The sequence below is a fragment of the Rhizobium sp. KNZ14-9A genome (genome assembly GCF_056755015.1).
This window is the reverse complement of the sequence record NZ_JBPGXB010000004.1, coordinates 2,013,946-2,070,640: the sequence shown is the minus strand read 5'-3', so window position 1 is coordinate 2,070,640 and position 56,695 is coordinate 2,013,946. Positions and strand designations below refer to the sequence as shown.

Here is a 56,695-nt window from a genome sequence, read left to right as displayed (position 1 = left end):
TAGTCGCCGCGCAGCGCCAGCGAACCAGAGGTCAGCGTCACCTTTGCCGGCTCCTTGCCGTTGGCAATCCAGTCATACATGTCGAGTGCGGTTTCATAGCCGTGACGCTTCGGCGAGATGATGACCGTGCCGAAGAAGCCGGTCGCAGACGGCTTCTTGAATTCGTTGATCGCCGATTCCGCGCCACCGATACCCACACCGATCATGTTGTCGGTGGGAATGCCGACCGATTCAGAGGCACGCACTGCGCCGAGCACGGCCTCGTCGTTAAGGCCGAAGGCGACCCAATATTTCACGTCGGCATGCTTGTTGAGAACGGTCGTCGCGGCATTGAGTGCCGCTTCCGTATCGGTCTTTGCCTGCGGCGCATCATAGATGTTTTCAGCCGGGAAGCCGGCGGCCTTCAGCACCGAGATTGCGCCTTCGACACGGTCGACGGCGGTCGGAAGCTGGTCGTAGGAGACGCGAATTGCGCCGACAGTCTTCATGTCCCAGCCGCGCTTCTTTATTTCGTCAACGATTGCCTGGCCGACGCCTTCTCCGATCTTGGTAGCTGAAATGCCCATATGCGGCACGTCCTCCAGCGGCTTGCCATCGGCACCCACCAGACGGTCGTCGACCGTCATCAGCTTAAGCTGGTTGGCGGCGGCCTTGGCGACGATGCCGGGGCCGAGCTTGACGTCAGGCGTGCAGATGATGAAGCCCTGAGCGCCCTGCGCACCGAGATTGTCGATCGCCGACTGGACCTTCTCCCCATCTTCGGCACCGATCTTGACGACGGTGAAACCCTTTTCCTTGGCGGCCTGGTCGGCGAATTTCCATTCGTCCTGGAACCAGGGCTCTTCCGGCTGCTTCACGATGAAACCAATCTTGACATCCTCCGCCAAGACGGAGCCGGCGGCCAAAACGGCAAAGGCGCCAGCGAGGATGGCTGCTTTGAAGAAGCGCATAATCTCTCTCCCTAAAATCTCGATCTGCCGCTCACTCGGCAGCAGCCATTGAATAAAAAGAAACATCATACCAGTCAAGATTTGTGTATGATTATTTATGCGATTCAGCGGGTGAAAAGCCGACTAAATTCATATTGGTGCGGCGCATCTCGCTGAAATCAGCAGAAACTTAGGCCCGAACGCCGCCGGATAAGAAAAATAAATCCTATCTATATTGACAATCAATCGACCGATAATAGGGTGCCGCCACAGTCCGGATCAGCCTCGATCCGTGGGGAAGGCATTGTTTCATGGCGATCATCGATTTGCAGGACGGTGCACTTTCGGCCCGTGTTTCGACGACCGGCGGTGCGCTCCTTGATTTCTCCTGGATGCGGGATGGCCGCAAGATTCCGCTTCTGAGGCCGGCAGCCGATGATGCCGATGCGCTGTCCACCGCCTGCTATCCGCTTGTGCCCTTCGGCAATCGCGTGAGGGGCAACCGCTTCAGTTTCGAAGGACGCGACTACAGCCTTCAGCCGAACACGTCCTGGGACCCGCACTACCTCCATGGAGACGGCTGGCTGGCGGAATGGGCGCTTCTTTTCGAGAGTGCCACAGACGTTGAGATCGGTTTCCGCCATCGGGCGGACGGCACGCCCTATAGTTATGAGGCGAAGCAGAGCTTCACATTGTCGGGAGAGGGGCTGAAGCTGCATATGAGCGTGGAGAATACCGGTGAGGCGGCCCTGCCCTTCGGACTCGGCTGGCATCCGTTCTTTCCGCTGACGGAGGGCACGACACTTCTTGCCGAGGCACAGCGCTTCTGGACCGAAACGGAGGGCTGGCTGCCAGGCGAACCGGCCGAGATTCCTGCCGATCTCGATTTCTCGCGGCCGGCGCCTCTGCCGCACCACTGGATCAACAACGGCTTCGAGGGCTGGAGCGGCAATGCGCGCATTACTTGGCCGGAGAGCCGTGCCACGCTTGATCTGACCGCAGACCCGATCTTCCGCCATGCGGTCATCTTCCTGTCGGACAAGCGCTTCGATCCCGGATTCCGCCGCGATTATTTCTGCTTCGAGCCGATGTCCCATCTCGCCAACGGGCATAATCTTCCCGGGTTTGGCGATCTCAAGGCCTTGCAACCGGGCGAAAGCCTGGAAGGTTCGATCCGCATGCAGCCGCACGAAATCTCCTGATCACCAAGAACGAGCATAAAGAGGAAACAGACGATGCCAAACCGCCTTTCCGGAAAACGGGTCTTCATCACCGGCGCAGCGCAAGGGATCGGACAGGCGATCGCCGAGGCATATGCCGCCGAGGATGCCCGCCTCTTCCTCGTCGACCGCGATGAAACGCTGCTCGAAGAGACAGCCGCAGCACTCGCATCAAAGGGCACTGTACTTGGCTTTCAGGCGGCCGACATCACCGATGCTTCGGCTATAGAGGCGGCCGTTGGCAAGGCGAAAGAGCAGATCGGCAGCATCAATGCCCTCGTCAACAATGCCGGCGTCAACATTTTTGCCGAGCCTCTGCAGACGACAGACGAAGAGTGGCAGCGCTGCTTCGACATCAACCTCAAGGGCGCCTGGCACTGCTGCCGTTCGGTTCTGCCGCACATGATTTCGGAAGGCAGCGGGGTGATCCTCAACATCGCCTCGACGCACGCCTTCACCATCATTCCCCACACCTTCCCCTACCCGCTCGCCAAACATGCGCTGCTCGGCATGACCAAGTCTCTTGGTATCGAATATGCGCCCCAAAACGTGCGGGTGAATGCGATTGCTCCCGGCTACGTCTCGACCCAGAAGGTCATCGATTACTGGAACAGTTTCCCTGATCCGGAAAAGGCCAAGGCCGAAACGATGAAGCTGCATCCGGGTGGGCGTATCGCCACGCCGCAGGAAATCGCCATGGCCGCAGTCTTCATGATCTCGGACGAATGCACCTTCATGAATGCCACCTGCCTGACGATCGACGGCGGCTTGAGTGTCATGCAGCACCAATAATAGCGGGCCTTTTCTCCTCTCTCAGTGGCCTCAGGTGTGAGCGCTCATAGCCATTGTCTAGTTTTTGCGCAGCAGCATTACTTGACACAATTTTGGGCGCTCCATAGAGTTTTATCCATCTGGTAAAAAAGAGGGGAACTCATGAAAAATCAGATCGCTATCTCCCGCCGCACGGTGCTCGCCTCCGGCATGGCACTCGGCGCGACCGCCTTTGCACCCAGGCTCTGGGCGCAGGAAAAACTCAAAGTTGCCGGCATCCATGCCTCGCCAGTGGAAAATGCCTGGAACTCCTGTCTGCACAAGGCGCTGCAGGACGCCGCTTCCGAAGGCGTGATCGAGTATGTCTTCTCCGAAGGCGTTTCGGGCACCGACTATCCCCGCGCCATGCGCGAATATGCCGAACAGGGTGCAGCACTCATCGTCGGCGAAGCCTATGCCGTCGAGCGCGAAGCCCGTCAGGTTGCTGCCGATTATCCGAAAACCGCCTTCATGCTGGGTTCGAGCGGCGAAGCATCGGGCGACAATTTCGGCGTCTTCGGCACCTGGAACCATGACGGCGCCTATCTCGCCGGTATGCTCGCCGGTAAAATGACGAAGTCCGGCATCGTCGGCTCGGTCGGCGCGCTGCCGATCCCCGAGGTCAACATGCTGATGAACGCTTTTGCCGCCGGCGTGAAGGAAGTCCGCCCGGACGCAAAGCATCTGGTCGCCTTCATCGGCACCTTCTTCGATCCGCCAAAGGCGCGCGAAGCGGGCCTCGCCCAGATCGACGCCGGCGCCGACATCCTGTTCGGCGAACGTATCGGCACAGCGGACGCCGCCAAGGAGCGCGGCATCAAGTCCGTCGGTTCGCTGATCGACTATACGCCGCGTTATCCGGACACCGTCTTTGCCAACGCCATCTGGGGCTTCCGTCCGATCCTCAATGCAGCGATCGCCGATGTGAAGGCCGGCAAGCCGACCGGCAACAATTACACGCGCTTCGGCCTGATGAAGGAAGGCGGCAGCGATATCGTCTACGTCAAGGGCGTCGCACCGGCGGACGCCGAAGCGGCGATGGAAGCCAAGCGCGCCGCCATCAAGTCCGGCGCCTTCGAAGTGCCCATCATGCCCGAGGAGCCGAAATAAGCCGGCATCCGCATGAACGGGACTGATGCAAGCAAGGGCTCGATACCGGGCGGCGACGCGATTGCGCTCGCCGCCCGGATCGGGAGCGGTGCACTTGGTTGTGCCGAGGCGATGGAGCAGGCGATTTCAGCCGCCAGGACCAACGAGGCGCTTGGCGCGATCTGTCATCTCGACGAAGCGCTGGGCATGGCGAATGCCACGGCGCTCGACCACGAATTCAGGGCCAATCACGCGACTTTTTCCATCAGGCGCTTTGCCGGCGTGCCGGCGCTTGCCAAGGATCTCGGCGGCCCGTTCAAGGGCCTGGCCGTTCGCGCCGGCTCGCGGCTCTTCGACGGGATGCTGGACGCATCGGCTGATTCTGATCTGGCGGCGCGCTTCCGGCAGGCCGGCTTCACGCTGTTCGGCCTCACCACCAGCCCGGAAGTTGGCCTGTCGCTTGCGAGCGAGCCGACCCGCGGGCCTGTCTGCCGCAATCCGCTCGATCCCTCCCGCATGGCAGGCGGTTCTTCCGGCGGTGCGGCCGCAGCCGTCGCAGCGGGTATCGTCGCAATCGCCCATGCAACGGATGCCGGCGGCTCGATCCGCGTGCCCGCGGCATGCTGCGGGCTCGTCGGCCTGAAGCCCAGTCGCGGCGCCATTCCCGGCGGACCAGGGTTCGGCAATCATCTCGGCGGCATCGCCAGCGAGCTCGCCGTCTGCCGTTCCGTTCGCGACGCAGGTGCGATCTTCGAAGCCTTGCGCGGAAAACCCGCCGGTCCCTATGCGGAACCGGCCCTCGAGAAGAACGAAAAACTCCACCTGCGCATCGGCCTGCTGACGCAGACCAGCAGCGATTTCCCCACCGAGCCGGCACGCCAGGAAGCCGTCGAAGCCGCGGCCCGCAGCCTCGAACAGGACGGGCATGAGATCGTCACCGTTGAATGGGAGCGGCTTGCAGCAAGCGTCGCTGCAAGTGCTGCCATTTTCGCAGATATCATTTCGATCAATCTGGCATGGCTCGTCGAAAGCCTGCATCTCGACGTTTCGAAAGCTGAGCTGCTGACCGCCGCCTTTGCGGCGCGTGGGGCAGCGCTTGAGCCAACCGCGCTCTGGCAGGCCCTCAGCGCCATGCCGCATGTCAGCCATGATCTCTGGCGGCTGTTCGACGGCATCGATTGCCTGCTCACACCCATGCTTGCCACAGCGCCGCTGCCGATCGGCTCTTTTCCGACCGATCATCACGACACGGAGCTGCATCTGAACCGCATGGCGCGCTTTGCGCCGCTCGCCTGCCTTGCCAATATATCCGGCTTTCCGGCGCTGACCCTGCCTTATGGACACGATGCGGACGCAATGCCGCTTCCCCTTCAGCTAATGGCACCGATGGGCGGGGAACCCATGTTGCTTGCCCTTGCCTCGCGGCTGGAAGCGGAGCAACGTTGGATCCATCCCCATGCCATTGCGGGACTTGCCCCATGACATCAGCTCCCGTGCTTCAGCTTGCCGGCATCAGCAAGCGCTTTGGCGCCATCCAGGCCAATGAGGATATTTCGCTGAGCCTCGCCAAGGGCGAAGTGCTGGCACTGCTCGGCGAAAACGGCGCCGGCAAGACGACATTGATGAGCATCCTCTTCGGCCACTATGTACCGGATGCGGGAACCATCCATATCGAGGGCACCGAATTGCCGGCCGGCCGGCCGCGGGCGGCGATCCGGGCCGGCATCGGCATGGTGCACCAACATTTTTCCCTGGCGCCGAACCTGACGGTGCTCGAAAACGTCATGACGGGAACGGAAAAGCTCTGGTCCTGGAAGTCGGAGAAGGCGGCCGGCCGCGCTAAACTGATGTCGATCTCTTCGCGCTTCGGCCTCGACGTCAATCCAGATGCCCGGCTCGGCGATCTCTCGGTCGGCGAACAGCAGCGCGTCGAAATCCTCAAGGCGCTCTATAACGACGCCCGTATCCTGATCCTCGACGAGCCGACGGCGGTCCTGACCAATATCGAGGCGGAACGCCTCTTCCAGACGCTTAGGGGAATGGCCCGCCACGGACTGTCGCTGATCTTCATCTCGCACAAGCTGGACGAGGTGATCAGCGCAGCTGACCGCGTCGTCGTGCTGCGCAGCGGAAAGGTCGTTGCCGAACGGCTGACCGGTCGGACCAGCAAGTCCGAGCTCGCAGAACTCATGGTCGGCAGGCGGGTGACGCGCCCGGTGCGCGAGGCGTCAACGCCCGGTGCTGTCGTCTTCGAAGCCGTCGGCGTCACCGTTTACGACGGCGGCCAGGAGCGGCTGAAGGATATCAGTTTGCAGCTTCATGCCGGCGAAACGCTCGGCATTATCGGCGTCTCCGGCAATGGCCAGGCGACGCTCAGCCATCTCGTCAGCGGACTTGCCGGCTGGAGCAGCGGCGAGATCCTGCTGTTCGGACAGCCGGTCACCGAGATCGGCGTCGAAAGCCTGATTACCGCCGGCATTGGCCGCATACCTGAGGATCGCAACAAGGAAGGCGCGATCGGCGAACTCGCTGTCTGGGAAAATGCCGTGCTGGAGCGCATCGCCGCGCCGCGCTTTTCGCGTCACGGGCTGGTCGACCGTAAGGCCGGCATGGCCTTCGCCCAGGAGATCATCGCAGAATTCGATATACGCGGTGGCGGCCCGACGACACGCACGCGGCTTCTGTCAGGTGGCAACATGCAGAAACTGATCCTCGGTCGCAACCTGCATGACAGGCCGAAGATCCTGATTGCGGCGCAGCCGACACGCGGGCTCGACGAAGGCGCCGTCGCCGCTGTCCATGCAAGGATATTGCAGGCACGCAAGGAGGGCACGGCCGTGCTTCTGATATCAGAGGATCTGGACGAGGTGATCGGCCTTGCCGATCGCATCCAGGCGATCGTCAAGGGGCGCCTGTCGCCATCGATCGATGCGGAAAGTGCCGATCCCAGAAAACTCGGTCTGATGATGTCAGGCGAATGGACGTCCGAGGTCCAGCATGCGTCTTGAACGCCGCGATCACCGTCCGCTCTATCTGGTCGTGGCAGCGCCCATTGCCGCCGTCATCGCCGCACTCGCCATTGCCGGCATCCTGATTTCGCTTGCCGGCGCCCCCGTGTTCGAAGCCTATTGGCGTATCCTCACCGGCGCCTTCGGCACGCGGCTTTCGGCGACAGAGACGCTGACGCGGGCCACACCGCTGATGCTGACCGGCCTTGCCGCAGCCGTCGCCTTCCGCGCCCGGCTCTGGAATATCGGCGCCGAAGGCCAGTTCTATCTTGGCGCCATTACAGTTGCCGCACTCGGCTCCAAGCTCTTGGCCGGACTGCCCGCAGCGTTGCTTATCCCCGCCTTGCTGATTGCGGGCGCCGTCGCCGGCATGGTGCTGATCCTCGTGCCGCTGTGGCTCCGGCTGCGCTTTTCCGTCGATGAAGTGGTGACCAGCCTGCTTTTGAATTTCGTCGCCCTGCTCTTCGTTTCCATGCTGATCGATGGTGTCTTAAAGGATCCGCTCGCCTTCGGCTGGCCGCAATCCATGCCGGTTAGCGATCATGCGCTGCTACCGAAGCTGGTGGCGCGTTCGCGGCTGCATGTCGGCTTCATCATCGCCATCGTCATTGCGCTCGCCGTTCACCTCCTCCAGTCACGCACCGTCTTTGGCCTGCGCTCACGCGCAGCCGGCCTCAATCCCGCCGGCGCCGCCTTTGCCGGCGTGCCGCTCGCCATGACGTTGGTGAAGGTCGCCTGCCTTTCCGGAGGGCTGGCGGGTCTTGCCGGCGCAATCGAGGTGATGGGCGTGAAGGGCTATGTGACGACGGATCTGTCGCCCGGGTTCGGCTATTCCGGCATCATCGTCGCCATGCTCGCCAACCTGCACCCGATCGGCGTGATCTTCGCCGCCCTCTTCACCGCCACGATGTTCGTCGGCGCCGACGGCATGAGCCGGGCACTCGGCATACCGACCTATATCGCCGACGTGACGGTGGCAGTTTCTCTGCTCACCATGCTTATTGCCCTGTTCTTCACCCAATACAGGATCCGCAGATGATGGCTCTCATCGACATTGTCTCATCCGCGGGCCTTTGGGCCGCTGTGCTGCGCATCGCGACACCGTTGATCTTCGGCACGCTCGGCGCGCTGCTTAGCGAAAGGGCGGGTGTGCTCAATCTCGGCATCGAAGGCATCATGACCTTCGGGGCGATGATCGGCTGGCTTGCGGTCTTCCACGGCGCCGATCTCTGGACCGGCCTTCTCGTCGCGGCCTTCGCCGGCGCGGTCTTCGGGCTGCTGCATGCGCTTTTGACCGTGACGCTCGGCCTCTCGCAGCATGTCACGGGCCTTGGCATCACGCTCTTTGCCTCCAGCCTCAGTTATTTCGTCTTCCGCCTGGTCGTGCCGCTTGCCGGCACCCCACCGACGATTGTGCCCTTCCAACCGCTCGACATCCCGCTTCTCTCTGGCTTGCGCTTCCTCGGCCCTGCCCTCTTTGCACAGACGGCGCCGACTTATCTGGCGATCCTCCTGGCGCTTGCGATGGGCTATCTGATCTTCCGAACACCACTTGGCCTGACGATCCGTATGACCGGCGAAAATCCGCATGCGGCGGAAGCCCAGGGCATCAATCCGATCAGGATCCGCTATGGCGCAATCATTGCCGGAAGCGCGCTGATGGCCGTCGGCGGCGCCTTCCTGACGCTCGCAGCCTTCAACAGCTTCTTCCCAACCATGGTCCAGGGACGCGGCTGGATTTCCATCGCGCTCGTGGTCTTCGCCTCCTGGCGGCCAGGCCGGGCCCTCTTCGGCGCGCTGCTCTTTGCCTTCTTCGATGCCTTTCAGCTGAGACTGCAGACGGTGCTGGGAGGGTATGTGCCCTATCAGCTTTTCTTGATGACGCCCTATCTCCTGTCGATCGCAGCCCTTGCCGTGATGGCACGGCGCGCCCGCGTGCCGCAGGCGCTTATGCAGCCCTATCGCCGCGGCGAGCGCTGATTGCCATGTTCAAAATCCTCAACAGACCGGTGCCGCCATGTTTGACCTGATCATCAAAAACGCAAATCTTCCCGATGGCCGCAGCGGCATCGATATCGCCATTCAGAAGGGCAAGATCGCCGAGGTCGCTTCCAGGATCGATGCCGAGGCGGCCGAGGAGATCGATGCGAGCGGCCGCCTCGTCAGCCCGCCTTTCGTCGATCCGCATTTTCATATGGATGCAACGCTCTCGCTTGGCCTACCGCGCATGAACCGCTCCGGCACGCTGCTGGAGGGGATTGCGCTCTGGGGTGAACTGCGGCCAATCCTGACGCGCGAAGCCTTGGTGGAGCGGGCGTTGCGCTATTGCGATCTCGCCGTCTCGCAGGGGCTTCTCGCCATCCGTAGCCACGTCGATACCAGCGATCCCAGGCTGGTGACTGCTGAAGCGCTGATCGAGGTGCGCGAGAAAGTCGCCCCCTATATCGACCTGCAGCTCGTCGCCTTTCCGCAAGATGGCTATTATCGTTCGCCAGGCGGTGTTGACGCTCTGAACCGCTCCCTCGACATGGGCCTCGACATCGTCGGCGGCATTCCACATTTCGAACGCACCATGGCTGATGGTGCGGCCTCCGTCGCAGCTCTTTGCCGCATCGCTGCCGATCGTGGCCTGCCCGTCGACATGCATTGCGATGAAACCGACGATCCGCTGTCACGCCATATCGAGACGCTGGCAGCAGAGACGGTGCGGTTCGGTCTGCAGGGTCGCGTTGCCGGCTCGCACCTGACGTCCATGCATTCGATGGACAATTATTACGTCTCCAAGCTCATTCCGCTGATGGCGGAGGCGGAGATCAACGTCATTCCCAATCCGCTGATCAACATCATGCTGCAGGGCCGCCACGACACTTATCCGAAGCGGCGCGGCATGACGCGGGTGCGCGAACTGATGGAAGCCGGCCTCAACGTTTCCTTCGGCCATGACTGCGTGATGGACCCCTGGTATTCGATGGGTTCCGGCGACATGCTGGAAGTCGGCCATATGGCGATCCACGTGGCGCAGATGGCCGGCATCGAGGACAAGAAGAAGATCTTCGACGCGCTGACCGTCAACTCCGCCAAAACCATGGGCCTCGAAGGCTACGGCCTGGAAAAGGGTAAGAATGCCGATCTCGTCATCCTTCAGGCGCGCGATCCGCTGGAAGCGCTGCGGTTGAAAGCGAACCGGCTGATCGTCATCCGCCGCGGCAAGGTCATCGCGCGAAGCATGCCTCGCTTGAGCGAACTTGAGATCGAGGGCAGACCGGCACGGCTAGACGCATCGGATTTCCATCCTAGCCTACCGGGCTGACAACGGGTTTCTTTAGGAACGAAGCGCCGTTGCCGGTCCGACCATATCCTGATCCCCGAGCGCCTGCTCTCGCCCGGTCGAGGCGGCGCGCCTTTGCGGTTGTCGGGGCGTCGCATTCGACTCAGGGACAGATGCGGACTTCCTCACTTGGCGCAAAAATTGCTTTTCATGAGCGATGGAGAACACCATATGCTCGACATTGACCCGCGAATATTCTCGATAAACCGGCCGTCGCTTCAGCAATACAAAGCGTTCGTTCAGCGCGACTTCATCATAGAGACCTACCACAGCTCGGCCGGCGAAATGGTCTCACGAGGCTCACTTCACAGGATCTCGATCAACCGCACCGCTCACCGGAGGTATGCACACCGATATGGTTCGGCGAAGTTCAGATTTGTCGACAGACCGTCCTTCACGCTAGGCTTCCAGCCGGCTTCGATAAATTTCGAAGTTGAAGGTGACGCAGCAGATTACATATCGATCTTCCAGGCTCCGAAGCTCTACGAGAATCTGGGCTTGAGAGATTTCGATCCTGACCGCCTCAATGACGATGCACTCAGTGCCGCATCGGACCCGACCACCTTGCAGGTGGCCCTTTCGCTCGCTGCAGCCGTCGAGCAAACAGATTGCGCGGACCCTCTCTTGATGGAGCATCTTGGCATGGCGCTCGCGTGTTCAGTCGTCAGGCTCCTGGGGCCAAAAGCGCCTGTCGGGATGCGGTCGATCACGTCGGAAAAGCTGAAGCGGGTGACCGAGTATGTCGAGGATTACCTTTATCGTGCCGACCTCAACGTCGACGAGTTGGCCGGCATAGCTCACATGAGCCACTTTCATTTCAGCCGCGCGTTCAAGAAGGCCGTCGGGAAGCCGCCACACCAGTTCATACTCGATCGAAGGATTGAGAAGGCTCGAATTTACCTGGCTGATGGCAAGGAAACACTCTCTGAGATCGCCTATGCCATCGGCTTTTCCAGTCAGGCACATTTCTCAAGCGTATTTCGCCGGATGGTTGGCGTAACTCCCGCTAACTATCGCAGGTCATTCCAATGATCGGCGCTGATGCAGAGAAAAGCAGCTTTGCGAAAAAATAGCGCACGATTTTGAAATCGCACCCCGCGTTTGCAAGACACACTCTCGACAACAAGGGAGTATCGAATGTCTGCCTTCGCGCAAGTTAATCCAATCACCGATATTTGCTTTCTGGTCGAAGACATTGACCGGGCAGTGGCTTTCTACGTCAATAGCCTCGGCTTCAAGCCACGCCGGCGCGCTCCAGGCTTTGCCGATTTCAAGGGTGCGGGCGTTACCCTCGCCCTTTGGGAGATCGACCATATTGCTCAAAATACCGGCGTATCCGGCCTGAAGGCACCGCACGGTGTTCACAAAGCCTGCGCCGCGATCGAGCTTTCTTCTCCCGCGGCCGTGGACGCAGCCTACGCCGAATTGGCAGCTGCCGGCGTCACCTTCCACGGGCCTCCACAGGATTACAGCTGGAACGCGCGCTGCTGCTATTTCGCAGATCCTGACGACAATCTCTGGGAACTCTATGCCTGGGCCGAGGGCGGCCCTGTGGGCGATCTCGATTAAACAAGTCTCTGCCGCCGATTGCTGGCAAGGGCGTTAACAGAAGGGGAATGGCGATGACGATGAACCGACGCAGATTTTTGGCCAACGGTGCGCTTACGCTTGCTGCCCTATCCGGCGGCCTAAGTATCTTTACACCCATCAGAGCGAACGCCCAAAGCGCAAAGGTTGTCATCAAGTACGACTGGTTGATGAGCAACGGTCAGATCGGGGACATCGTCGCCGCGAAGAAGGGGTTTTTCCAAGCTGAGGGCCTGGAGGTGGAGTTTTCCCCCGGAGGTCCCAACTCCGCGACCGTGCCTCCGGTCGTTACCGGCCAGGCCGGGCTCGGCCAGTTCTCGGACTCGGCGCAGTTGCTGCTCGCACGCGCCTCAGGGGTACCGATCAAGATCATCGCCTGCGGATTTCGCATGGCGCCTTTCGCGTTCTACTCGCTGCCGAAGGCGCCAATCCGCGCTGTCAAGGATATGGTCGGCAAACGCATCGGGATTCAACCAACCGCCCGTTACGTCCTTGATGCAATCCTTCTCAAGAATGAGATCGACCCGTCGAGCCTCACGATCACAAACATCGGCTTCGACATGACGCCGTTGACGACGGGCCAAGTCGATGCGGTGACGGGCTGGATCACCAACACCCAGGCTCTATCCGTTATCGGGCCTGACCGGATCGATTTGATGATGAAGGATACGGGGCTTCCATCTTATGCCAACGTCTATTTCGCAACCGACGATGCGATCGACAAGCACGCCGACACGCTTGCAAAGGCAATGCGAGCCATAGCCAAGGGCTGGTCATGGACGCACGAGCATCCGGAAGACGCGGTGAAGCTCACGGTCGAAGTCTATCCGCAGCTTGATCTGGCGGTGGAGTTGAAAACGATACCGCGGATCATGTCGCTGAGCTTCGATGAGACGACGGCAAAGGATGGATGGGGTACCTTCGATCCCCAGGGTATTGCCGAACAGATCTCTGTCTATGGCAAGGTTGGCCAGTTCAAGTCCGGCCCACCAAAGCTCGATGACTGCTTTTCGACCGCCATACTGGAGATGACGGCGGCAGACCGTCCGAAGATCGGATGAACCCTGTGACAAACGAAATTGCAATCGAGGCGAGGAGCCTTGGGCTCGGCTATCCGGGATCGATGCAGCCAGTTCTGGAGGGAGTTGATCTCAGCGTCGCCAAAGGCGAGTTTCTGACCATTCTTGGCCCGTCCGGATGCGGTAAGTCGACGCTCCTTCGCGCAATTGCCGATCTGCTGCCGCCGATCAACGGCCGGCTTTCCGTGCTTGGGAAGTCGGCGGCGCAAGCGAGGAGGCAGCGGGAAGTCGGATTTGTGTTCCAGGAGGCTACCCTGCTTCCCTGGCGCACAGTGCGAGACAATGTTTGCCTGCCATTGCAGGTTGGAAAAGGCCGCATAGCCAAATCGGTCGAGCCAAGGGCCGACCATTGGCTGGAGCTGGTCGGCCTTACCCATCTATCGGATCGCTATCCAAACCAGCTTTCGGGCGGGCAGCGCCAGCGCGTTTCGATTGCACGCGCCTTGCAGTGCGAGCCGGACATCCTCTTGATGGATGAGCCCTTCGGCGCGCTCGACGAAATCACACGCGATCGGCTCAATGATGAGCTTCTCTCCATCTGGCGTCGGACACACGCGACGATCCTCTTCGTGACACACAGCATTGCCGAGGCGATTTATCTCGGAGGGCGCGTACTGGTGCTTGCAGCAAACCCTGGCCGGTGCCAGGCCCTCATCGATCTGGCATCACTGAAGGACGAAAACGGTGTCTGCCGCAGGGAAAGCCCGCAGGCACAGGAGATAGCAGCGCAACTGCGCCAACTGCTGCGCGATGGTGGAGCGTAATCCCTTGAAGAGAGAACAACTTTCCCTGATGGAAGCGACTACTCTCCCAGTTGCCGGCGCGCTCTCATTGCTGATCGTCTGGCAATGGGTGTTACCGGCGCTCGGCGTTCCGGCCTATATCGTCCCCACGCCACTCTCGGTCCTGCGCACATTCGCCAGTGAATGGCGGGGGCTCGTCCAAAACGCGCTACCCACCTGGTACGAGGCTCTTCTTGGCTTTTTTCTCGGCAATCTGACTGCAGTGATCCTTGCCATTGTCTTCGTCTACAGCCCGCGTGTCCGGGCGGCATATTTTCCCGTCGTGCTGCTCTTTAATACCATTCCGGTTTTGGCCCTGGCGCCGATCATCATTCTCGTCTTCGGTCTCGGCATTTTACCCAAGGTCGTGATCGCCGCCCTCCTTTGTTTCTTCCCGACGCTCATCAACATGGTCCGCGGCCTGACATCGGCGACAAGCAACGAGCTGGAGCTCATGCATGTTCTATCGGCAAGCCCCTGGGAAACCTTCTGGCGTCTGCGGGCTCCACGATCGGTGCCGCTTCTGTTCGCCTCACTGCGGATTTCGGCAACGACCTCTGTGATAGGCGCGATCGTGGGGGAATGGATCGGATCAGATCGCGGACTTGGCGCCGTAATCATCCAGTCGACGTTCAACTACCAAGCCGAAAGGCTCTTTGCGGCGGTGTTGCTTGCCTCGCTGTCCGGCATCATCTTCTTTGCGATCGTTGGCCAAATCGAGCGGATCTTCCATCGGCTGGCATCGTCCTGAACTCGGTACGTCCTTTGAGAGGCAGGGACGTCTGAATGGATTTTGATCTCATCGTGCAGAATGCCCAAGCTGCCAGATAGCCTCAGCGGCTTGGCGGGCGTCCGGCAACGGTCGATGGGGCTGCCTATGCGCCGATCACCCCAAGCCCATGATTGAGTGGAGCGATCAGCGCTCGCCTTTGACCTGAATGAGATAGGGTGGTGTCAGGCCTGAGGGCATGGCGGGCAAGTGCTGGAGGATCTTCAGATTGGGGTCGAGCGCCCGGCGCAGGTGATCTGAAAGTGCTGCGCAGGCCTTCTCGATATCGCCGGCGAGCAGCGCGTCATAAACGCGCGCGTGCTCTGATATCATCATGAAAATTTCCGTTTCGGTGCGCAGCTTGGCGAAGGTCGAGTGGGTGGCGATGAGAACGCGTTGGCTGCGGCGCACGGCCGCAAGAAGCACCGTATTGGGGCAGGGCGCGAGTGAATCGAGATGCAGGTCTGCTTCCGCACGCTCCAGCTTTTCCGGCGCCTGTGGATAGGGGCCGAGGGATTCCAATCTCTGCCGGCGCTCCTCAAGACCCTCCTTCTCAAGGAAAGGATAGGCCTGGCGCAGGGCTTCCGGCTCCAGCAGGCGGCGCATGTCATAGTGATGGCGGAAGACCTTGGCGCTGAGTGGGCCGGCATACCAGCGGTTATTGCTGTCCTGTTCGATGATGCCGCTGCGCTCAAGCTGGGTCAGCACTTCATGGGCGATGGTACGGCTGACGTCGTAGTGCTGGGCAAGTGCTGTCTCGTTCAACAGAAAACGGCCATAGGCAAGACAGACGGCAACGGCATGCTCGACTTCCGGATAGATCTGCTCCCGGCGGTTGACGACCGGTACGGTCAGCGAATGCGGCAGGTCGAGGCCCGCAGCAAAAAGGTCGCCGCGCTGCGGCTCGCCGCCCGGAACGACATAACCACGCCCTTCGAAGGTCCGGATCAGGCCTTCCGACAGGAGCCGCGCCAGCGCGATACCGGCTGGAATACGGCTGACATTGAAGGCGCGCGCAATGCTTGCCTGCCCGAGAATGAGGCCAGGCTCCAGCGCACCCCGCTCCAGATGGTCACGAAGAACCTGATAGATCGTCAAATAGATCGGCTCGGACCGCACAGCCGTGGCTGCGGTTTCAGCCTCCACCCCGCTTGCCATCGTCATGTCTGTTCCAAAGGCCGTCTGCCCATTCCCCGATGCGCCCGATCAGTTTGCGGGCGGTTTTTCCTGCACGATCCATGATGAAGAAACCATGGATGGTTCCCTGCCACTCCTCGTAACAGACGTCATTTCCGGCAGCAATCAAGCGCTGTGCATAAGCGCGGCCCTCGTCACGCAGCGGATCGTGGTCAGCGGTGATCAGCAGGGTTGGTGCCAGGTGCGAAAGATCACTGGCGAGCAGCGGCGAGACGCGAGGGTCGGAGGGTAGCGTGTCGCCCGAAAGATAATGTTCCGCAAACCAGATCATCGTCGACTGTTGCAGGGAAAAGCCGTTCGCGAATTCCTGGCGGCTTTGTGTCTTGCCGGAGAGATCGGTAGCCGGATAAATCAAAACCTGCCCGGCAATCGGGATGGCGAGATCGCGCGCCCGGATCGCAAGCGATGCGGAAAGACTGGCGCCGGCGCTGTCGCCCGCAAGGATCACCTTGCCTGCATCGAGTGCAAGCGCTTCGCCATTTTCCTGAAGCCAGAGAAGTGCCGTCTCGGCGTCCTCGAAGGCCGCCGGAAACGGCGCTTCCGGCGCCTTGCGGTATTCGACAGACAGCACATTGGCGTGGGCGGCATTGGCGAGCGTGCGAACCGGCCCGTCATGGGTCTCGATGCTGCCGACCATCCAGCCACCGCCATGGAAGAACAACATGGTCCGCGTGGTGCCGGCCACGCGGTAGAGCCGCGCCTTCAGCCTGACGTCGCCGCTTGGAATCTCGACATCCTCAATGCCGGAGACCGCGTCCTTCGCGCCCCAATGAAGGGCGAGCCGGATTTCGGAATCGGCGCGCGCCTGTTGCGGTGGGAGCGTCTCCATCGCAGCTCCGCCAAGCGCGTCCTGATCCTCCAGCATGGTCCGATATTCCGGCAGAAGCCTCGATCGGTCGACACGCGCCCCGTTCTCTTGCGGCTCCATCAACTCCTCCTCGCCGATTGCCTGGTGCGATGGAAAGGGAAGATGACAAAAAAGTCAATAATCGAATATTGCATGCGATATTCGATCGTGTTAGCGATTGGACATGGCAATGCTGGAAGAGGACCGGACTTGCCCAAAACGGGAGGATGTCATGACAATTCGCAGTCTCATTGCTGCAGGCCTTGCATGCTCCGTGGCAGTCGCGCCGCTCAGCGCTTTCGCCTCGGACAACAAGATCGCCCTGGTTCCGGGCGGTCCGCACCCCTATTTCGCGCCATGGGAACAGGCTGCCGCCGATGCCGCCAAGGATTTCGGCATCGCTGCAGTCGAGTACAAAGTGCCGAGCGAATGGAAGCTGGAGGCGCAGACTGAGCTTCTGGAAAGCCTTGCGGCACAGGGTACCAATGGCTTCGGCGTGTTTCCGGGTGACGCAGTCGGCGTCAACGCCATATTGTCGGAAATGAAGAGCAACGGCATTCCCTCGGTGGCACTTGGCGGCTGCGCGCAGGATCCGACCGATGTCGGGCTTTGCCTGGCGACCGATGTTTCGCAATCGGCCTATCTCGGCACCAAGGCGCTGATCGAGGCGATGGGTGGCAAGGGCACGATTGTTCATCTCGCAGGCCTGCTCGTCGACCCGAATACGACGCTGCGCGTCAAGGCGGTCGAAAAGGCCGTCGGCGAGACAAATGGCGCCGTCACCCTGCTGCAGACGGTCGGCGATACCGACAGCCAGGAACAGGGCGACCAGAAGATCAATGCCCTGCTTGCCGCGCAAAAGGACAAGATCAACGGCCTGATCGCCACCGGCTATATTTCCTCAGTCGTGGCTGCGACCGCGCTCAAGAACCTTGGCGACAAGAAGATCAAGCTTGTCGGCATCGACGATGACAAGATCATCCTTGACGGCATCCGCGACGGTTTCGTTGCCGGCACCATGGCGCAGAACCCCTATGGCCAGGCCTATATCGGCGCCTATGTGCTCGACCAGATGGCAGCAGGCTGCAGCGTGAAGGCGGACGCCCCTTGGATCGCCACACCTCAGACGGCGCATTTCGTCGATTCCGGCACGCTGCTGATCTCGGAAAAGAACGTCGACAGCTACAAGGACGATCTGAAGGCGCTGACGAAGAAACTGCAGGGGAGTTTCAAGGACACCTACCTCTCCTGCAAATAACGAGAGCGGCGCGGGGTCGAATCTGCCCTGCGCCCGATCATTCCTGTTCCACGAGACCGGTCATCCCAGCGCATGGCACCCATCGACAATGATAGCCCCGTCCCAGATGCAGGCAGACACAGCCTGCTGGGATTGCTGACCAGGGGGCCCGCGCAGCTCGGCCTGCTGATCATCCTTCTGATCCTGTGGGCCGTCTTCACCAGCTTGGCGCCGGGCTTCCTGTCGCGCTTCAACCTGAATTCCATGGGCCGCTCGGTCGCGATCGATGTCGTCGTCGGTTTCGCGCAGATGGTAGTGCTGGCGACCGGCGGCATGAACCTCTCAGTCGGCGCGATCGGTGTCTGCTCCGTCATGGCTGCGGGCTATCTGATGCAGACGGCAGGCCTGCCCATTCCGCTTGCGATCATCCTGACGCTCGCCTTCGGCGGCCTTCTCGGCGCGCTGAATGGGCTTGCGATCGTCAAGACCGGCGTCAACAGCTTCATCGTGACGCTCGCCAGCGCCAGCCTGTTTTCCGGCGGCATGCTGATCTTCACCAAGGGCGTGCCGCTGAACGGTTTGCCGGCGAGTTTCGGCGCCTTCGGCCGCAGTGGCATCGGTCCGGTGCCGTCGCTGGCGGTCGTAGCACTTTTCATCGGCGCCCTGCTCTACATGCTCTTCAAGCATACCGTGCTCGGCCGGCAGATCCTGGCTGTTGGTGCCAATGCGCGCACGGCGGAAATGTCGGGCGTCCCTGTCGGACGGATTACCGTCTTCGTGCATGTGCTCTCGGGAATGCTGGCCGCAGCAGCAGCCTTGATGCTGACGTCACGACTGTCAGCGGCCATGCCCGGCGTTGCCGGCGACGATTGGCTGCTGCCCTCTTTCCTTGCCCCCGTCATCGGCGGCACGGCGCTTGCCGGCGGAATGGTGTCGGTGGTTGGTACGATCCTCGGTGCAATGCTGGTCGCAACCATCCGCAGCGGCCTGCTGGTGCTGCAGGTCGGGAATTTCTGGCTGCAGCTCTTCCTCGGCATCTTCCTGCTCTCGGCGATCCTGTTCGAACGCTACCGGACGAAGCTCGCAATCCGCGAACAGACGAGGCGCGCATGAAGACGCTGATTTCCCTTGCCGCAAGGACACAATGGTCCGGCATCCTGGTCGGCGTCATCGCCGGCGGCATCGCGCTCGCCTTCGCCTCCCCCGCATTCATGACGGAATTCAATTGGTTCGTCATGCTGCGCAGCATCTGCGTATCGCTGCTCGTCGCCTTCAGCCAGATGGTCATGCTGGGCGTCGGCCAGATGAACCTTTCCGTCGGGGCGCTCGGCGGGCTCGTCGCTGTCGTGACCGGCGGACTTATGGATGTCTGGGGACTGCCGGCCATCGCCGCAATCATTGTCGGCCTCGCCTTCGGCGGTCTTGCCGGTTTTATCAATGGCTGGCTGACGGTGCGCACCGGCATCAACGGCTTCATCGTCACACTCGCGACCGGATCAGCCTTTGCCGGCATCAATCTCGGCATCACCAAGGCCATTCCCTTCTACAATCTGTCGCCGGCCTTCGTCGCCTTCGGCAATGGACGCCTCGGTCCCTTCCCGCTGCTGCTGATCGTACCACTGGTGGTGACCGTGCTGCTCGTCATCTTCTTTGCCCGCACGGTCGAGGGACGCTACATGCTGGCGGTCGGAGGAAATGCCCATGCGGCGGAGCTTTCGGGCATTTCGGTCGCCCGCGCGACGATCATGGCGCATGTGCTTTCCGGCCTGCTGGCCGCAACTGCCGGCGTGCTCGCCGTCGCCCAGCTCGGCTCAGCGCAGCCGACGATCGGCGCAGATTGGGTGGTCATTTCCTTTGCGGCGCCGATCATCGGCGGAGCGAGCCTTGCCGGCGGCTCGATCTCCATTCTCGGCACTCTCATCGCCGTGTTGCTGGTCGGGCTGATCCAGAATGCCATGGTGCTGCTGGCGGTCGATCCCTACTGGGTGACCTTCCTGCTCGGCGCGCTGATCCTCGCCGCCGTCTGGGTCAACCGCTACCGCGCAGTCCGGGTCGGGGAGGATTGAGATGGCACTCATTCTGGACCGGATCGGCAAGTCCTTCCCGGGCGTGCGGGCGCTCAACAATGCGTCTCTGACCCTCAATGGCGGCGAGATCCATGCGCTGATGGGCGAAAACGGCGCCGGCAAATCGACGCTGATCAAGATCATCACCGGTGTCCATCGGCCAGACAGCGGGACAGTGACGCTGGACGGCACGCCTCTATCCCTCTCATCGCCCCGCGATGCAATCGCGCTCGGCATTTCGGCGGTGCATCAGGAGCGTAACCTGATCCCTCGCTTCTCGGTGGCCGAAAACATTCTCCTGGAGGGGCTGCCGGTTCGAAACGGACTCGTCAATTTTCGCCGCGCCAACGAACAGGCGCGCGAACACCTTCGCAAAGTCGGCCTCGATGTCGATCCGGCAATGGAAGTGCGCCGCCTCAGCGTCGCCCAGATGCAGATGGTGGAGATTGCCAAGGCGCTCAGCCACCAGGCCAAGGTTCTGCTGCTCGACGAGCCGACGGCATCGATCACCGATGCTGAGACCGAAATTCTCTTCAGGCTCGTGCGACAACTGCGTGATCAGGGAACCGCGATCCTCTTCGTCAGCCACAAGCTCGAAGAAGTTTTGAGCCTTTGCGACCGGGTCACGGTTCTGCGCGACGGAGAGACGACACTGCGTGGCGCGCCGATGGCCGGCATGACACGGCAGACGCTGATCGAGGCGATGATTGGCCGCGCGGAGCGGCCGGTGATTGCCCGCTCCGGCAAGCCGCAGGAAGGTGCACCAAAGATCGAGCTTCGCGATGTCGCGACAGCGACCGGCCACGGCAATATCTCTTTTTGCCTCCGTCGCGGTGAAATCCTCGGCCTCTACGGCCTCGTCGGTGCCGGCCGCACTGAGCTCGTCCGCGCTATCATCGGCAAGGACAAGCTTAAGTCGGGCACGGTTCTGATCGACGACAAACCGGTGCGTATCGGCTCGGTGGAGGAGGCGATCAAGCGCTTTCGCATGGGCTATGTCAGCGAAGACAGGAAACATGAGGGGGTCATCCTCGCTCATCCGATCCGTTCGAATATCGCCATGACCGTCTGGGGCAAGATCGCCTCGACCTTCGGCCTGATCGGCGCCGGCCAGGAGCGCCGGATCGCCGCACCACTTGCCCGGCAGCTGGAAATCCGCACGCCCAATCTCGAACAGCTCGTCGGCAATCTCTCGGGCGGCAACCAGCAGAAGGTGTCGCTCGCCAAGTGGCTCGCCGCCGATGTCGATATCCTCTTCATCGACGAGCCGACCGTCGGCATCGACATCAAGGCCAAGGCCTATATTCACGAGCTGATCAACGGGCTTGCCGACAAGGGCATGGCGATCCTGCTGATCTCCAGCGACATGCCGGAAATGGTGGCGCTCGCCGACCGCATCCTCGTCATGCACGGTTTCAAGATCGTCCACGAACATGAAAACGACCGCAAATATGAGACGGCAAGCCGCGCCATCATGTCGGCAATCCACGCGGCCGAACCCGCCCAAACCCGCACGGCACGCTAGGAGGAACCATGGCCCGCATTGAAAAGATCGAATTGCGCATGGTGGACCTGCCGCCGAAGGTGAAGCGTACCGACGCCATCCAGAGCTTCGTCAGCCAGGAAACGCCAATCGTCACCATCACCGATTCCGACGGTGCTTCGGGTACCGGTTATTCCTACACGATCGGTACCGGCGGCTCCTCCGTCATGCGCCTTCTGTCGAACCATCTGGCGCCGCTCTTGATCGGCGAGGATGCCGATTGCATCGAGGCGATCTGGCACAAAATGGAATTTGCCACACATGCAACGACGATCGGCGCGATCACGGCGCTGGCGCTGGCGGCCGTCGATACCGCACTCTGGGATCTGAGAGCCAAGAAGCAGGGCCTGCCGCTCTGGAAACTTGCCGGCGGTGCCAAGGAAAGCTGCCCGCTCTATACGACCGAAGGCGGCTGGCTGCATATCGAAAAGGAGGCGCTTGTCGAAGACGCCTTGCAGGCGAAAGCGAAGGGTTTTAGCGGTTCGAAGGTGAAGATCGGCAAGCCGCGCGGCGCTGAGGATTATGCCCGTCTGTCTGCCGTGCGCGCCGCCCTCGGCGATGGCTTCGAAATCATGACCGACTGCAACCAAGGCTTTACCATCGATGAAGTGATCCGCCGGGCAGAACGGCTGAGGGAACTCGATCTCGCCTGGATCGAAGAACCACTGCCGGCCGACGATCTCGACGGCCATATCCGGCTGTCGCGCTCGACCGCGACGCCGATTGCCGTCGGCGAATCCATCTATTCGATCCGGCATTTCCGCGAATATATGCAGAAGGGCGCCTGCTCGATCGTACAAGTCGATGTCGCCCGCATTGGCGGCATCACACCCTGGCTGAAGGTTGCGCATGCGGCCGAAGCCTTCGATATTCCGGTCTGCCCGCATTTCCTGATGGAGCTGCATGTCAGCCTGGTCTGCGCCATCCAGAACGGCAAATATGTCGAATACATTCCGCAGCTCGACGATCTGACCACCAAGGGCATGGAAATCCGCGACGGCCGCGCCATCGCCCCCTCCGAACCCGGCATCGGCATCGAATGGGACTGGGATGCCGTCAAGAAACGCAGCATCGCCGAATTCACGACAGAAATTACCCAAGGGCGGTAGCAATATGCAGCGCATGGGCATGGTGATCGGCCTGGAGCCGGACAGGGTCGCAGACTACAAGGCACTGCATGTGGCCGTCTGGCCGGAGATCCTGTCACTGATCTCGGCCTGCAACATCACCAACTATTCTATCTTCCTGAAAGAGCCGGAAAACCTGCTATTTGGCTATTGGGAATATGTCGGTGACGATTTCGAAGCCGATATGGCGAAGATGGCCGCCGATCCGGCAAATCGGCAATGGTGGGCGGCCTGCATGCCCTGCCAGAAGCCGCTTGCTACGCGCAAGGACGGTGAGTGGTGGGCGATGATGCCGGAAGTGTTTCACTTTGATTGAACCGGCGTTGCTCAGGCGCCCGAAACAGAACGCTTCCGGGATCCATTGAATTGCAATTCTGCCATCATTGCATTATGCGCAATCAACGATATCAGGAGGCCTTTATGGCCAGCATCACCATCCGCAATATCGATGATGCGCTGAAACGGCGCCTGCGAATCCGGGCTGCGCGCCACGTCCGGTCCATGGAAGAGGAAGCGCGCGATATTCTTCGATCGGCACTGGCCACCGGCGAGACACCACGCAACCTTGTTCAATCCATCAGGGCACGCGTTGCACCGACTGGTGGCGTTGACCTTGATATTCCCGCACGTGAGCCTATTCGTGACATGCCGGACCTCGAAAAGTGATCATCCTCGATACAAATGTTCTTTCCGAGCTGCTGGTGTCATCCCCGAGTCCAGCCGTCATCGACCGGTTGGCCGAGCAGGGCCCAGCTTCTGTATTCACGACGTCTATCACCGAGGCAGAAATCCTGTACGGATTGCGTTTACTACCCGGAGGTCGCCGCCGTCGGGAGCTAGAGGCCACAATAATACGATCTTCAATGAGGATCTTGCAGGGCGTGTCCTACCCTTCGATCGCGAAGCAGCTGACGTCTATGCCACTATAGCGACTAGGCCGCGCGCTGCCGGTCGCCCCATCAGCACAATTTGATGCACAAATCGCAGCCATAACCTTATCTCGTTGCGCGTCGCTTGCGACGCGCAACGAAGCCGATTTCGAGAATATCGGCCTGGCGGTCGTGAACACGTGGAAGGCAAGCTGATCTAAATAGGCGATCTCATCAGGGCCGGGGTCGGTCGGTTGCAAATTTTCCGACTATCCACGCCCAGGCCCGCCCTATCCTTGCTGATCATTCTCGTCAGTGCGGTGGTGCTGCTCGACGTCCGGCAGGCAAGATAATTGCCGGGCCGCATCGCGATTGCGACAGCTTTGCTTATTGAACCCATTCAATACGCTCTGTCGAAACCAAGCTCGAACCAATCCATCACATCCGGGGAGACAAGGTCTTTTTTCGATAGGCCATTCAGCATCCACTTGGCATAGCTATCGCCTTTGGATGGCCGTCCAATCTTCAAGCGCTCGGCAATCTGCAGGGCAATGATGGTTTGATCCCTCGAACTCAGGAGCAAAGGTAATCGGCTCGCGAGGCTCGTGCTGCTTCTCCTCTTTCCATCGAGCACCCCGGCCACGCAACCGGTGAAATAGCCAGCTCTCTTCGCCCTTGGAAACCAGGTGCTGCCGTCGTCATAGGCGGGTGTACTCAGCATCTCGCGGATGGATTTATCCGGCTTGCCCCAATGGAGCACGGCGTCAAGCTGATCAACCACCTCAGGCGTTCTGTCGCTTGCGAACATGACGCGCATATATTGGCAAAGCGCCGGCGCGCCCCTGCTTCTTTCGATCTCGATACTCACGCCGTCGGGATCGGCCATGATCGCCGCACCGAGGTCATTGAGGATTTTTTTCCGTTTGTGCTCATCGAGAGCGGCGAGATCGCGCCTGTTCCGGATGAAGTCGCTCCAGACCGAGACGGGCTGGCTCTGCGCCATTGTGGCGACCACCGATGACAGCAGCACAGCAGCGACAAGGACTGCGTGCCTGCAAGCGGATTTTATCATTCTGCGAAGCCCCGGTGATCTCACCTTCGATCTTGTTCAGCCTGCATTATTATCCAGATTCGCAGGCCACACGAAAGCTTGCCATCAGCTCTTGTCCACCTCGACGGTTGCCGTCAGCCCGGCGATCAGCCTGACATCATCAGGCACATTGTCGATGCTGATGCGCACGGGCACGCGCTGGGCAAGGCGCACCCAGCTGAAGGTGGGGTTGATGTTGGCGAGAAGGCCGGTACCGGCGGTGCGTTCGCGGTCCTCGATGCCGGTTGCTATGCTTTCGACATGGCCGCCAAGTCTCTGCGACTGGCCCATCAAATGGATCGAAACCTTGTCGCCGGGATGGATGCGCTGCAGCTTGGTTTCCTCAAAATAGCCCTCGACACGCAGGGAATCGGTATCGATCAAGGCAATCTTGGCGGTTCCGGCGCTGACATAGTCGCCCGGGCGCAGGCTGAGATTGGAGACCGTTCCATTGACCGTCGCCTTGATCTCCGAGCGTTCGAGATTGAGCGCAGCGAGATCGCGGTTGGCGGTCGCCTGGCGGAAGGCGGCCTCGGCCTGTTCTTCGGCCGTCTGCGCTTGTTCCTTCTGCTGCAGGGACGCGGCTTGCCCGAGGCGCTCCTGGCGCTCGCGCTCACGGTGTGCCTGGTCGAGCGCAGCCTTGCTGCCTTCGAGTGCCGCTTCGGATTGTGCGAGCGCGATCGAGAAACGTGCGCGGTCGACGCGGAAGAGGATATCGCCCGTCTTCACCGCCTGATTATCGGTGACGAGCACCTCGCTTACGAGGCCGGAGACATCGGGCGCGATCCCGACGACATCGGCGCGCAGTCGCGCATCGCGCGTCCAGGGCTCGTCCATATAATGGCCCCAGAGCCCGCGGCCGACGAAGACCGCAGCGACGACCATGGCAAGAGTGACGATGAGGCGACCAATGAATTTCAGGGAGTTCATGCGAAATACCAGCGTGTGAAGGAGGAAACGGCTCCAAGGACGAGCACGTAGAGGGCGAGGTCGAAGAGACCGCGGTGCCAGACGAGGGAATAGGCACCGAGCCAGGCCAGCATCCGTCTGATGACGATGATCAGCATCAGGCTCAGCACCATGAGAACGAGGAGGCGTGGGACATAGACGCCGTAAACATCAAATTCTGCGGGCATGACAATTACTCGGCGGCAAGCGGGAGGAGTTGCGGCGCAGCCTCGGCCGCGTGCCAGCTTGCTGGCGGGGCTGCGTCAGGGAAAAGAGCGCGTCTGAGGCCGACGAGGGCGTCGATGCTGTCGGCGCCGCGCCTGTTGTCTTCGAGCGCGATGATTTTGAGGCTGTCGTCGATCGATTGGCGCAGGCCGTCCTGCGGATCGAGCGCCCGACCGGCCGCAATACGGTCATGATAGAACTCGGCGACGCCGGAGAGAACCGCGCCAAGCGATGCGGCGCTCGCGCCACGCAGTCTCTTGCGTTCGTTCTGCAGCATCAGCACGTTGAAGCCGATGCGCACTTCGGCAAAGCCATCCACCTTCTTCAATTCGCGATCCTCGACGACGGCAAGACGCGGTACGAGCTGGCCGAGGCGATCGAGAATGCGGCCGGAAAGCCGCTGGTGATCGGCGCGGCGTTCGCCTGCCGCCGTCTCGGCAAGATCGGTCCAGCCCGCCCGCACCAGCCGCCAGGCGGCAAGCTCGGCGCCGAAGGGACGGGCAATCAGCGTCCAGACCAGCGCAAAGCCGATACCGGCAAGGGCCGCGATCGCCTCATTGGTGAAGCTGGTGAAATCCGACGTGTAACGATCCTGCAACGCGATGAAGGAGGCGCTGTTTACGGTCAAGAGCATGGCCAACATGTTGAACTGCGGCTTGGGGATCATTAACCCCAAGAGCAGGAAGGGCGGAGCGAAGACAAGAACCAGGAGCTCGTAGCTGTTGACCATCGGCAGGATGCCGAAAATATAGACGAAGGAGATGATGAGACTGATGCCGCACCAGATGAACATCGAGGTGATGAACGGTGCCGGCCGATCAAGCGCTGCGAAGAAGGAGCAGGCAACGGCTGCCATGGTGACGAAGCCGGCGCCATTCTGCCAGCCGCTATAGATCCAGAACAGGCAGGCGACCAGAATGCCGGCTACGACGGCGCCGGCCTGGAAGGCGAGCAGCGCATAATCGAAATGCCTGATACGGCCGACGATCTGGCGATGGCGAAAGGCCGGCCGCCAAGGACCGGAATGTTTGCCGCTGATGATTTCGTCGCGCAGCGTCAGGCAATCCTGCCAGAGATCCACGATCTCCTTCAGCCGCGCCAGCGCACTGGAAAGCAGCAGGTCGCCCCAGCGCCGATCCGGGTCGGCCTCGCGGAGACTTTCGATCCGCTGCGCCAGCTTTTCAGTCGTGTCGTCAGCTTGAGATTTCGCGCCGAGGCTCAGCCAGTCCGCGACTTCGTTCAGCAGGCAGATCAGATCTTTTGGCAGCACCTCGCGCTCGGTCTTCAACGCATGAAGACGATCTGCGAGCGAGGAGAAGAGCGGCAGCAGCATCAGGAGACGGCCGCGCACTTCACGCGAATGGCGTACGATATCGCGGCTGCCCGCATCGTAACCAAGCTGGCTGATGATGAGGTCGAGGCCGGTGACGTCGGCGGCAAGCTTCTGCCGTTTCAAGGGCGTTGCCGGCGTCGCACCCTCGCCGCGCAGAATATCATTGGCCCAGCTGCCGGCATCGTCAAGCCAGGTGGAAATGCGCTGGCCGAGCACGCTGCGCACACTGGTCGGGAAGACGACGGCACTGACGAGGCTGGCGCAGACGATGCCGATAATGATCTCTTCCGAGCGGGCAAGGGCTGTGTCGAAGATGGTGTCAGGCGAACCGACGGACGGTAGCGCGATAAGCGGCAGGGAATAGCCGGCCAGCATGAAGACATAGCTGCGCGAAGAGCGGTCCAGCATCGAGATGAACAGCAAAGTGCCGGTCCAGAGCGCGATGACGATGCTCAAAAGCTCCGGCGCATTGACGAAGAGCGGCACGAAGAAGACGGCCGCACTTGCGCCGAGAAGCGTGCCGAGCGCGCGATAGAGGCCCTTCGAACTTGTCGCCCCCGCAAGCGGATTGGCAACGACGTAGACAGCCGCCATTGCCCAGTAAGGCCGCGGCAGGTCCAGGGACAAGGCAATGAAAAGGGCAAGCATGGAGGCGAGGAAGGCCTTGGCCGAGAAAAGCCAGTCCCGCCAGGAGGGAAGGGTCACGATGTTTCCTCAAACTGCTGTGCAACCGCCGCAACCTGCGACGGGTTGATCTCTTCGAAGGCCTGCAGAACGCGGACCGCCGCTTCAAGATCGGCTTCACTGACATTCGCGAGGATCCTGCCGCGCAGGTCATCGAGAACGGTCTCCATCCGGGTTGCGAGGCTCTGGCCCTCCTCCGTCAGCCAGAGACCCTTTGCCCGCCTGTCGATCGGATCATCCTTGCGCACCACGAGACCGAGCGCTTCCAGCTGGTCGAGCAACCTGACCAGAGAGGGCCCTTCGATGCCAACGTGATTGGCCAGCACGACCTGGCGCACACCACCGCCCAAACGGCCAATCCACAGCAATGGCGCTGCGCAGGCTTCCGAGATGCCGTGGGAGGTCAGCGCAAGATCCACCGCCCGGCGCCAGCTGCGGCCGGTCGACAGAAGGTTCGCGGTGAAAACGCGCTGAAGGGACGTAAATGATTGCATGTCATTCTAGTAGCATTAAAATAGTTAGGATTCAAACGATATTCTAAAACGAGCGGAAATTGCTCCCGACGGATGTCCGAAGACAGCTGGCGTCAGGATGGAGATGAGCAGGAATTGCCTTACCTGGAGGAAGATTGCAGGGCAGCGACGCTCGCCCTCAGCCGGGGTGCGGCGAAATCCAGAAAGTGGCGCATTTTGAGCGGCATCTGGCCACGGGCGAGATGGACCAGGTGGATGGGAGCGGGCTCCGGTTCGAAGTCTTCAAGCACGAGTTTCAGTGCGCCGGCCGCGACTGCCCCTGCGACCTGGTAATAAAGCAGCCTGGTGATGCCGGCGCCGCGGATGGCGGCCTCGGCCGCCGCCTCGGTCGTGGTGACGGAAAGTCGCGGGCTGATCGACACCTCGATGACCTTTGCTGCTCCGACCTTCCGGAACTGCCAGCCGGCGGTTGGCGTCAGGATCTCGACGCTGATGCAGGGCAGGCCCAGAAGATCGGCTGGCTCCTTCGGCACACCGCGGCCGGCAAAGAAGGCCGGACTGCCGCAGACGACCCTGCGAACCGTACCGACGCGCGTGGCGACCATGGCGCTGTCGGGCAAATTGCCGATGCGCACGGCCATATCGACATGCTCGTCGACGAGATCGATATTGCGGTCCGCCAGTATCAGCCGCACGTTGATCGCCGGAAAGATGGCCAGAAAGTCCGTCACGACAGGCAGTACGTGAAGGCGGCCGAACTGCACCGGAGCTGTGATCACCAACTCGCCCTTCGGCATGGCGAATTCGCCGGATGCCTGACGTTCGGCCTCCTCCACCTGCTCGAGGATTCGTCTGGCGGCATCGACATAGGTCGTGCCTGCATCGGTCAAGGCGATCCTGCGAGTGGTGCGGGTCAAGAGCTTGGTTCCGAGCAGCGTCTCCAGATCGGTGATCTTGCGGCTCAGAGTCGGCAGGGGAATTTTCAGCGAACGGCTGGCCGCCGACAGGTTTCCCCTGTCCACCACCTCCAGCAACATCGACATGGCTTCGAACCGATCCAAACCACTCTTCCATTTTCCGGTAAAATTACTTTCATTTTAAGTATATTCTCTTGGTGAATGGAAATCGACACATTTGCGTCAACAAGCCAATCACGGTTTGGCGGCAGCGAAGGAGATCTCCATGTCCCGTATTATCATTCCCGCCAAGGACGATGCACCAGAAGCAACAAAACCAACGCTCGACGCCATCCAGAAGACGCTGGGCTCGGTTCCGAATATCTTCCGCCTTATCGCCAACAGCCCGGCCGCGCTGACCGCCTTCACCAGCTTCCAGAACGCCCTTTCCAGGACACTCGATGTCAAGACGCGTGAACGGATCGCTCTGGCCGTCGCTGAAGTGAACGGCTGCGACTACTGCCTGTCGGCCCATACCTATCTCGGCCTCAACCTTGCAAAGATCAGCCCGGAAGAAATCGCCCTCAACAGGAAAGGTGCCTCTGCCGATGCCAAGGCGAATGCTGCCGTCGGCTTTGCGGCAAAGATCGCCGAGGCGCGTGGTCATGTCTCCGACGCCGATATCGCGAGCGTCCGCGCCGCCGGTTTTTCGGATGCGCAGGTCGTCGAAATCGTCGCTCTGGTCGCCGAAAACTCTTTCACCAATTATCTGAACGAAGTCGCCAAGACCGATATCGACTTCCCGGTCGTGTCCGCTGCCAATGCCGCCTAATGGATGACGAGCGGGGCTGAAGCTCCGCTCCCTCCCAACCTTGAGGAGATGGATCATGTCCTACGGATTTCTCGATATAGCCTCGACGCCCAGCGTGCGCGCAGCCCAGGCCGAAATGGGTGTTCAGGATTTCTGGACCAACCTGCCGACCGACAGGAGTTTCGACCGCTTCACGGAAAACGAGAGCGCCTTCATTGGGTCGCGCGACAGTTTCTACATGGCCTCCGTTTCCGAAACGGGCTGGCCCTATGTCCAGCACCGGGGTGGTCCACAGGGCTTTCTCAAGGTGGTCGACGATCGCACGCTTGCCTTTGCAGATTATCGCGGCAACCGGCAGTATATAAGCGTCGGCAATCTGGCGGCCAATGAGCGGGTCTGCCTCTTTCTCATGGATTATCCCCGCCGCGCGCGGCTGAAGATCTATGCGCATGCCGAGAAGCTGGCGCTCGATACGGATCCTGCGCTGACGGAGCTTGTCGCCACGCCGTCCTATCGCGCAAAGCCGGAACGCCTTTTCCGCCTTCGCCTCGAAGCTTTCGACTGGAATTGCCCGCAGCATATCACACCACGCTATACCGACGCGGAGATCGGCGTCGCCGTCCAGCCGCTTCGCCAGCGTCTCGCAGAGCAGGAAGCCGAGAATGCCGCCTTGCGGGCGCAGATCGCGCGCGCTGGAGATACCGAGTAGCGCCTGGCTACTGAGCCGGAACCATGCCCCGATCAGTGAGCGTCATACCGGCGAGATCAATGCCCATGCCACGAGCGCCCTGGGCTGCTGCCCGGCCGACGGCCTGGAGCTGGTCGGGATCGCTTTGAGACTGCTCGACGGCGCTTTCGACCAGCGCCGCCTGCAGCAGCAGGGCTTCAGCCATCTCCTGCTTCGACGCGTCGTCTGCGGTGGTGACGATGGCGGCCGATGCCATGGCATTCATGACCTGTCGGCGCACGGCAGCCGTCGATGCCGGGCTCGGGTCGTCAGTCGTGCCACGCGTCGCCTGCCAGCTGCTGATCAGCCAGACGGTATAGGCATCGACGACATTGTCGATCCTCAGGCCGTAGCGGGCAAGTGGTGGGCGCATCGCCTCAATGATATCCTGCGAGGCAAAGAGTTTGGCGAGCGTGTCAGCACCTTTCGGATCGACGGCTTTGGTCTTCGATACGAAATTCTCGAGATTGGCGGAACGGCGCGACTTCGACGGTGTATAGCGAAAGTCTGCGACGCTGACCGGTTTGGCGGCGGCAGGCGCTTGCTTTCCCGAGTTCGATTGCGGCACCGGGCGCTGCATCTGCCGGCGCAGCGTCTCGGCGATCGGCCCCATATTCAAGGTGGCCTCGAAGGCGCCGGGGCTCAGCGGCCCGGCAAAATCTGCCTGGGCGCTTGCGCTCACCGGCAGGCAGAGACTGAACCCAACGACGATAATTCGAGCATGTCTCATCAAGGAACCCCAAGGCGCAACCGAGGCGAATATATGCGGCGTGTTCGTGTCGGCAAGGTGAAGGGATGGCTTGAGGCCTACTCCGCATGCCCGCAGCTTCATATCCTCGCAGAACCGTATTGCGAATGTGCGGCATCGGACATACCCCTGTGGCTATAGCAGCAACTGGACTTTGCCCCAGCCTCCGGGGATAGTTCGAGCAATATCCGGATAGAAACGATGGAGGCTCCGGTGAAGGCTCATCTTGCGGCATGTCTTGGTCTTGCTCTCCTGGCATCGCCGGCAATGGCCGAGGGCAGGGTCGCCGAGGTCTTCACGAAGACCTGTCTCGCGCAGTTTCCGGATTTCAAGAATATCGATATGGCGCCCTATCACCCCTCCACGAACTCGACCACCACCAATAGGCTCAGCCCGGCGAACGTTCCGATGATGATGCCGACCAGCAAGACCTTCTGGGAGATCGGAACACCGGCGAAGAAATCACCCGACGATTTTCTGCTGGAGGTGAGCGAAGGCACCGTCCTGGAAAAGCCCGCAAAGGGTTGCATGGTTCTCGGAATGGGTGGCGGCAGCTTTCAGGAAGAGCCGTTGCTCGCGACATTCCAGACAAGCCAGTTCGTCGGCGAGATGACGTCGTCAATCACACCGGGCTTTCGCTACTGGATCGTTGATGGCAGCGGACGAAAAGCCTTTTTCGGCATCAGTCTTGCCAATGCCTTTGCGCCTGCGGGCGCCTCGATGTTCCTTGTAGTGATCGACCCGTCGGTGGCGCAGCAATTGGGCGAGCTGCCCAAGCAGCAGAAAAACTGAGAACAGAGGCGCATTACACAACGCAAAACCGGTGACTGTTGCCGTCATCGGCACTCCAGAAATCCCGCCAGACTTGTTACTCCCCGTCATTGGCCGCCGGGCCTAGGCTCCTTGGCGATCATCAGGGAACCCCTCCTGATGACATGGCCAATTATAGGAGCATGTCTTGAACATCGAAAACAAAACGGTGCTGATCACCGGCGCCAATCGCGGCATCGGCCGGGCTCTCATGGACGAAGCGCTGCGGCGCGGTGCAAAGCACGTTTATGCGGGATCGCGCGGCGAGCAACAGCATGACGATGAACGCGTCACCTTCGTAAAGCTCGATATTACCGATGAGTGGGATGTCCAGAAGGCGGCCGCTACTGTCGGGAACCTCGATATCCTCATCAACAATGCCGGCATCTTCATGCCCGACGATCTCGGCGATACGGACATCATCAATCGCCATCTGGCGGTCAATTTCTTCGGGCCGCTGAGGGTGACCCAGGCTTTGCTGCCGGCACTGACGCGGTCGAAAGGCGCCATCATCAACAATCTCTCCCTATCGGCACTCGTGCCGGTCGCGTCCACGCCGGCCTATTCGATCTCGAAAGCGGCGGCACATAATCTCATGCAGGCCTTCCGAGCGCTCTTGTCAGGCCGAGGTGTCGCGGTGCACAGCTGTTTCACGGGGCCGGTTGATACCGACATGACACGCGGCTTCGAGGTACCGAAGTCGCCGCCTGCCCTGGTGGCAGCGGGAATACTCGACGGTTTCGAAAGAGGCGAGGAGGATATCTTCCCCGACCCCTATTCCGAACGCGTTGCCGATGGCTGGCGCACCGGCGTCATAAAGGCACTTGAGCAGGAATTTGCCGCTTACGTTCCGCCAGCGCCTGAAGTGGCTCAGGATTGCTGTCACCACTGACATTCTGTTTGCGCGTGAATGGCGTTGCCGCGCCGTTCGCCGCAAGCGGCTGGCTCTACTTCATATAAAGCGAACGCGAACGCTCCAGATGCTTGAGCACCGCCGCTTCGGCGCCATCGACGTCGTTGGCGGCAAGCTGCTCCAGGATCTCTTCATGTTCGGCGAGCGTATATTTTTCCTTGCCGGTCCAGATCAGCATTTCCGTATGATATTCCTTCAGCCATGCCAGCATGGCTTCGCTGACGGCCACATAGATCGGATTGCCGGAGATCTGGGCGATGCGGGTATGGAACCGCATGTCGGCGGAAATGAATTCTTCGGCGTGGCCGAGCGAGGCGCGCTGATGGTCGATGATCTCGCGGAGCGCTTCGACATCGGCCTGCTTGGCGCGCTGGGCGGCCTCCCGCGCCATACCGCGCTCGAAGAAGATACGGGCACTCTTCAGGTGCTCCAGCGAATCCGCCGATTGCGACAGCATGATCTTCGCCGTCAGGTCGACCTGGCGAAAGATCGACTGGGCAGTCAGTTTCAAGACCTTCGCCCGCTCGCCGTGCGAGATGCTGACGAGGCCCTTGTTGGCGAGAGATTGCATCGCCTCGCGGATGGCGGGGCGGCCGACGCCGAAGCGTTCCATCAGAACGCGCTCGGAGGGCATTTCGTCGCCCGGTTGCAACTCTCCTGATGTGATCAGCCGTTCCAGCCGGTCAAAAACTTCATCAGACAGTTTTCGACGGACAATTGGCTCGATGGCTGAGGTCATGGCGTCTCGCTGGCTCAAATCTTCTCTCCCTTAGCATTTTCACCGACCGACGACAAAGCGCGCCAAGCGAAATTCACACCTGTTGAAAATTTCCATTGCAGAAAATGGAATACTCATTATACCAGATTACAAGTTGACGCCATGGCTTCTTGACGTGGCGAGAGGAGCAACCGGCAATTTCATGATGATAACCCTCACCTACCGCATCGAGACGCCCGGCAGCGTCGAAGCGATGGCGAACAAGATCGCCTCTGATCAATCGACCGGCACCTTCGTTCCGGTTCCGGGCGAGACAGAGGAATTGAAGTCGCGGGTCGCCGCCCGGGTGCTTGCCATCCGTTCGCTGGAAGATGCGGGCCATCCCTCCTGGCCGGAGGCGCCAGATGGCGTGCGGCTGCAGCGCGCCGATGTCGATATCGCATTCCCGCTCGATGCGATCGGCACGGATCTTTCGGCCCTGATGACGATCGCGATCGGCGGGACCTTTTCCATCAAGGGCATGACGGGCCTGCGCGTCGTCGACATGAAGCTTCCGGAGGCCTTCAGACAAGCCCATCCCGGCCCGCAATTCGGCATTCCCGGCAGCCGGCGCCTGACCGGCGTCGAGGGCCGGCCAATCATCGGCACGATCGTCAAGCCGGCACTCGGTCTGCGGCCGCACGAGACGGCGGAGCTTGTCGGCGAACTGATCGAATCCGGCGTCGACTTCATCAAGGACGACGAGAAGCTGATGAGCCCCGCCTATTCGCCGCTGAAAGAGCGCGTGGCGACGATCATGCCCCGCATTCTCGATCACGAGCAGAAGACCGGCAAGAAGGTCATGTATGCGTTCGGCATCTCGCATGCCGATCCCGACCAGATGATGCGCAACCACGATCTCGTGCTTGCGGCTGGCGGCAACTGCGCCGTCGTCAACATCAATTCGATCGGCTTTGGCGGCATGAGCTTCCTGCGCAAACGCTCCGGCCTTGTGCTGCATGCGCATCGCAACGGCTGGGACGTGCTGACGCGCCACCCCGGCATCGGCCTCGACTTCAAGGTCTATCAACAGCTCTGGCGGATGCTCGGCGTCGACCAGTTCCAGATCAACGGCATCCGTGTGAAATACTGGGAGCCGGACGAAAGCTTCGTTGCTTCCTTCAAGGCGATCAGCACGCCGCTCTTTACCCCCTCCGACTGCCCGCTTCCCGTCGCCGGCTCCGGCCAATGGGGCGGCCAGGCACCCGAAACCTATCAGCGCACCGGCCGCACCACCGATCTTCTCTATCTCTGCGGCGGCGGCATCGTCAGCCATCCGCAGGGACCGGCAGCCGGCGTACGCGCCGTGCAGCAGGCCTGGCAGGCAGCAGTCGCCGACATTCCGCTCGACGACTACGCCAAAGATCATCCCGAACTTGCTGCATCGATTGCCAAGTTCAGCGACGGCAAGGCGGCGTGAGGATGCGCGACCTGCTCGTCAGTTATTACGGCGACGATTTCACCGGCTCCACCGATGTGATGGAAGCGCTCGCCAGCAACGGCATTCCAACCGTGCTCTTCCTCGGCATTCCCGAGCAGGCACTGATTGACCGCTTCCGAGATTGCCGGGCTGTCGGCATTGCCGGAACGAGCCGCAGCGAGAGCCCGGCCTGGATGCAGGAACATCTTGCCCCGGCCTTCCAATGGCTGAAAGGCTTGCAGGCGAATATCTGCCACTACAAGGTCTGTTCGACATTCGATTCCGCGCCCGAGGTCGGCAATATCGGCAAGGCGATCGAGATCGGCAAAGAGATCTTCGAGCAGGAGCTGGTGCCCATCATCGTCGGTGCGCCGCAACTCAAGCGCTATACGGCCTTCGGCAATCTCTTTGCCGCCTATCAGGGGCGCGTTTTCCGCATCGACCGCCACCCGGTCATGAGCCGTCATCCCGTCACGCCCATGCAGGAGGCGGATCTTGCCGTTCATCTCGGCAAACAGACCGACCTTGCCGTTTCGCTCGCCGACCTGACGCTGCTGTCAGCACCCGATGCGGACGCGAGGACCGACCAGCTGATCGCCGAGGCGTCAGGCATCCTGCTTCTCGATGTCGATTCCGCCGAGAGCCAGGCTTCCGCCGGCCGGCAGCTGCAGCGCATCGCGGCTGCCAAGGGCAGTTTCGTCGCCGGCTCCTCCGGCGTCGAATATGCGCTCATCGATGCGTGGCGCGAAAAGGGCCTGATCGGCCAGGGCGTCGAGTTTCAGTCGCCGGGTAAGGTGGATCGGCTCGCCGTCGTCTCCGGCAGCGTCTCGCCGACGACGGAACGGCAGATTCGCACGGCAATTGCCGACGGCTTTCATGATATTCCACTCGATCCTCTGGCACTGGTCGGCACCAATGCCGAGGCGGCACTGGACGTCGCGGTCGCCGCAGGCCTTGCCGCGCTGAAAGCCGGCCGCAGCGTCATCCTGCACACCGCCCTTGGACCCTCGGCCGATCGCGGCGCCGATATCGACCAGCTACCCGGCGCCCGTCATCGGCTGGGTCGCGCGCTCGGAACCATCCTGCGCCGCCTTGTCCAAACCGAAGGGCTTTCGCGCGCCGTTATTGCCGGCGGCGACACGTCGAGCCATGCGCTGAAGGAATTGCGCGTCGATGCACTGACGACCCTCTTGCCGCTGCCGCAGACCCCCGGTTCGCCGCTCTGCACCGCCCATGGCGGCTACGCGTCGACGGACGGGCTGCAGATTGCGCTGAAGGGCGGGCAAGTCGGCGCCGACGGCTATTTCGCGCAGATCCGGGACGGAAGGAAGGCATGATGCAATCGGGTGGCTTCGTCCGCGAACGATAATGGAATGGTGATTGACTCATCATACCAGTTACGATACCAATCCCGCATATGAAGGTGAGGAAACATGACTGCAATTGCCCTCTTTGGCGCCGGCGGAAAAATGGGATACCGGCTGGCCAAAAATCTCAAAGGTTCCCGTTTTGATGTTCGTCATGTCGAGGTCAGCGACGCCGGCAAGGCGCGGCTGAAGAACGATCTCGGCATCGATTGTACGCCGGCCGATGCCGCGCTCGATGGCGCTGATGTCGTGATCCTCGCCGTACCGGATACCGCGATCGGCAAGGTTGCAGCTGGTATCGTCGACAAGCTGAAGCCCGGCACGATGGTCGTCGCCCTCGACGCCGCCGCCCCCTTTGCCGGCCATCTGCCTGAGCGCGCGGACCTAACCTATTTCGTGACCCACCCCTGCCATCCGCCGATCTTCAACGACGAGACGGAGATGCAGGCCAAGAAGGACCATTTTGGTGGCCTCTTTGCCAAGCAGCACATCGTCTCCTCCCTGATGCAGGGTCCGGAAAGCGCTTACGGCCTCGGCGAAGAGATCGCAAAGGTTATCTGGGCGCCGGTCATGCGCTCGCACCGCGTCACGGTCGACCAGATGGCAATGCTGGAGCCCGGCCTTTCGGAAACCGTCTGCGCCTCGCTGCTCGTGATCATGCGCCAGGCGATGGACGAATGCGTCGCCCGCGGTGTTCCAGCGGAAGCCGCCCGCGACTTCCTGCTCGGCCACATGAACGTGCTCGGCGCCGTCATCTTCAAGGAAGTCGACGGTGTGTTCTCGGATGCCTGCAACAAGGCGATCGAGTTCGGCATTCCGGCCCTCATGCGCGACGACTGGAAGAAGGTCTTCGAACCTCAGGAGATCGCCGACAGCATCCGGCGCATCACCTGATACTGCCGCGGCAGGGCTCGAGCCTTGCCGCCTGTGCCGGCCCGGGGGGACTTTGAAGACGGGCCGGTTTTCGATCTCGCATGGATTGAACCGAACCGGGGTTGGTTCGGCCATGCGTCAAACCTGGGAGGAGAAACCATGAAACTTACACGTAGACTGACCCTTGCAGCCTTCGCCGGCGCCCTGTCGCTCGGTGTTGCGATGCCGGCCTTTTCGGCGGACCTGATCGCCATCATCACGCCGGCCCACGACAACCCCTTCTTCAAGGCGGAAGCGGTCGGCGCCGAAGCCAAGGCCAAGGAGCTTGGCTATGAGGCGCTCGTCATGACGCATGACGACGACGCCAACAAGCAGTCGGAAATGATCGATACCGCCATCGGCCGCGGCGCCAAGGCGATCATCCTCGACAATGCCGGTGCCGATGCATCGGTTGCCGCCGTCAAGAAGGCCAAGGATGCCGGCATCCCCTCCTTCCTCATCGACCGCGAAATCAATGCGACCGGCGTTGCCGTCGCCCAAATCGTTTCCAACAACTATCAGGGCGCCCAGCTCGGCGCGCAGGAATTCGTCAAGCTGATGGGTGAGAAGGGCAATTATGTCGAGCTCGTCGGCAAGGAGTCGGACACCAATGCCGGCATCCGCTCGCAGGGCTATCATGACGTCATCGACGACTATCCTGATCTGAAATCTGTCGCCAAGCAGTCGGCCAACTGGAGCCAGACGGAAGCCTACGCCAAGATGGAAACCATCCTGCAGGCGAACCCCGATATCAAGGGCGTCATCTCCGGCAATGATACGATGGCCATGGGCGCAATCGCCGCTCTTCAGGCTGCCGGCCGCAAGGACGTGATCGTCGTCGGTTTCGACGGCTCCAACGATGTGCGCGACTCCATCAAATCAGGCGGCATCAAGGCAACCGTGCTGCAGCCGGCCTATGCACAGGCCCAGATGGCTGTCGAACAGGCTGATGCCTATATCAAGAACAAGACGGCACCGAAGGAGGAAAAGCAGCTCATGGACTGCGTCCTCATCAATGCCGACAATGCGGGCAAGCTCGAGACCTTTGCCATCGCAAAGTAAAGCGGACGACTGCTGCAGGGAGCGCGGGAGACCGCGCTCCCTGCAGCCTATTCTCTTTCATTTCGAGGTTTATCGCATGTTGAGGATCAGGGGCGCCCTGATCGCCGCGCTCGTCGCGGCGGCTTTGCCCGGCTGCAAGATCATCAAGACACCGACTGCGGAAGAAAAAGCCGCAGCGGCGGCCAAGAGCGCTTTCGATCCGAATGCCAAGGTCGATGCCATTTGGCAGCCGCAAGTCGTGCCCTATTATGAAAAGCGCGCCGGCGCGCTGAAGGATGTCGTAGCACTTGCCGCTTCGAGCCCCGACCAGGCCGGCGAGAAATACGGCAATCCGCACAAACAGGCGAGCTCGCCCTGGACCTATGCCGTCAAGTTCAGCGGCAAGGTCGTCGCCGCCGATACCGCCTCGCGGGCAGCAACGCTCGATGTCGATGCCGACGGCGACGGCAAAGCCGACGCAAAAGTCCAGATCGGGCCTGCCATCCGCGGCACGGCGCTGCGCGACACGCTGGATTTCGTCAATTTCAACGAGTTCAAGAACCAGATCGAATGGGCACAGTTCGGCAAGTCCTTCAATGAGCAGGCCAATAGCGCCTTCCTGTCGGCGATCCCGCGCGACAGCCTGGTCGGCAAGACGGTGACCGTGACCGGCGCTTTTCCGCTGCCTTCGGGCAGCGATCTGCCGCTCGTGACCCCTTCGGCGCTGACGGTGGCACCATGACGATCGCCGAGGCTCCAAAGGACGAGATCATCCTGCGCCTCGACGACGTGTCGAAGGTCTATTCCGGCATCGTCGCCGTCAAGCGTGCCAATCTCGAATTGCGCCGCGGCGCCGTCAACGTGCTGGTCGGCGAAAACGGTGCCGGCAAGTCGACGCTGATGAAGATCATCGCCGGCGTCGAACGGCCGACGCTCGGGAACATCATTCTGGACGGTGAAACCGTTTCCTTCGCCAGCCCCGCCGATGCGCAGGCGCATGGCATCGGCATGATCTTCCAGGAGCTCAATCTTTTCGCCAACATGTCGGTTGCCGAAAACATCTTTGCGACGCGCGAACTGACCCGCGGCGTGCTCGGCATCGACCACAAGGAACAGGTCCGCAAGGCCAACGAATTCCTTGGGCGTCTCGATGCCGGCATCGATGCCGAGACCATGGTCGAGGACCTTCCGATCGGCCAGCAGCAGCTTGTAGAGATCGCCAAGGCAATGTCGCTGAATGCCCGCATCCTCATCATGGACGAGCCGACATCGGCGCTGTCGGCAGCCGAAGTCGAGATCCTCTTCAAGGTGATCGGCGAGTTGAAGGCGCAAGGGGTCGCGATCGTCTATATCTCGCATCGCCTCGAAGAGCTCATGCGGATCGGCGATTACATCACCGTCCTGCGCGATGGGCAGATTACCGGCCATGCCATGGTCAGGGATATCGACACCCGCTGGATCGTGCGTTCGATGATCGGCTCGGATGCCAAGGATTTTGCGAAATCCGACGATCATGCGCTCGGCAAGGAAATGTTCCGCGCCGAAAATATCAGCCTGCCGCGGCCGACCGGCGGGCTTGCAGTCGATAATGTCTCACTGTCGGTCAGGGCAGGCGAGATCCTCGGGATTTACGGGCTGATGGGCGCCGGGCGCAGCGAATTCTTCGAATGCGTCATCGGCCGCCATGCGCACTCGACCGGCAAGATCTTCATCGACGGCAAGGAGGTACGAGCGCGCGATACGACGCGGCGCATCCGCCGGGGCCTCGCGCTCATTCCCGAGGACCGGCAGCGCGAAGGGCTGGTGCAGGTGCTCTCGATCGCATCGAACCTGACGCTTGCAAGCCTTGGCCGCTTCACACGCCTCTTCCATATCAATGCCAAGGCCGAGAAGAACGCCATCGTCGAGGCGATCCGCGATCTCTCGATCAAAGCGCCGAACCCGGACTTCGAGGTGACCTCGATGTCCGGCGGCAACCAACAGAAGGTTGTCATCGGTAAGGCGCTGATGACCAATCCGAAGGTTCTGCTGATGGACGAGCCGAGCCGCGGCATCGATGTCGGCGCCAAGGCGGATGTTTTCCGCACCATGCGCCGGCTTGCCGCCAATGGCCTCGCCATCCTGTTTTCAACATCCGACCTCGAAGAGGTCATGGCGCTTTCCGATCGCATCGCGGTGCTCAGCAACGGCCATCTCATCGCCGTCTTCGACCGCGCGCAAGCAACGGAAGAGGCCATTATCGCGGCCTCCGCCAAGGGGCACGAACATCAAGGGAAACTTGCGTCATGACGGCGGCTACCGCATCCACTTCCGCGCCGAAGGGCGCGAACGGCTCCTTCCTCCTGACGCTGATGAAGCTTCGAACCTTCATCGCGCTCTTTGCCGTCATCATCTTCTTCTCGATCTTCGCGCCGAACTTCACCTCGACGGCGAACATGATCCTCATGTCGAAACATGTGGCGCTGAATGCCTTCCTGGCGATGGGCATGACCTTCGTCATCATCACTGGCGGTATCGATCTCTCGGTCGGTTCGATCGTCGGCCTGTGCGGCATGGTCGCCGGCGGGTTGATCCTCTACGGCATCGAACTGCCGATCGGCTATACGGTCTATTTCAATCTCGTCGAGATCGTGCTGATCACGCTGGCAATCGGTCTCTTCATCGGCCTGATCAACGGCCTGTTGATCACCAAGCTCAATGTCGCGCCCTTCATCGCCACGCTCGGCACGCTCTATGTCGCCCGCGGCCTGGCGCTGCTTTCATCCGACGGCCAGACCTTTCCGAACCTCGTCGGGCGGCCGGAATATGCGACGACCGGTTTCGATTTCTTCGGTGCGGGCCGCGTTCTTGGCCTGCCGGTATCGATCTGGATCCTGATCGTGCTGGCGCTGGTAGCGGCTTACGTCGCGCGCTCGACGCCGATCGGGCGCCACATCTTTGCCGTCGGCGGCAATGAGCGCGCCGCCCGCATGTCGGGCATCCGCGTGGATCTGGTCAAGATCTTCGTCTACATGTTCTCCGGGCTTTGCGCCGCGATCGTCGGCATCGTCATCTCCTCGGAGCTGATGGCCGCGCATCCGGCAACGGGCGAAAGCTTCGAACTCAACGCGATTGCCGCAGCCGTACTCGGCGGCACTTCGATGTCTGGCGGGCGCGGCACGATCGGGGGAACGATCATCGGTGCCTTCGTCATCGGCATTCTCTCCGACGGACTGGTGATGATGGGGGTTTCCTCCTTCTGGCAGATGGTCATCAAGGGTCTGGTGATCATCATCGCAGTCGTCGTCGACCAGGCGCAGCGTCGGCTGCAGCAGCGCGTGACCCTCATGCAGATGGCAAAGGCAGGTTGAAATGGCTGACGTGAAAGGTGCTTTGATCGGCTGCGGCTTCTTTGCGATCAATCAGATGCATGCATGGAAGGATGTTGACGGTGCCGCGATCGTGGCAATCTGCGACCGCGATCCTGAGCGGCTGAAGATCGTCGGCGACCAGTTCGGCATTAACAGGCGCTATACGGATGCGGCGGCCATGTTTGCCGATGGCGGCTTCGATTTCGTCGATATCGCCACCACGGTCCAGAGCCACCGGGCGCTGGTGGAAATGGCAGCCAGCCACACGATCCCGGCCATCTGCCAAAAACCCTTCGCCAAGACGCTTGCCGATGCCAAGGCGATGGTCGAAGCCTGCCGGAAGGCCGGCATTCCGCTGATGGTGCACGAGAATTTCCGCTGGCAGACGCCGATCCAGGCCGCGCGCCGGCTCTTGGACAGCAAGGCGATCGGCATACCCTTCTGGGGCCGTTTCTCCTTCCGCTCCGGCTATGACGTATTTTCCGGCCAGCCCTATCTCGCCGAAGGCGAACGCTTCATCATCGAGGATCTCGGCATCCACACACTGGATATTGCCCGCTTCATCCTCGGCGACGTGAAAGCGCTGACGGCGCGCACGAAACGCGTCAACCCAAAGATCAAGGGCGAGGATGTCGCGACGATCCTGCTCGACCACGAAAGCGGCGCCACCTCCATCGTCGACGTCAGCTACGCGACGAAGCTTGGCACCGAGCCGTTCCCGGAAACGCTGATCGAGCTCGACGGCACCGATGGCACGATCCGCCTTTCGGCCGGCTATCGGCTCGAAGTGACCAATGCGGCAGGTACCGTCGTTTCCGACGCTTCGCCGCAGCTTCTCTCCTGGGCCTCCCGGCCCTGGCACAATATTCAGGAGAGCGTCTATGCAATCCAGAAGCACTGGGTCGACCGGCTGAAAAATGGCGGCGAGCCGGCAACGTCGGGCGCCGACAATCTCAAGACCTTTGCCCTTGTCGAAGCGGCCTATGACAGTGCCGCATCGGGAAAGACGATCGACGTGGAGGCGATGCTGAAATGACCACGGACGCCTTCGCCCTCTACGGCACGCATGAGGCCGAAGAGCATCCGGCCCGCCTGATCGCCGGGCGCCTCTCGGCCGATCTTGCCAACGGCAATCTGCGCACGATCCGCTATGACGGTATCGAGGTGCTGCGCGCCGTCTCCTATCTGGTGCGCGACCGCGACTGGGGAACCTATAGCCCCCGGATCGAAGATCTCTGGGTCGAGCAGGGCAACGGTGCCTTTTCCGTCCGCTATGTCGCCCATTGCAGCGGACCCGAGGATAGCAGGCTTGCCATTTCGGTGCATGTTGCGGCAACGGAGCATGAACTGACCTTCGAAGCCAGCGCGCTCTCGCCGACCGGTTTCGAGACCAATCGCTGCGGTTTCTGCATCCTGCACCCGATCGTCGGCATTGCCGGAAACCCAGCCAAGGTCGAGCATGTGGATGGTCGCGTGAACGAGACGCGCTTTCCCGACCGGATCGACCCCTGGCAGCCCTTCAAGGATATGCGGGCGATCACCCATCATGTGCTGCCGGGCGTTTCAGCCGAATGCCGTATGGAAGGCGATACATTCGAGATGGAAGATCAGCGCAACTGGTCGGATGCCTCCTACAAGACCTATGTGCGCCCGCTGGCGCTTCCCTGGCCCTACCAGATCGCCGCCAACGAACCGGTGCGGCAGAGGATCGTCCTTTCCATCCGCGACACCAGGAGCGGACAAACGACCGCCGCCGGCTCCGCTGCTGGCGCGATCCGGCTCGAACCGGGTGAGCACAGCGGCACCATGCCGGCCATTGGCCTGATCGTCGCGCCTGATGAAGCCAAGGCCGTGCTTGCGGCCCGTGATCTGCTTTCGGGGATTGCCCCGCAGGAATTGCTTTTCCACTTCGATCCTAACGCCGGGCATGGCGCTGATGCATTGCAGGATTTTGCCGCGATTGCCGCGCTTCACCGCGGACAGTCGACGCTGGAGATCGCCCTGCCCTGCAAGCAGTCGCCAGCATCCGAAACTGCCGAAATTGCCAAACAGATGCAGGCTGCGGGTTTCCGCCCCGATGCCATCATGATCTCCCCTTCCGTCGACCGGCAGTCGACGCCTCCGGGCAGCAAGTGGCCCGAATGCCCGCCGCTTGAAGAGGTCTATGCCGCAGCGCACGAGGCCTTTGCCGGCATTCGAATCGGCGGCGGCATGCTGAGCTACTTCACCGAGCTCAACCGCAAGCGCGTGCCGGCCGATCGCCTCGGTTTTATCAGCCACTGCACCAACCCGATCGTCCATGCCGCCGATGATCTGAGCGTCATGCAGACGCTGGAAGCGCTGCCCTTCATCACGGGCTCGGTACGCGCCATCTATGGCGACAAGCCCTACCGGATCGGTCCATCGACCATTCCCATGCGGCAGAACCCCTATGGCAGCCGCACCATGGACAATCCCGCCGGCGGCCGCATTCCGATGGCAAACCGCGATCCACGCCACAATGGCCGCTTCGCGGAAGCGTTTGCGCTCGGCTACGCCATCCGCGTGCTGGATGCCGATCTCGAATGCCTGACGCTCGCAGCGCTGACCGGCCCCTTCGGCCTGGTTGCCGGTAAGGCAGAACCAACGGAAGAAGGCGGCAACAGGCCGCTTTTTACCATCGTGAAGCTGCTGTCCAGCCTTGCCGGGTCAGCCTGGATTGGCTGCACGTCTTCGCATCCGTCGAAGGTTCTGGCCTTCCTGTCGGGGTCGACGCTGCATATCGTCAATCTGATGGCCCAAGAGCAAAGCATCGATATCAGTGCCTTTGGCTCGGACTCGCAAGGCAAGAGCATGGCACTTGCGCCTTTTGGTACGGCGTCGATCAAACTCGCCGTTTAGGGCTTTCGGGCACATCGCGCAGACCGGTGGGCATCAGTGTCTGTGCCGTGGAGGATGCACTGTTTAAAAATCCAGGCCACGCACATTCTGTGGTTGCTTTTATGTTTCTATTCTCGTAAAACGTTTATATGCGAAATATCGGGCGAGCCGTTACGATGGATACGATTCCCACCGAAGGCTTTGATGTGGCTTTGACACTGACCGACACCCTTGATCATCTGCCGGCCAGCAAGCGGCGCGAACTTGCCCGCGTCCTGGAGATCATCTTCTTCGAGATCGAGCAGTTTCGGTCAACCAAGCAGTCTGCAAAGAAAGCCAATGGCAAGATCCTCAAGGTCATCCTCTACGGCTCCTACGCCCGCGGCGACTGGGTGGAAGACCGGCTGAGTGGCTATCGCTCGGATTACGATATTCTCATCGTCGTCAATTCAGAGAGCTTTGCGCAGGAACAGGAGCTTTGGCTTTCGCTTGATGAACGGTTCCTGCAGGAACAGATGCCCACCGGATCGAGACGCCGGTCATTCCGATCGTCCATAGCCTGCATGACGTCAACGACCAACTGTCGCGCGGCCGGCCGTTCTTTGTCGATATCGCCACAGACGGCAAGGTCCTCTACGAAGAGGAAGGTCATCCCTTCGTCCAGCCGAAGGCCCCGACGAAGGAAGAGGCGAACGTTGAAACGCAGCGGTATTTCGATGAATGGAGCCAAAACGCGAGAGGTTTCCTGAAGGCAGAAGACGCATTGGGACAGGAGTACCCTAAGCAACGCGCTTTCTTGCTTCATCAGGCTACGGAAGCACTGTATCACTGCCTGCTGCTGGCCCTGACGCTCTACAGTCCGAAATCGCACCGCATCAAGGTTCTGCGCTTCAAAGCCGAGGACCTCGACAAGCGGATTATCGAAGCTTGGCCGCGCGACAACCGGATCGCACGGCGGCGCTTCGAGCTCCCGTCACGCGCCGACGTCGAGGCCCGGTACTCGCCGAACTATGAGATCACTATAGAGGACCTCGCATGGCTGGTCGAAAGGGTGAAGGTCCTGCAAAGACTGGTCGCGATCATCTGCCGGGAACGTCTTTCGTAGTCTGTTCGCCTTGAAGGGAAACGAAGCCGCCGCCCCTCACTACCGCCGGCCTGCTCTGATCAAGAACTCATAACCGACAGAATTCTTCTCGGGCTTTGCGTGAGACGGATACCACCGTCCTTTCCAACGGCAACTGTTTCGCTAAAGCCGAGACCTTGCGCCGTCGCATAGAGATGGAACACCATGCCCTCCCTCAGCAACCAGTTGGATGTCGGCAGGAAGACGCGGGAGAAATCGCTCGTGCGCGGCGTGCGGGTATAAAGGCCAAGCGTATAGGCCGTGACGTTTTGGTAGGTCGGGCGCAAGCCCGCACCGAGCGCGCCCTGGCGCATGATCGCGTCGACGTCGCTTGCGATCGCACCCGACTTCATCGCGGCGATCTGACGATCCTGCAAATCGACCAGCTTTTCGGCCGCGGCCGTAAGCTCTGCCGGCGGTGCGCCAACCATGATCGGCCGCATCATGCGCGCGCCATAATTTCCGACGCGGGGGGTCAGCTCGGCATGTAGGACATCGCCCTCTTCGATCGCCTCGGTCTTGAACACGCCATGCAGGAACTCATGGCTGCCGGAGGCCTTCACCACCGGGCCGACCTCGCCGGTATCCGCGCCGTCGCGCAGGAAGACGCCGGAGGCGATAGCTGCTGCGTCGCGCGTGGTTATGCCAGGCTTCACCTGCCGGGCGATCTCCAGCATGGCCTTGTCGGCAATCACCGATGCTTGCTGCAAGACCGCGATTTCTTCAGCCGACTTCACCCAGCGCAAGCTATCGCTCAGGCCCGGCATCGGCACGATAGTCGCCTCTGGCAGAAGCTGGGTGAGACGCATGAAAGTTGCCGCACTTATACAGTATGAATTGGTGTCGAGACCGATCCGCGCCTTGCCGAAGCCGTGCTGGCGGATGCTTTCCGCGACTGCCGTCTGCGCGTCTTCCGTGTCGGCGAAACCGATGACGTCGGTGATCCAGCTCTTTTCACGACATGGCGCCTCGTCCAGCGCCCGCAACGTAAACCAGGCGTCACCCTCGCGCGGCAAAAAGGCGGCACGGTACATAGTTTCGGAGACGGTGTAACCGGTCAGCCAAGCCAGCAGCTCGCCGCTATCGACGAGCAGCAGATCGACGTCGGCGGATGCCATGGCGTCCCGGGCGCGTGCGATACGGCGATCAAATTCCGCCCGGGAGAACATGGTCAGGCAACCTCGCAGATATCGAGGATGGTCAGCATGTAGACGCGGACCATGTCGAGATAGTCGACGATGTCGACACGTTCGTCGGGCATGGTGTTGTAACGGCCGCCGGGGCCACAGACGATGCCTTCCATGCCGAGCTCCTTGTAGAGATGGCCAGCATCGGTTCCGTAGAAGCGCGTCGGCGTGATGGCACCGGTCGGCTGCTTTTCGCTGCGCACGGCTTCATAGGCGGCGTTGATCGACTTGACGATGCGCGATTCCGGCGAGACCTCGAAGGGCGGCATCAACGGGCGGCCCTCTATCATCTCGGGAACCAGCTTGGCCTTGAGGCCGGGGAAGCGGCCTTCGAGCGCCTTCAGTTCGCGTTCGAGATCGGCCAGCACACCTTCCTGTGTCTGGCCAGGCGCGTAGCGGCACGAGCCCTTGAGGCGGACAAAATCGGCGACCTGCGGCGGGCGCCATTCCTCAAGGTTGCGTCCAAGAGCGCCATGGACGACACCGACATGACCGCGATTGATCGACCTGTGCACGTCGCTCCTGGCGCCGCTGAAGGTCATCGCATTGATACGCGGAATGATGTCGCAGGCAGCCGCGATCGCGTCAACGGACTCTTCGCGTTTGGAAAGGTGGCGGGTATCGCCGGTGAGCTCGATGACGTAGCTCAGCGCCGCGGCGTGCATGGTTACGGCAACCAGGTCGCTCGGCTCGCTGTTGATGAAGTAGTCAGCCTTCACGCCGCTGCGGATCGCCGCAAGCGTTCCGATGCCGCCCTGCAATTCGCCGACCACGAAAGTCAGGACAACATCGCCCTTCAGCTTGACGCCGGCCTCGAGTAGCGTTTTCACGGCGCAGAAATAGGCGGCGTCACCCGCCTTCATGTTCGAGACGCCAATGCCGTAGATGAACTTGTCGTCGACAAGACCGGCATAGGGATCGACCGTCCAACCTTCGGTAACCGGATTGGTGTCGAGATGGCCGTTGAACAGTAGGCTCTTTCCGCCGCCAGTGCCCTTCAGGCGGCCGATCGTGTTGAAGCGGCGGCCTTCGTCGAAGGCCTGGAGTTCGGCTTCGACGCCGATTTTTTCAAGCGCCGTGGCCATCCAGCGGGCGAGATCCTTCTCGCCCTCAGTTTCCGAATGGCTCTTGTGCTGGACCATTTTCGACAGGAAATCGAGGCAGGCCTTTTCGTCGATCCGGTCCAACAGGGACTTCGGGTCCATTGTCATGCTCCTTGATGCGGTATCATTGGTATTGAGCGGCAGCGCGCGGCACCGCCTCGATCAGGCGACGGGTATAGTCCGCCCGATCAGGACTATCGATCTCTGTGGCCTTCACCACCTCAATCAGGTCGCCGCGATACATGACGGCGATCCGGTTGGCGATCTGGCGGATCAGGTTGAGGTCGTGGGTGATGAACAGGTAGGCGGTGCCGCTCGCCTTCTGCAGTTCCAGCAGCAGTTCCACGACAGAGGCCTGCACCGAGACGTCGAGCGCCGAGGTGATCTCGTCGCAGATCACCAGCTTCGGCTTGGACGCGAACGCTCGGGCGATCGCCACACGCTGCTTTTCGCCGCCCGAAAGCTGGTGTGGATAGCGGCTTGCATGCGTGCGCGGCAGGCGAACCTGTTCCAGCATGTCGCCGATCTGCTTGTCGAGATCGGAGGCATGGCCGAACAGTTTCAGCGGCCGAGACAGGATTTCCGAAATCTTCTGGCGCGGATTGAGCGAGGCATCTGGATGCTGGAAGATGATCTGCACATCCTTGCGATAGGCATTGTCCATATCGCCGAGGTTCCTGATCTCGCGCCCGTCGAACCAGATCTTGCCCTCGAAGCGGTTGAGGCCGGTCATCGCCTTGGCGAGCGTGGACTTGCCCGAGCCCGACTCGCCGACGATGCCGAGGATCTCGCCCGGATTGACGCTGAGGCTGATGGCGTTGTTGCCGGTAACGCGCTCGGTCTTTTTGCCGGTCAGGGCGGCGAGGAGCGGCTTGCGGCCGAAATGGACGCTGACATTCTCGACCTTCACCAGTGGCTTGTCTGTTGCAACGCCATCATCCTTGACCAGCCGGTGGGCCGGATCGGGAACGGCCGCGATCAGTGCGCGGGTGTAATCCTGCTGCGGGTTGGTGAATATCTCGCGGACGTTGCCCTGCTCGATGATATCGCCGCGATTGATGACGGCAACGCGGCCTGCGGTGCGTGCCACCAGAGCAAGATCATGCGAGATATAGAGCGAGGCAACCCCGGTCTCGGCCTGAAGTTCGACGAACAGGTCGAGGATCTGGCGCGAGGTGATCACGTCGAGTGCCGTGGTCGGCTCGTCAAAGATGATGCATTCCGGGTTGCAGGCAAAAGCCGACGCAATGACGACGCGCTGTTTCTCGCCGCCCGACGCCTCATGAGGCATGCGGTTCATCATCCGCGCTGGGGTTTTGAGGCCCACGTGAGCAAGCCGTGCCTCGCCTTCCTTCCACGCCTGCTGCCGGGTCAGGCCACGATGGCGGACCAGTACTTCGGCAAGCTGGGTGCCGAGCGACAAAGTCGGGTTAAGCGACGTGCTCGGATCCTGGAACACCATGCTGATGCGCCGCCCGCGAAAAGTTTCCATCTCGCGCTCTGACTTCTCCAGAAGGTTCTCGCCATCAAGTAGGATCTTGCCGCCCGGCTCGCGGGCATTCTTCGGCAGATAACGCATGATCGACCAGGCAAGCGAAGTCTTGCCGGAGCCGGATTCGCCGACAAGGCCGAGGATCTCGCCACGGTTGATGGCGATACCGATGTTTTTCAGCGCGTGATACGGGCCGTTCGCGGTCTCGTAATCCAGCGAGTAGTTTTCGATGGTGAGAACCGGAGAAACGACCGAGCGGTTTTCTGTCTTGGTCATGGTCATCACCTCACGTCCGCGGATTGAGGGCATCGCGGAGACCGTCGCCCAGAAGGTTGAAGCCTACGGCAACGATGGCGATCGCTACGCTCGGCCAGATCAAGATGCCGGCGGAAAGATGCATATAGCGGCGCGCTTCCGACACCATCAGGCCCCATTCGGCAGCCGGCGGTTGGGCGCCGAGACCGAGAAAGCTCAGGGTCGCAAACAGCATCACCGCAAACGACATGCGAATGGTCATCTCCACGATGATCGGCGCAATCACGTTCGGCAGCATTTCGCGGCGGATGATATATCCGGAGCTCTCGCCACGGGCGATTGCTGCATTGACATAGTCCTGCTTGCGAACCGACAGCGCCACGCTTCTCGTGATCCGCGCCATGCCCGGAGCAAAGGCGATGGCGACGGCGACCAGCGCGTTGACCGTGCTGGAACCAAGAAGGTTCACGATCAGCAGAGCAAAGAGCAGGCTCGGGATCGACATCACGGCATCGATCGTGCGCATGATCAGCTCGTCGGCGCGGCCGCCGAGAAAGGCGGATGCGGTGCCGATCAGCGCGCCGATCAACGTGCCGGCAATGGTCGCCAGCACCGCCATCACGACGGTGGCGCGGGCGCCGATCAGCAGGCGGCTGCAGATATCGCGGCCATACTGGTCGGTACCCAGCCAGTAGGTCAGGCTTGGTCCTTTATAGCGGGCAAGCGGCGACAGCTTTTCCGGGTCGTAGGGCGCGACCAGCGGGCCGAAGACGACGATGAACAGGACCAGCACCACGAGGCCGAAGCCGATGGCGCCCTGAGGAGTCTTCAGGAGACGTTTGATAAACTCAGTCATACTGGATTCTCTTGTCGAGCCAGGCATAGAGGATGTCGGCAATGAAATTGACGAGCGAATAGGTGGCAGCCATGATCAGCACGCCGGCTTGGATGGCAGGCAGGTCGCGCGCCTGGATGGCGACGATCAGCTGGCGGCCGATACCGGGAATGGCGAAGATCTCTTCCACGACGATGACGCCGCCAAGCAGATAACCGACGTCCAGCGCGACGATGGTGATGGTCGGCAGAAGCGCGTTGCGCAGCGCATGGCGGCGCAGCACCTGGCCGCGGGAAATGCCCTTCAGCCGCGCCGCACGGATGTAGTCGGTATGCAGCACGTCGATGAGTTCGGAGCGCACCATGCGCGAGACATGGGCGATCAGGATGATAGAAATGACGCAGACGGGCAAGACGAGATGGGCAATGCCATCGACGAAATTTTCCGTCAGCGGCACGTAACCGGTCGCCGGCAGCCACTTCATCCAGTCGGCAAAGACAAGCACGGCAATCGTAGCGGTGACGAATTCCGGCAGTGCGACACCGGCATAGGAGATCAGGCTGACGACCATATCGGCAATCTTGCCGCGGCGGATTGCAGCGATGATGCCGAGCGGAATGGCCAGCACCAGCATCAGGCCGATCGACAGGAAGGCAAGAAGCAGCGAGCGTCCGAGTGCCTCGAACATCACCGGGCCGACCGGCTGACCGGTGCGCAGCGATGTGCCGAGATCACCCTGCAGGACATGGCCAAGCCAGGTTGCGTATTGTTGCCAGATAGGCGCATCGAGCCCCATTGTCTGGCGCAGCGCGTCGAGAGCATCCTGCGTGGCGTTCTCACCCAGCATCATGACGGCGGCGTCGGCCGGCAGGATCTGGGTTATGGCAAAGACGATCAACGACACGACGAACAGCGTGTAGACGATCATCACCAGCCGCTTGGCTATGTAATTCGGTGACAAGGTCATGTTCCTTGGCAGAAAGAGGTATCGGACGCGGCTCTCGCCGCGCCCGAAGGGATCACGACATCAGCCGCGCTTCGGCGCCTTGTCGGAGAGCGAGGCGTAGTCGAGGCGGAACACCGAGGCGCGCGGATGCGCTTCGAAGCCTTCGACCCAGCTGCGCTTGGCGGCCAGAACGTCAAAGAAGGACGGGATGATCGAGGGAACGTCCTCGTTCATGATTTCCTGTGCCTTGGTGTAAAGCTCAGTGCGCTTTGCCTCGTCGGTCGTGCCACGGGCTTCCGCGACCAGCGCATCGAACGCCTTGTTGTTCCAGCGTGTCTCATTCCAGGCCGCATCAGATGTGTAGAGCAGCTTGAAGATGCCATCCGGGGTCGGCTGCATGTTGTAGAAGCCGACGTAGAATGTGCCCTTCTTCCACACCTGCTCCAGATAGGTCGCATGCGGCATGGTCTGGACGTTGATGGTGATGCCGGCTTCCTTGGCCATTTCGCGGAGCGCTACCGCGAGCTGGGTGCGCACCGCCGGACGGTCGGAGGCAATCAGTGTCAGTTCCAGACCGTTCGCATGGCCGGCTTCGGCGAGAAGCTTCTTGGCTTCCTCGATATTCACCTCCCGCTGCTTGACCTGTTTGAAGAACTGGTAGGACGGGTTGAGTGGCGTGTCGTTGCCGACCGTGCCGAAACCTTCGGTGACGAAACCGACCATGGCTTCGCGATCGACCGTCAGGGCGATCGCACGGCGAATGCGCGCGTCATTGAACGGAGCCGTGTCGCAGCCGAAGTTGATGTTGCAGAACTGGCCGGACGGCGTGCGCAGCGTGGTGATGCCGTCATTGCCATCGACGCGCATGAATTCCGGCGGCTGGATGGTCGAGATGATGTCGATATCGCCGGCAAGCAGCGCTGAGCTTTCAGCCGAAGTGTCCGGGAAAACATGCACTTCGACGCGGTCGAGATAGGGCCGCGCAGGGTCGTAGTACTTCTCGTTGCGCTCGACGACGATCAGGCGGTCCGGCTCGTAGGACACAAGCTTGAACGGACCAGTGCCGACAGCCTTGGTCGACAGGCTCTTCAAGTCGCCGGTGGCAAAATGGGCCGGGATGATACGAGCGTTGGTGTAGGCCATCGAGACCGGAAGGTCGGCATAGGCACCGGAAAGCTTGAACAGTACGGTCGCATCGTCGACGGCGACGATATCGGCGATCGGGCCGACATTGTTGCGGCCGGGCGAAGCCGTCGCCGGGTCGAGGATCGCCTTGAACGTGGCGACGACATCCTTTGCCGTGAAGGCGGAACCGTCATGGAAGGTGACACCGGTGCGCAGCTTGAATGTCCACTCGGTTAGGCCCTCGTTCGGTGTCCAGCTTTCGGCCAGGTCCGGCTCCACCGACATGTCGACCTTGAGGCGCGTCAGGTTGCTGTAGAGCAATTCAGTCACCAAATATTCCGGGTTGACGCGGGTGAGAAGCGGATGGATGACGCTTGCCGCCTGGTCGACGGAGATTTTCAGCGTGCCGCCCTTGGCCGGCGTTGCTTGAGCAAAGCTCAGCGACGGTGCGGCCAACACGGCTGCCGTGCCGGCCAGGAAGAAGCGGCGTTTCATTTCCAGCATATGTAGTTCCCCTTGACGTATCAGTTGCTGTTTTCAGGAATGCAGTCCGCGGCGAAGTCGGCCGCGAGATAGGCGAGAATGCTCTTCGCGAGGGCGATGATGTCCTGCCGTGTCGTGTGTTCTTCGGGGCTGTGGATGCAGCTTTCCGGCCGGCCGAGGCCGCCGAGCAGCACTTCCGGCCCGAAACCGGCCCTCTGCACGTAACCGAAATCCGAACAGCTTGCGGCGCCCCATTTTTGAAAGTCTTCCGGCTTGTAGCCGAAGCCCAGCGACAGCGCCTTTTGCCATCGTGGCCAGTGCGGACCATCGGGATCGTCAGTTGGGACCAGATGCCCGACAAGATCCACAGAAAGGCCAAGCCCTGTGTCGGCGATGCAACCTCGGACCAGAGTCTCGATTTCGGCGCGTGCCTCATCGTAGTTTTCTTCCGGCGCATAACGGCGGCTGACGAGGATCTTGATCTCGGCCGGCACCTGTCCGCCGGCGGTGCCGCCGTTGATGGCCGAAATGGTCAGTTGTGGTCGAAGCGGCCCGGATGCATGCGGCGGCGGCGTTAGCCTGGATGTCCGGCTTGCCACCTCCGGTTTCAGCTTCACCAGGGCGTGGAGGACCGGAAGGGCGCCCTCGATGGCATTGATGCCGGCGCCTGTGCGATTGCCCTCGCCTGCATGCACGGCATGCCCTGTTATCGTCACCTGCAGATTGAATATGCCGAAACAGCCGGCCCAGACACGCGGTGCCGCCGATCCGTTGAAATTGATGATATGGTCCTTCAGCATGCCCTGCTCCGCGAGGTAGCGGATACCGGGATAGAGCCCGCCCTCCTCGTCGGTGCACAAAAGCAGCATCGGATCATAGGCGAGCGGCACGCCGCATACCTTGGCGGCCCGCAGCGCCAGCAAGGTTGCGGCGATCGTGCCCTTCATGTCGGCAGCACCGAGCCCGAACAGATCATCGCCCTCGACCGTCAGCCTCAGGGGATCACGAGTCCAGCCGGGCGCAACCGGCACCGTGTCGACGTGATAATAAAGGCCGCAGACAGGCTTTCCCGTTTCGCGGGTGGCAACGAGGTTGGTCCGCTCGCCAGAAGCCAGACCACCGGCTACGTACCAGAGATCACGCGGCACGACGACCCGCTCGAACTCAAACCCCAGCGGCGCCAGAAGCTCGGCCATCAGATCGGCGAAAGCGTTATAGCCCAGCCCCGGCGGGAATGAGGTGTCAACTTTGATCATCCGCGCCAGATCATCGACAGCAGCCTCGACATCCAGCTCAATCGCTGCCATGGCAGACTCAAAGCCTTGTTGCGAAGATGCTGGCTGCTGGGTGTTCATGGCAGTGTCCTCGGTACCCGTACGCCAGCCTCCTCAGCTTGCGCTTTAATATAAACTATATAGTAATAGTGGGTAGATCGAGACCATGAGTCAACTCCAAAGAAGAGGCAAATAATTGCCGGAACTGCCCAATAATTCATCAGGAGCGAGCAAGCTGACAGAATTGTCCTTGCCGCTTTACGAAGTGGTCAAGCGACAGATCACCGAAGCGATCATGATCGGCAAACTGGAACCGGGCTCTGTTCTGCCCAGCGAAGTGGCATTGTCGCAAACTTACGGCGTGGCCGTTGGGACCATTCGCCGAGCGCTGATGGACCTCACCAATGACGGCCTTCTCAGCCGCCGTCGCAAGACCGGCACCGTCGTGACCGGCCGCAAACCGCAGCACAGCCTGCGATTGTTTTTTCAGTATTTTCGACTGCACGGGCTGGATGGTTCGCTTAGCAAGTCGGTGACCAAGGTGACCTCGCTCGACAGGAGCTTTGCTTCCACCGCCGACGCGGGGAAACTTCAGATCGAGGAAGGATCGCCGATCGTCACCTTCCACCGGGTGCGCTACGTCGACGATCGACCGATCATGCACGAGACGCTGACACTTTCCTGCGAACGGGTTCCGGACTTCCCGGAGAGGGCAGAAGAAATCCCTGCGCTTTTCTACCTGCATCTACTGGAAAAGTACGGAATCCGCATCTCGGCCATACGCGAACAGATCGGTGCCGATCTCGCGACCGATTTCGATGCCCGGTGGTTAGACCTTGCCCTGCCGGCTGCCGTGCTAACGATCGACGAGGTCGCCTATGACCAACTCGCGGTCCCCATTCTCATATCCGCTCATCGCGCGACGACCGCGCACCACAGATATGTCAATGAGGTACAGTGAGCATTTGCTAATTGGCGACCCGTGTGGCCGCCTTGAGGGGAACAAGCCGGAGGCTTGCGCGCAAGTTTGATCCTGAAACCTAGCAAAATTCAGCTGTTCCTTTGTGGTGCGAGCGCCGATTTAAAGCGACTGTTGCACCCCCAGGTTTCCGAGATGATGGCTGAGCCGTTCAAAGGGTACGACCAAGGCGTCGTTGTTTTCGCTTATTTGCTGGACGGGCGTCCGATATCGCCGGCTTTCCACTCTTCACAAGCTCGCCGAGCCGGATCATCAGGAGCTGCTATCAATGCTTGCCGATGGCAGCATCTACCTGCTCTGGCCATCAGCGGCCCGGAACCTTCGGACCATGCGGATGCCCCGGATTGTGGAATGCGTCGTCTTCTCCACGACCGCCGGGTCGACATATCCAATCGGCTCGTCGAAGGCGAGGTGTAATCCTCAGTAGGCCGAGCCGTAGATCGGACCATTGCAGCCGTGGGTGTCTTCCGAATGTCCAGCCAGATCAACGAAGGACCAGATGTTGCCCTGCCGTTGAGTTCCTTGACGAGGAAGTCGCCCATGACATTGCCGAAGTGTCCGGCTCCACCATGAATTTCCGTGGTGACGGTGTCGGCCTCGATAAGACCCGTGTAAAGATCGACTGGAATGCCCGCCTTCATAGCCTTTTCGATGCCGGTGTCTGGTCACGAATGGTGCGCTGATCGTGGCCTCGTATCCCTCGCCCTTGATGCAAATGGCGAATTTTTCCGACGTCTTTTTTAGAACTCCTGCCATTCGTCGCCGGCCACGGCTACCGCGGCATTACCGGTGAAGGCGCGTGCGACCTTGCGGCCAAGGGCATGAGCCGGCGAGGCCACCGGTACGTCCCGGCCCTTGACGGGTCGCACGACAGAAGTCTGACGCGGACCAGACAGCTTGAACTGGGCCAGAAGCTCGTTTAGCGACGCGGCATCACGGGCGAGACCGTGGCTGGCGGCGGTCGATTCCTCGACCATGGCAGCGTTCTTCTGCGTGTCCTGATCCATCTGGTTGACGGCGGTGTTGATCTGTTGAAGGCCAG

54 protein-coding genes and 2 pseudogenes (2 of these 56 running past the window's edge) are annotated in these 56,695 nt (G+C 61.1%); 37 read left to right on the top strand and 19 right to left on the bottom strand.

Going from position 1 to position 56,695, the window contains the following annotated elements:
* Positions 1-950 carry the 5' portion of an arabinose ABC transporter substrate-binding protein gene (locus tag ACR9ZQ_RS39815; protein WP_310380483.1) on the bottom strand. 34 nt of this gene lie to the left of the window's left edge, so 950 of the gene's 984 nt are visible here — the first part of the coding sequence; the start codon lies at positions 948-950; its stop codon lies beyond the left edge, outside the window.
* Positions 951-1,240: 290 nt separating this feature from the next.
* Here ACR9ZQ_RS39815 and ACR9ZQ_RS39810 point away from each other — a divergent pair, with 290 nt between their 5' ends.
* The 13 genes from ACR9ZQ_RS39810 to ACR9ZQ_RS39750 all read left to right on the top strand — a co-directional run bounded on the left by ACR9ZQ_RS39810 (position 1,241) and on the right by ACR9ZQ_RS39750 (position 14,583).
* Positions 1,241-2,131 carry an aldose 1-epimerase gene (locus tag ACR9ZQ_RS39810; RefSeq protein ID WP_481430685.1) on the top strand — a complete coding sequence of 297 codons (891 nt, stop codon included), beginning with the start codon at positions 1,241-1,243 and terminating at the stop codon, positions 2,129-2,131.
* 33 nt (positions 2,132-2,164) lie between these two features.
* Positions 2,165-2,941 (top strand): SDR family oxidoreductase, encoded by a 777-nt coding sequence (locus ACR9ZQ_RS39805; protein WP_481430684.1) that lies wholly within the window; start codon positions 2,165-2,167, stop codon positions 2,939-2,941.
* A 141-nt stretch (positions 2,942-3,082) separates the two neighbouring features.
* Positions 3,083-4,069 carry a BMP family protein gene (locus ACR9ZQ_RS39800; protein WP_481430683.1) on the top strand — a complete coding sequence of 329 codons (987 nt, stop codon included), beginning with the start codon at positions 3,083-3,085 and terminating at the stop codon, positions 4,067-4,069.
* A gap of 12 nt (positions 4,070-4,081) precedes the next feature.
* Positions 4,082-5,530: an amidase gene (locus tag ACR9ZQ_RS39795; protein ID WP_481430682.1), complete on the top strand. Its 1,449-nt coding sequence runs from the start codon at positions 4,082-4,084 to the stop codon at positions 5,528-5,530.
* Entirely contained in the window at positions 5,527-7,056 is a 1,530-nt protein-coding gene (locus tag ACR9ZQ_RS39790; protein ID WP_481430681.1) for an ABC transporter ATP-binding protein, read from the top strand. Before ACR9ZQ_RS39795 ends, ACR9ZQ_RS39790 begins: the two co-directional genes overlap by 4 nt.
* On the top strand, positions 7,046-8,095 hold the full coding sequence (locus ACR9ZQ_RS39785) for an ABC transporter permease (RefSeq protein WP_481430680.1): 1,050 nt from the start codon (positions 7,046-7,048) through the stop codon (positions 8,093-8,095). The genes ACR9ZQ_RS39790 and ACR9ZQ_RS39785 overlap by 11 nt, the downstream gene beginning before the upstream one ends.
* Positions 8,092-9,036, top strand: coding sequence for an ABC transporter permease (locus tag ACR9ZQ_RS39780; RefSeq protein ID WP_481430679.1), 945 nt, complete (start codon positions 8,092-8,094; stop codon positions 9,034-9,036). Before ACR9ZQ_RS39785 ends, ACR9ZQ_RS39780 begins: the two co-directional genes overlap by 4 nt.
* A 37-nt stretch (positions 9,037-9,073) precedes the next feature.
* Positions 9,074-10,366 carry an amidohydrolase family protein gene (locus ACR9ZQ_RS39775; protein WP_481430678.1) on the top strand — a complete coding sequence of 431 codons (1,293 nt, stop codon included), beginning with the start codon at positions 9,074-9,076 and terminating at the stop codon, positions 10,364-10,366.
* Positions 10,367-10,555: 189 nt separating this feature from the next.
* Entirely contained in the window at positions 10,556-11,416 is an 861-nt protein-coding gene (locus ACR9ZQ_RS39770; RefSeq protein ID WP_481430677.1) for a helix-turn-helix transcriptional regulator, read from the top strand.
* 105 nt (positions 11,417-11,521) lie between these two features.
* Positions 11,522-11,953, top strand: a complete 432-nt coding sequence (locus ACR9ZQ_RS39765) for a VOC family protein (RefSeq protein WP_481430676.1) — start codon at positions 11,522-11,524, stop codon at positions 11,951-11,953.
* A gap of 53 nt (positions 11,954-12,006) precedes the next feature.
* The gene (locus tag ACR9ZQ_RS39760; RefSeq protein WP_481430675.1) at positions 12,007-13,032 is read left to right on the top strand and encodes an ABC transporter substrate-binding protein; all 1,026 of its coding nucleotides are present in this window, start codon (positions 12,007-12,009) and stop codon (positions 13,030-13,032) included.
* Positions 13,033-13,037: 5 nt separating this feature from the next.
* Positions 13,038-13,814 (top strand): ABC transporter ATP-binding protein, encoded by a 777-nt coding sequence (locus ACR9ZQ_RS39755; protein WP_481430674.1) that lies wholly within the window; start codon positions 13,038-13,040, stop codon positions 13,812-13,814.
* A 28-nt stretch (positions 13,815-13,842) separates the two neighbouring features.
* Positions 13,843-14,583: an ABC transporter permease gene (locus ACR9ZQ_RS39750; protein WP_481431001.1), complete on the top strand. Its 741-nt coding sequence runs from the start codon at positions 13,843-13,845 to the stop codon at positions 14,581-14,583.
* 165 nt (positions 14,584-14,748) lie between these two features.
* On the opposite strand, the gene ACR9ZQ_RS39745 is transcribed toward ACR9ZQ_RS39750, so the two are convergent.
* Positions 14,749-15,765 (bottom strand): GntR family transcriptional regulator, encoded by a 1,017-nt coding sequence (locus ACR9ZQ_RS39745; protein WP_481430673.1) that lies wholly within the window; start codon positions 15,763-15,765, stop codon positions 14,749-14,751.
* Positions 15,737-16,726: an alpha/beta hydrolase gene (locus ACR9ZQ_RS39740; protein ID WP_481430672.1), complete on the bottom strand. Its 990-nt coding sequence runs from the start codon at positions 16,724-16,726 to the stop codon at positions 15,737-15,739. The genes ACR9ZQ_RS39745 and ACR9ZQ_RS39740 overlap by 29 nt, the downstream gene beginning before the upstream one ends.
* Before the next feature lie 151 nt (positions 16,727-16,877).
* Here ACR9ZQ_RS39740 and ACR9ZQ_RS39735 point away from each other — a divergent pair, with 151 nt between their 5' ends.
* The 8 genes and pseudogenes from ACR9ZQ_RS39735 to ACR9ZQ_RS39700 all read left to right on the top strand — a co-directional run bounded on the left by ACR9ZQ_RS39735 (position 16,878) and on the right by ACR9ZQ_RS39700 (position 23,703).
* The gene (locus ACR9ZQ_RS39735) at positions 16,878-17,903 is read left to right on the top strand and encodes a sugar ABC transporter substrate-binding protein (RefSeq protein ID WP_310380460.1); all 1,026 of its coding nucleotides are present in this window, start codon (positions 16,878-16,880) and stop codon (positions 17,901-17,903) included.
* A gap of 72 nt (positions 17,904-17,975) precedes the next feature.
* Entirely contained in the window at positions 17,976-18,995 is a 1,020-nt protein-coding gene (locus tag ACR9ZQ_RS39730; protein ID WP_310380458.1) for an ABC transporter permease, read from the top strand.
* Positions 18,992-19,948, top strand: coding sequence for an ABC transporter permease (locus tag ACR9ZQ_RS39725; protein WP_481430671.1), 957 nt, complete (start codon positions 18,992-18,994; stop codon positions 19,946-19,948). Before ACR9ZQ_RS39730 ends, ACR9ZQ_RS39725 begins: the two co-directional genes overlap by 4 nt.
* A gap of 1 nt (position 19,949) precedes the next feature.
* A complete protein-coding gene (locus ACR9ZQ_RS39720) occupies positions 19,950-21,473 on the top strand; it encodes a sugar ABC transporter ATP-binding protein (protein ID WP_481430670.1) in 1,524 nt (507 codons plus the stop codon).
* Positions 21,474-21,481: 8 nt separating this feature from the next.
* On the top strand, positions 21,482-22,600 hold the full coding sequence (locus ACR9ZQ_RS39715; RefSeq protein WP_481430669.1) for a mandelate racemase/muconate lactonizing enzyme family protein: 1,119 nt from the start codon (positions 21,482-21,484) through the stop codon (positions 22,598-22,600).
* 4 nt (positions 22,601-22,604) lie between these two features.
* Positions 22,605-22,934, top strand: coding sequence for an L-rhamnose mutarotase (locus ACR9ZQ_RS39710; protein ID WP_481430668.1), 330 nt, complete (start codon positions 22,605-22,607; stop codon positions 22,932-22,934).
* Positions 22,935-23,038: 104 nt separating this feature from the next.
* Positions 23,039-23,284 (top strand): FitA-like ribbon-helix-helix domain-containing protein, encoded by a 246-nt coding sequence (locus tag ACR9ZQ_RS39705; protein WP_310380449.1) that lies wholly within the window; start codon positions 23,039-23,041, stop codon positions 23,282-23,284.
* Positions 23,281-23,703 (top strand): annotated as a pseudogene (locus ACR9ZQ_RS39700) (PIN domain-containing protein). The gene ACR9ZQ_RS39705 and the pseudogene ACR9ZQ_RS39700 overlap by 4 nt, the downstream one beginning before the upstream one ends.
* Positions 23,704-23,887: 184 nt before the next feature.
* Here the strand turns inward: ACR9ZQ_RS39700 and ACR9ZQ_RS39695 are convergent.
* The 6 genes from ACR9ZQ_RS39695 to ACR9ZQ_RS39670 all read right to left on the bottom strand — a co-directional run bounded on the left by ACR9ZQ_RS39695 (position 23,888) and on the right by ACR9ZQ_RS39670 (position 29,301).
* A complete protein-coding gene (locus ACR9ZQ_RS39695) occupies positions 23,888-24,490 on the bottom strand; it encodes a hypothetical protein (protein ID WP_481430667.1) in 603 nt (200 codons plus the stop codon).
* 153 nt (positions 24,491-24,643) lie between these two features.
* Complete coding sequence (locus ACR9ZQ_RS39690) at positions 24,644-25,507, bottom strand: efflux RND transporter periplasmic adaptor subunit (protein ID WP_310380444.1); 864 nt, start codon at positions 25,505-25,507, stop codon at positions 24,644-24,646.
* Positions 25,504-25,713, bottom strand: coding sequence for a DUF1656 domain-containing protein (locus ACR9ZQ_RS39685; RefSeq protein ID WP_025668935.1), 210 nt, complete (start codon positions 25,711-25,713; stop codon positions 25,504-25,506). The genes ACR9ZQ_RS39690 and ACR9ZQ_RS39685 overlap by 4 nt, the downstream gene beginning before the upstream one ends.
* 5 nt (positions 25,714-25,718) lie before the next feature.
* The gene (locus ACR9ZQ_RS39680; protein ID WP_310380441.1) at positions 25,719-27,788 is read right to left on the bottom strand and encodes an FUSC family protein; all 2,070 of its coding nucleotides are present in this window, start codon (positions 27,786-27,788) and stop codon (positions 25,719-25,721) included.
* Positions 27,785-28,261 (bottom strand): MarR family winged helix-turn-helix transcriptional regulator, encoded by a 477-nt coding sequence (locus tag ACR9ZQ_RS39675; RefSeq protein WP_310380438.1) that lies wholly within the window; start codon positions 28,259-28,261, stop codon positions 27,785-27,787. Before ACR9ZQ_RS39675 ends, ACR9ZQ_RS39680 begins: the two co-directional genes overlap by 4 nt.
* Positions 28,262-28,380: 119 nt before the next feature.
* Positions 28,381-29,301, bottom strand: a complete 921-nt coding sequence (locus tag ACR9ZQ_RS39670) for a LysR family transcriptional regulator (RefSeq protein WP_481430666.1) — start codon at positions 29,299-29,301, stop codon at positions 28,381-28,383.
* 121 nt (positions 29,302-29,422) lie between these two features.
* On the opposite strand from ACR9ZQ_RS39670, the gene ACR9ZQ_RS39665 reads away from it, so the two are divergent.
* Positions 29,423-29,968, top strand: a complete 546-nt coding sequence (locus tag ACR9ZQ_RS39665) for a carboxymuconolactone decarboxylase family protein (RefSeq protein WP_481430665.1) — start codon at positions 29,423-29,425, stop codon at positions 29,966-29,968.
* A gap of 55 nt (positions 29,969-30,023) precedes the next feature.
* On the top strand, positions 30,024-30,656 hold the full coding sequence (locus ACR9ZQ_RS39660) for a pyridoxamine 5'-phosphate oxidase family protein (protein ID WP_481430664.1): 633 nt from the start codon (positions 30,024-30,026) through the stop codon (positions 30,654-30,656).
* Between the two features lie 7 nt (positions 30,657-30,663).
* On the opposite strand, the gene ACR9ZQ_RS39655 is transcribed toward ACR9ZQ_RS39660, so the two are convergent.
* The gene (locus ACR9ZQ_RS39655; protein ID WP_481430663.1) at positions 30,664-31,404 is read right to left on the bottom strand and encodes a DUF6683 family protein; all 741 of its coding nucleotides are present in this window, start codon (positions 31,402-31,404) and stop codon (positions 30,664-30,666) included.
* A gap of 231 nt (positions 31,405-31,635) precedes the next feature.
* On the opposite strand from ACR9ZQ_RS39655, the gene ACR9ZQ_RS39650 reads away from it, so the two are divergent.
* Both ACR9ZQ_RS39650 and ACR9ZQ_RS39645 read left to right on the top strand, forming a co-directional pair.
* Positions 31,636-32,214 carry a hypothetical protein gene (locus ACR9ZQ_RS39650; protein WP_481430662.1) on the top strand — a complete coding sequence of 193 codons (579 nt, stop codon included), beginning with the start codon at positions 31,636-31,638 and terminating at the stop codon, positions 32,212-32,214.
* Between the two features lie 166 nt (positions 32,215-32,380).
* Entirely contained in the window at positions 32,381-33,124 is a 744-nt protein-coding gene (locus ACR9ZQ_RS39645) for an SDR family NAD(P)-dependent oxidoreductase (protein ID WP_439018733.1), read from the top strand.
* A gap of 55 nt (positions 33,125-33,179) precedes the next feature.
* Here the strand turns inward: ACR9ZQ_RS39645 and ACR9ZQ_RS39640 are convergent, their stop codons facing one another.
* Positions 33,180-33,884 carry a transcriptional regulator NanR gene (locus ACR9ZQ_RS39640; RefSeq protein ID WP_310382156.1) on the bottom strand — a complete coding sequence of 235 codons (705 nt, stop codon included), beginning with the start codon at positions 33,882-33,884 and terminating at the stop codon, positions 33,180-33,182.
* A 181-nt stretch (positions 33,885-34,065) separates the two neighbouring features.
* Here ACR9ZQ_RS39640 and oiaX point away from each other — a divergent pair, with 181 nt between their 5' ends.
* From oiaX to ACR9ZQ_RS39590, 10 genes and pseudogenes are all read left to right on the top strand, one after another.
* On the top strand, positions 34,066-35,322 hold the full coding sequence (gene oiaX, locus ACR9ZQ_RS39635; protein WP_481430661.1) for a 3-oxo-isoapionate-4-phosphate decarboxylase OiaX: 1,257 nt from the start codon (positions 34,066-34,068) through the stop codon (positions 35,320-35,322).
* Positions 35,323-35,324: 2 nt separating this feature from the next.
* Complete coding sequence (locus tag ACR9ZQ_RS39630) at positions 35,325-36,659, top strand: four-carbon acid sugar kinase family protein (protein ID WP_481430660.1); 1,335 nt, start codon at positions 35,325-35,327, stop codon at positions 36,657-36,659.
* Positions 36,660-36,755: 96 nt separating this feature from the next.
* A complete protein-coding gene (locus tag ACR9ZQ_RS39625; protein ID WP_481430659.1) occupies positions 36,756-37,583 on the top strand; it encodes a phosphogluconate dehydrogenase C-terminal domain-containing protein in 828 nt (275 codons plus the stop codon).
* A gap of 138 nt (positions 37,584-37,721) precedes the next feature.
* Entirely contained in the window at positions 37,722-38,663 is a 942-nt protein-coding gene (locus tag ACR9ZQ_RS39620) for a D-ribose ABC transporter substrate-binding protein (RefSeq protein WP_007820525.1), read from the top strand.
* Between the two features lie 76 nt (positions 38,664-38,739).
* Positions 38,740-39,384, top strand: coding sequence for a DUF2291 family protein (locus ACR9ZQ_RS39615; protein ID WP_481430658.1), 645 nt, complete (start codon positions 38,740-38,742; stop codon positions 39,382-39,384).
* Positions 39,381-40,931, top strand: coding sequence for a sugar ABC transporter ATP-binding protein (locus tag ACR9ZQ_RS39610; RefSeq protein WP_481430657.1), 1,551 nt, complete (start codon positions 39,381-39,383; stop codon positions 40,929-40,931). The genes ACR9ZQ_RS39615 and ACR9ZQ_RS39610 overlap by 4 nt, the downstream gene beginning before the upstream one ends.
* Positions 40,928-41,992, top strand: a complete 1,065-nt coding sequence (locus ACR9ZQ_RS39605) for an ABC transporter permease (protein ID WP_007820528.1) — start codon at positions 40,928-40,930, stop codon at positions 41,990-41,992. The genes ACR9ZQ_RS39610 and ACR9ZQ_RS39605 overlap by 4 nt, the downstream gene beginning before the upstream one ends.
* Position 41,993: 1 nt before the next feature.
* Positions 41,994-43,028, top strand: coding sequence for a Gfo/Idh/MocA family protein (locus tag ACR9ZQ_RS39600; protein WP_481430655.1), 1,035 nt, complete (start codon positions 41,994-41,996; stop codon positions 43,026-43,028).
* Positions 43,025-44,872, top strand: coding sequence for a D-apionate lactonase (gene apnL / locus ACR9ZQ_RS39595; protein WP_481430654.1), 1,848 nt, complete (start codon positions 43,025-43,027; stop codon positions 44,870-44,872). The genes ACR9ZQ_RS39600 and apnL overlap by 4 nt, the downstream gene beginning before the upstream one ends.
* 155 nt (positions 44,873-45,027) lie before the next feature.
* Positions 45,028-45,956, top strand: a pseudogene (locus ACR9ZQ_RS39590) (nucleotidyltransferase domain-containing protein).
* A 59-nt stretch (positions 45,957-46,015) separates the two neighbouring features.
* Here the strand turns inward: ACR9ZQ_RS39590 and ACR9ZQ_RS39585 are convergent.
* The 7 genes from ACR9ZQ_RS39585 to ACR9ZQ_RS39555 all read right to left on the bottom strand — a co-directional run bounded on the left by ACR9ZQ_RS39585 (position 46,016) and on the right by ACR9ZQ_RS39555 (position 54,707).
* Positions 46,016-47,143: a M24 family metallopeptidase gene (locus ACR9ZQ_RS39585; RefSeq protein ID WP_481430652.1), complete on the bottom strand. Its 1,128-nt coding sequence runs from the start codon at positions 47,141-47,143 to the stop codon at positions 46,016-46,018.
* Positions 47,144-47,145: 2 nt separating this feature from the next.
* Complete coding sequence (locus ACR9ZQ_RS39580; protein ID WP_481430651.1) at positions 47,146-48,366, bottom strand: M20 family metallopeptidase; 1,221 nt, start codon at positions 48,364-48,366, stop codon at positions 47,146-47,148.
* 22 nt (positions 48,367-48,388) lie between these two features.
* Entirely contained in the window at positions 48,389-50,032 is a 1,644-nt protein-coding gene (locus tag ACR9ZQ_RS39575; RefSeq protein WP_310380398.1) for a dipeptide ABC transporter ATP-binding protein, read from the bottom strand.
* Positions 50,033-50,042: 10 nt separating this feature from the next.
* A complete protein-coding gene (locus ACR9ZQ_RS39570) occupies positions 50,043-50,867 on the bottom strand; it encodes an ABC transporter permease (RefSeq protein WP_310380396.1) in 825 nt (274 codons plus the stop codon).
* Entirely contained in the window at positions 50,860-51,807 is a 948-nt protein-coding gene (locus ACR9ZQ_RS39565; RefSeq protein WP_439018745.1) for an ABC transporter permease, read from the bottom strand. Before ACR9ZQ_RS39565 ends, ACR9ZQ_RS39570 begins: the two co-directional genes overlap by 8 nt.
* Before the next feature lie 66 nt (positions 51,808-51,873).
* Positions 51,874-53,421 (bottom strand): ABC transporter substrate-binding protein, encoded by a 1,548-nt coding sequence (locus tag ACR9ZQ_RS39560; protein WP_439018746.1) that lies wholly within the window; start codon positions 53,419-53,421, stop codon positions 51,874-51,876.
* A 20-nt stretch (positions 53,422-53,441) separates the two neighbouring features.
* Positions 53,442-54,707: a M20 family metallopeptidase gene (locus ACR9ZQ_RS39555; RefSeq protein ID WP_439018747.1), complete on the bottom strand. Its 1,266-nt coding sequence runs from the start codon at positions 54,705-54,707 to the stop codon at positions 53,442-53,444.
* A gap of 163 nt (positions 54,708-54,870) precedes the next feature.
* Here ACR9ZQ_RS39555 and ACR9ZQ_RS39550 point away from each other — a divergent pair, with 163 nt between their 5' ends.
* Entirely contained in the window at positions 54,871-55,635 is a 765-nt protein-coding gene (locus ACR9ZQ_RS39550) for a GntR family transcriptional regulator (RefSeq protein WP_481430649.1), read from the top strand.
* A 572-nt stretch (positions 55,636-56,207) separates the two neighbouring features.
* Complete coding sequence (locus ACR9ZQ_RS39545) at positions 56,208-56,336, top strand: hypothetical protein (protein WP_481430648.1); 129 nt, start codon at positions 56,208-56,210, stop codon at positions 56,334-56,336.
* A gap of 57 nt (positions 56,337-56,393) precedes the next feature.
* Here the strand turns inward: ACR9ZQ_RS39545 and ACR9ZQ_RS39540 are convergent, their stop codons facing one another.
* On the bottom strand, positions 56,394-56,695 hold the end of the coding sequence (locus ACR9ZQ_RS39540) for a methyl-accepting chemotaxis protein (RefSeq protein WP_481430647.1). 1,627 nt of this gene lie beyond the right edge of the window; the window shows 302 of its 1,929 coding nt (coding positions 1,628-1,929); its start codon lies beyond the right edge, outside the window; it ends in the stop codon at positions 56,394-56,396.

Coding starts and splice junctions, on each gene's coding strand:
- ACR9ZQ_RS39810 (WP_481430685.1), top strand. CDS start 1,241: ATGGCGATCATCGATTTGCAGGACGGTGCACTTTCGGCCCGTGTTTCG.
- ACR9ZQ_RS39805 (WP_481430684.1), top strand. CDS start 2,165: ATGCCAAACCGCCTTTCCGGAAAACGGGTCTTCATCACCGGCGCAGCG.
- ACR9ZQ_RS39800 (WP_481430683.1), top strand. CDS start 3,083: ATGAAAAATCAGATCGCTATCTCCCGCCGCACGGTGCTCGCCTCCGGC.
- ACR9ZQ_RS39795 (WP_481430682.1), top strand. CDS start 4,082: ATGAACGGGACTGATGCAAGCAAGGGCTCGATACCGGGCGGCGACGCG.
- ACR9ZQ_RS39790 (WP_481430681.1), top strand. CDS start 5,527: ATGACATCAGCTCCCGTGCTTCAGCTTGCCGGCATCAGCAAGCGCTTT.
- ACR9ZQ_RS39785 (WP_481430680.1), top strand. CDS start 7,046: ATGCGTCTTGAACGCCGCGATCACCGTCCGCTCTATCTGGTCGTGGCA.
- ACR9ZQ_RS39780 (WP_481430679.1), top strand. CDS start 8,092: ATGATGGCTCTCATCGACATTGTCTCATCCGCGGGCCTTTGGGCCGCT.
- ACR9ZQ_RS39775 (WP_481430678.1), top strand. CDS start 9,074: ATGTTTGACCTGATCATCAAAAACGCAAATCTTCCCGATGGCCGCAGC.
- ACR9ZQ_RS39770 (WP_481430677.1), top strand. CDS start 10,556: ATGCTCGACATTGACCCGCGAATATTCTCGATAAACCGGCCGTCGCTT.
- ACR9ZQ_RS39765 (WP_481430676.1), top strand. CDS start 11,522: ATGTCTGCCTTCGCGCAAGTTAATCCAATCACCGATATTTGCTTTCTG.
- ACR9ZQ_RS39760 (WP_481430675.1), top strand. CDS start 12,007: ATGACGATGAACCGACGCAGATTTTTGGCCAACGGTGCGCTTACGCTT.
- ACR9ZQ_RS39750 (WP_481431001.1), top strand. CDS start 13,843: ATGGAAGCGACTACTCTCCCAGTTGCCGGCGCGCTCTCATTGCTGATC.
- ACR9ZQ_RS39745 (WP_481430673.1), bottom strand. CDS start 15,765: ATGACGATGGCAAGCGGGGTGGAGGCTGAAACCGCAGCCACGGCTGTG.
- ACR9ZQ_RS39740 (WP_481430672.1), bottom strand. CDS start 16,726: ATGGAGCCGCAAGAGAACGGGGCGCGTGTCGACCGATCGAGGCTTCTG.
- ACR9ZQ_RS39735 (WP_310380460.1), top strand. CDS start 16,878: ATGACAATTCGCAGTCTCATTGCTGCAGGCCTTGCATGCTCCGTGGCA.
- ACR9ZQ_RS39730 (WP_310380458.1), top strand. CDS start 17,976: ATGGCACCCATCGACAATGATAGCCCCGTCCCAGATGCAGGCAGACAC.
- ACR9ZQ_RS39725 (WP_481430671.1), top strand. CDS start 18,992: ATGAAGACGCTGATTTCCCTTGCCGCAAGGACACAATGGTCCGGCATC.
- ACR9ZQ_RS39720 (WP_481430670.1), top strand. CDS start 19,950: ATGGCACTCATTCTGGACCGGATCGGCAAGTCCTTCCCGGGCGTGCGG.
- ACR9ZQ_RS39715 (WP_481430669.1), top strand. CDS start 21,482: ATGGCCCGCATTGAAAAGATCGAATTGCGCATGGTGGACCTGCCGCCG.
- ACR9ZQ_RS39710 (WP_481430668.1), top strand. CDS start 22,605: ATGCAGCGCATGGGCATGGTGATCGGCCTGGAGCCGGACAGGGTCGCA.
- ACR9ZQ_RS39705 (WP_310380449.1), top strand. CDS start 23,039: ATGGCCAGCATCACCATCCGCAATATCGATGATGCGCTGAAACGGCGC.
- ACR9ZQ_RS39695 (WP_481430667.1), bottom strand. CDS start 24,490: ATGGCGCAGAGCCAGCCCGTCTCGGTCTGGAGCGACTTCATCCGGAAC.
- ACR9ZQ_RS39690 (WP_310380444.1), bottom strand. CDS start 25,507: ATGAACTCCCTGAAATTCATTGGTCGCCTCATCGTCACTCTTGCCATG.
- ACR9ZQ_RS39685 (WP_025668935.1), bottom strand. CDS start 25,713: ATGCCCGCAGAATTTGATGTTTACGGCGTCTATGTCCCACGCCTCCTC.
- ACR9ZQ_RS39675 (WP_310380438.1), bottom strand. CDS start 28,261: ATGCAATCATTTACGTCCCTTCAGCGCGTTTTCACCGCGAACCTTCTG.
- ACR9ZQ_RS39665 (WP_481430665.1), top strand. CDS start 29,423: ATGTCCCGTATTATCATTCCCGCCAAGGACGATGCACCAGAAGCAACA.
- ACR9ZQ_RS39660 (WP_481430664.1), top strand. CDS start 30,024: ATGTCCTACGGATTTCTCGATATAGCCTCGACGCCCAGCGTGCGCGCA.
- ACR9ZQ_RS39655 (WP_481430663.1), bottom strand. CDS start 31,404: ATGAGACATGCTCGAATTATCGTCGTTGGGTTCAGTCTCTGCCTGCCG.
- ACR9ZQ_RS39640 (WP_310382156.1), bottom strand. CDS start 33,884: ATGACCTCAGCCATCGAGCCAATTGTCCGTCGAAAACTGTCTGATGAA.
- oiaX (WP_481430661.1), top strand. CDS start 34,066: ATGATGATAACCCTCACCTACCGCATCGAGACGCCCGGCAGCGTCGAA.
- ACR9ZQ_RS39630 (WP_481430660.1), top strand. CDS start 35,325: ATGCGCGACCTGCTCGTCAGTTATTACGGCGACGATTTCACCGGCTCC.
- ACR9ZQ_RS39625 (WP_481430659.1), top strand. CDS start 36,756: ATGACTGCAATTGCCCTCTTTGGCGCCGGCGGAAAAATGGGATACCGG.
- ACR9ZQ_RS39620 (WP_007820525.1), top strand. CDS start 37,722: ATGAAACTTACACGTAGACTGACCCTTGCAGCCTTCGCCGGCGCCCTG.
- ACR9ZQ_RS39615 (WP_481430658.1), top strand. CDS start 38,740: ATGTTGAGGATCAGGGGCGCCCTGATCGCCGCGCTCGTCGCGGCGGCT.
- ACR9ZQ_RS39610 (WP_481430657.1), top strand. CDS start 39,381: ATGACGATCGCCGAGGCTCCAAAGGACGAGATCATCCTGCGCCTCGAC.
- ACR9ZQ_RS39605 (WP_007820528.1), top strand. CDS start 40,928: ATGACGGCGGCTACCGCATCCACTTCCGCGCCGAAGGGCGCGAACGGC.
- ACR9ZQ_RS39600 (WP_481430655.1), top strand. CDS start 41,994: ATGGCTGACGTGAAAGGTGCTTTGATCGGCTGCGGCTTCTTTGCGATC.
- apnL (WP_481430654.1), top strand. CDS start 43,025: ATGACCACGGACGCCTTCGCCCTCTACGGCACGCATGAGGCCGAAGAG.
- ACR9ZQ_RS39585 (WP_481430652.1), bottom strand. CDS start 47,143: ATGTTCTCCCGGGCGGAATTTGATCGCCGTATCGCACGCGCCCGGGAC.
- ACR9ZQ_RS39580 (WP_481430651.1), bottom strand. CDS start 48,366: ATGGACCCGAAGTCCCTGTTGGACCGGATCGACGAAAAGGCCTGCCTC.
- ACR9ZQ_RS39575 (WP_310380398.1), bottom strand. CDS start 50,032: ATGACCAAGACAGAAAACCGCTCGGTCGTTTCTCCGGTTCTCACCATC.
- ACR9ZQ_RS39570 (WP_310380396.1), bottom strand. CDS start 50,867: ATGACTGAGTTTATCAAACGTCTCCTGAAGACTCCTCAGGGCGCCATC.
- ACR9ZQ_RS39560 (WP_439018746.1), bottom strand. CDS start 53,421: ATGCTGGAAATGAAACGCCGCTTCTTCCTGGCCGGCACGGCAGCCGTG.
- ACR9ZQ_RS39555 (WP_439018747.1), bottom strand. CDS start 54,707: ATGGCAGCGATTGAGCTGGATGTCGAGGCTGCTGTCGATGATCTGGCG.